This window comes from Paenibacillus sp. Aloe-11, from assembly GCF_000245715.1.
Lineage (GTDB): Bacteria > Bacillota > Bacilli > Paenibacillales > Paenibacillaceae > Paenibacillus > Paenibacillus kribbensis.
Genome location: NZ_JH601050.1, coordinates 652,985 through 710,655, shown reverse-complemented (window position 1 = coordinate 710,655; position 57,671 = coordinate 652,985). Strand labels below are relative to the sequence as shown.

Annotated in this window: 51 protein-coding genes, 1 tRNA gene, 1 pseudogene and 1 other annotated feature (1 of these 54 cut by a window edge); of the genes and pseudogenes, 15 read left to right on the top strand and 38 right to left on the bottom strand. The window is 45.7% G+C overall.

Annotated features, from left to right (window positions below; translation table 11 throughout):
* A protein-coding gene (locus tag WG8_RS09365; RefSeq protein ID WP_007429898.1) for a LacI family DNA-binding transcriptional regulator crosses the window boundary here: on the bottom strand, window positions 1-89 show its 5' end (the start). The gene continues 979 nt to the left of window position 1, outside the view; the window shows 89 of its 1,068 coding nt (coding positions 1-89); the start codon lies at window positions 87-89; its stop codon lies beyond the left edge, outside the window.
* 281 nt (window positions 90-370) lie between these two features.
* On the opposite strand from WG8_RS09365, the gene WG8_RS09360 reads away from it, so the two are divergent.
* Complete coding sequence (locus tag WG8_RS09360; RefSeq protein WP_007429897.1) at window positions 371-2,062, top strand: ABC transporter substrate-binding protein; 1,692 nt, start codon at window positions 371-373, stop codon at window positions 2,060-2,062.
* Window positions 2,063-2,179: 117 nt separating this feature from the next.
* On the opposite strand, the gene WG8_RS09355 is transcribed toward WG8_RS09360, so the two are convergent.
* Both WG8_RS09355 and WG8_RS09350 read right to left on the bottom strand, forming a co-directional pair.
* Window positions 2,180-2,740 carry a GNAT family N-acetyltransferase gene (locus tag WG8_RS09355; RefSeq protein ID WP_007429896.1) on the bottom strand — a complete coding sequence of 187 codons (561 nt, stop codon included), beginning with the start codon at window positions 2,738-2,740 and terminating at the stop codon, window positions 2,180-2,182.
* A gap of 71 nt (window positions 2,741-2,811) precedes the next feature.
* Window positions 2,812-3,177, bottom strand: a complete 366-nt coding sequence (locus tag WG8_RS09350; RefSeq protein ID WP_007429895.1) for a DUF2500 domain-containing protein — start codon at window positions 3,175-3,177, stop codon at window positions 2,812-2,814.
* 372 nt (window positions 3,178-3,549) lie between these two features.
* Between WG8_RS09350 and nrdI the strand changes: the two genes are divergently transcribed.
* The 3 genes from nrdI to nrdF all read left to right on the top strand — a co-directional run bounded on the left by nrdI (window position 3,550) and on the right by nrdF (window position 7,166).
* Complete coding sequence (gene nrdI / locus WG8_RS09345; protein ID WP_007429894.1) at window positions 3,550-3,909, top strand: class Ib ribonucleoside-diphosphate reductase assembly flavoprotein NrdI; 360 nt, start codon at window positions 3,550-3,552, stop codon at window positions 3,907-3,909.
* Complete coding sequence (gene nrdE, locus WG8_RS09340; protein WP_007429893.1) at window positions 3,896-5,980, top strand: class 1b ribonucleoside-diphosphate reductase subunit alpha; 2,085 nt, start codon at window positions 3,896-3,898, stop codon at window positions 5,978-5,980. Before nrdI ends, nrdE begins: the two co-directional genes overlap by 14 nt.
* Before the next feature lie 220 nt (window positions 5,981-6,200).
* Complete coding sequence (gene nrdF, locus WG8_RS09335) at window positions 6,201-7,166, top strand: class 1b ribonucleoside-diphosphate reductase subunit beta (RefSeq protein WP_007429891.1); 966 nt, start codon at window positions 6,201-6,203, stop codon at window positions 7,164-7,166.
* A gap of 143 nt (window positions 7,167-7,309) precedes the next feature.
* Here nrdF and WG8_RS09330 read toward each other — a convergent pair whose 3' ends face one another.
* The 7 genes from WG8_RS09330 to WG8_RS09300 form a co-directional block, all read right to left on the bottom strand.
* Entirely contained in the window at window positions 7,310-7,729 is a 420-nt protein-coding gene (locus tag WG8_RS09330) for a VOC family protein (protein ID WP_007429890.1), read from the bottom strand.
* A gap of 116 nt (window positions 7,730-7,845) precedes the next feature.
* Entirely contained in the window at window positions 7,846-9,948 is a 2,103-nt protein-coding gene (locus tag WG8_RS09325) for a class I SAM-dependent methyltransferase (protein ID WP_007429889.1), read from the bottom strand.
* Window positions 9,949-10,192: 244 nt separating this feature from the next.
* Window positions 10,193-11,164 (bottom strand): glycoside hydrolase family 43 protein, encoded by a 972-nt coding sequence (locus WG8_RS09320; RefSeq protein WP_007429888.1) that lies wholly within the window; start codon window positions 11,162-11,164, stop codon window positions 10,193-10,195.
* Between the two features lie 40 nt (window positions 11,165-11,204).
* Window positions 11,205-12,590, bottom strand: a complete 1,386-nt coding sequence (locus tag WG8_RS09315; protein ID WP_007429887.1) for an arabinan endo-1,5-alpha-L-arabinosidase — start codon at window positions 12,588-12,590, stop codon at window positions 11,205-11,207.
* Between the two features lie 81 nt (window positions 12,591-12,671).
* Window positions 12,672-13,514: a carbohydrate ABC transporter permease gene (locus WG8_RS09310; RefSeq protein ID WP_007429886.1), complete on the bottom strand. Its 843-nt coding sequence runs from the start codon at window positions 13,512-13,514 to the stop codon at window positions 12,672-12,674.
* Between the two features lie 27 nt (window positions 13,515-13,541).
* Window positions 13,542-14,432, bottom strand: coding sequence for a carbohydrate ABC transporter permease (locus tag WG8_RS09305; RefSeq protein WP_043890895.1), 891 nt, complete (start codon window positions 14,430-14,432; stop codon window positions 13,542-13,544).
* 91 nt (window positions 14,433-14,523) lie between these two features.
* On the bottom strand, window positions 14,524-15,867 hold the full coding sequence (locus WG8_RS09300; protein ID WP_007429884.1) for an ABC transporter substrate-binding protein: 1,344 nt from the start codon (window positions 15,865-15,867) through the stop codon (window positions 14,524-14,526).
* Between the two features lie 509 nt (window positions 15,868-16,376).
* Between WG8_RS09300 and WG8_RS09295 the strand changes: the two genes are divergently transcribed.
* Window positions 16,377-17,306, top strand: coding sequence for an ArsR/SmtB family transcription factor (locus tag WG8_RS09295; protein ID WP_007429883.1), 930 nt, complete (start codon window positions 16,377-16,379; stop codon window positions 17,304-17,306).
* 54 nt (window positions 17,307-17,360) lie between these two features.
* On the opposite strand, the gene WG8_RS09290 is transcribed toward WG8_RS09295, so the two are convergent.
* Entirely contained in the window at window positions 17,361-18,068 is a 708-nt protein-coding gene (locus WG8_RS09290) for a DUF1361 domain-containing protein (protein ID WP_007429882.1), read from the bottom strand.
* 348 nt (window positions 18,069-18,416) lie between these two features.
* Window positions 18,417-18,655 (top strand) — a binding site (T-box leader).
* Between the two features lie 43 nt (window positions 18,656-18,698).
* Here WG8_RS09290 and WG8_RS09285 point away from each other — a divergent pair.
* A complete protein-coding gene (locus WG8_RS09285) occupies window positions 18,699-19,883 on the top strand; it encodes an aminotransferase class I/II-fold pyridoxal phosphate-dependent enzyme (RefSeq protein WP_007429881.1) in 1,185 nt (394 codons plus the stop codon).
* Window positions 19,884-19,979: 96 nt separating this feature from the next.
* Here WG8_RS09285 and WG8_RS09280 read toward each other — a convergent pair whose 3' ends face one another.
* From WG8_RS09280 to fabF, 4 genes are all read right to left on the bottom strand, one after another.
* Entirely contained in the window at window positions 19,980-21,338 is a 1,359-nt protein-coding gene (locus WG8_RS09280; protein WP_043890894.1) for an MFS transporter, read from the bottom strand.
* A 368-nt stretch (window positions 21,339-21,706) separates the two neighbouring features.
* Window positions 21,707-22,447 carry a zinc ribbon domain-containing protein gene (locus WG8_RS09275; RefSeq protein ID WP_007429878.1) on the bottom strand — a complete coding sequence of 247 codons (741 nt, stop codon included), beginning with the start codon at window positions 22,445-22,447 and terminating at the stop codon, window positions 21,707-21,709.
* A 105-nt stretch (window positions 22,448-22,552) separates the two neighbouring features.
* Window positions 22,553-23,506 (bottom strand): helix-turn-helix transcriptional regulator, encoded by a 954-nt coding sequence (locus WG8_RS09270; RefSeq protein WP_007429877.1) that lies wholly within the window; start codon window positions 23,504-23,506, stop codon window positions 22,553-22,555.
* A 271-nt stretch (window positions 23,507-23,777) separates the two neighbouring features.
* On the bottom strand, window positions 23,778-25,013 hold the full coding sequence (fabF, locus tag WG8_RS09265) for a beta-ketoacyl-ACP synthase II (RefSeq protein WP_007429876.1): 1,236 nt from the start codon (window positions 25,011-25,013) through the stop codon (window positions 23,778-23,780).
* A 161-nt stretch (window positions 25,014-25,174) separates the two neighbouring features.
* On the opposite strand from fabF, the gene WG8_RS09260 reads away from it, so the two are divergent.
* The 4 genes from WG8_RS09260 (at window position 25,175) to WG8_RS09245 (ending at window position 30,219) form a co-directional block, all read left to right on the top strand.
* Window positions 25,175-26,014 (top strand): helix-turn-helix transcriptional regulator, encoded by an 840-nt coding sequence (locus WG8_RS09260; RefSeq protein WP_007429875.1) that lies wholly within the window; start codon window positions 25,175-25,177, stop codon window positions 26,012-26,014.
* 135 nt (window positions 26,015-26,149) lie between these two features.
* Entirely contained in the window at window positions 26,150-27,910 is a 1,761-nt protein-coding gene (locus WG8_RS09255) for a DEAD/DEAH box helicase (RefSeq protein WP_007429874.1), read from the top strand.
* A gap of 1 nt (window position 27,911) precedes the next feature.
* Window positions 27,912-28,874: a YqhG family protein gene (locus WG8_RS09250; RefSeq protein WP_007429873.1), complete on the top strand. Its 963-nt coding sequence runs from the start codon at window positions 27,912-27,914 to the stop codon at window positions 28,872-28,874.
* A gap of 259 nt (window positions 28,875-29,133) precedes the next feature.
* Window positions 29,134-30,219, top strand: coding sequence for a hypothetical protein (locus WG8_RS09245; RefSeq protein ID WP_043890942.1), 1,086 nt, complete (start codon window positions 29,134-29,136; stop codon window positions 30,217-30,219).
* A 95-nt stretch (window positions 30,220-30,314) separates the two neighbouring features.
* Here the strand turns inward: WG8_RS09245 and WG8_RS09240 are convergent, their stop codons facing one another.
* Entirely contained in the window at window positions 30,315-30,506 is a 192-nt protein-coding gene (locus WG8_RS09240; protein WP_007429871.1) for a YqzE family protein, read from the bottom strand.
* Window positions 30,507-30,698: 192 nt separating this feature from the next.
* Here WG8_RS09240 and WG8_RS09235 point away from each other — a divergent pair, with 192 nt between their 5' ends.
* The gene (locus WG8_RS09235; protein WP_007429870.1) at window positions 30,699-31,460 is read left to right on the top strand and encodes an N-acetylmuramoyl-L-alanine amidase; all 762 of its coding nucleotides are present in this window, start codon (window positions 30,699-30,701) and stop codon (window positions 31,458-31,460) included.
* Here WG8_RS09235 and WG8_RS09230 read toward each other — a convergent pair.
* The 4 genes from WG8_RS09230 to WG8_RS09215 all read right to left on the bottom strand — a co-directional run bounded on the left by WG8_RS09230 (window position 31,435) and on the right by WG8_RS09215 (window position 36,566).
* The gene (locus tag WG8_RS09230; protein ID WP_007429869.1) at window positions 31,435-32,388 is read right to left on the bottom strand and encodes a divergent polysaccharide deacetylase family protein; all 954 of its coding nucleotides are present in this window, start codon (window positions 32,386-32,388) and stop codon (window positions 31,435-31,437) included. The genes WG8_RS09235 and WG8_RS09230 overlap by 26 nt on opposite strands.
* Before the next feature lie 124 nt (window positions 32,389-32,512).
* Entirely contained in the window at window positions 32,513-33,025 is a 513-nt protein-coding gene (gene msrA, locus WG8_RS09225; RefSeq protein ID WP_043890893.1) for a peptide-methionine (S)-S-oxide reductase MsrA, read from the bottom strand.
* 115 nt (window positions 33,026-33,140) lie between these two features.
* Window positions 33,141-34,220: a M24 family metallopeptidase gene (locus WG8_RS09220; protein ID WP_007429867.1), complete on the bottom strand. Its 1,080-nt coding sequence runs from the start codon at window positions 34,218-34,220 to the stop codon at window positions 33,141-33,143.
* Window positions 34,221-34,286: 66 nt separating this feature from the next.
* Window positions 34,287-36,566 carry a beta-L-arabinofuranosidase domain-containing protein gene (locus WG8_RS09215; RefSeq protein ID WP_007429866.1) on the bottom strand — a complete coding sequence of 760 codons (2,280 nt, stop codon included), beginning with the start codon at window positions 36,564-36,566 and terminating at the stop codon, window positions 34,287-34,289.
* 136 nt (window positions 36,567-36,702) lie between these two features.
* On the opposite strand from WG8_RS09215, the gene WG8_RS09210 reads away from it, so the two are divergent.
* Window positions 36,703-37,563, top strand: a complete 861-nt coding sequence (locus WG8_RS09210) for a helix-turn-helix transcriptional regulator (protein WP_232289074.1) — start codon at window positions 36,703-36,705, stop codon at window positions 37,561-37,563.
* A gap of 76 nt (window positions 37,564-37,639) precedes the next feature.
* Here WG8_RS09210 and WG8_RS09205 read toward each other — a convergent pair whose 3' ends face one another.
* The 12 genes from WG8_RS09205 to WG8_RS09150 form a co-directional block, all read right to left on the bottom strand.
* On the bottom strand, window positions 37,640-39,868 hold the full coding sequence (locus WG8_RS09205) for an alpha-galactosidase (RefSeq protein WP_007429864.1): 2,229 nt from the start codon (window positions 39,866-39,868) through the stop codon (window positions 37,640-37,642).
* Window positions 39,869-39,921: 53 nt separating this feature from the next.
* A complete protein-coding gene (locus tag WG8_RS09200) occupies window positions 39,922-41,436 on the bottom strand; it encodes a peptide MFS transporter (RefSeq protein WP_007429863.1) in 1,515 nt (504 codons plus the stop codon).
* 252 nt (window positions 41,437-41,688) lie between these two features.
* Complete coding sequence (locus WG8_RS09195) at window positions 41,689-42,345, bottom strand: 3-oxoacid CoA-transferase subunit B (protein WP_007429862.1); 657 nt, start codon at window positions 42,343-42,345, stop codon at window positions 41,689-41,691.
* Window positions 42,342-43,007: a CoA transferase subunit A gene (locus WG8_RS09190; RefSeq protein WP_007429861.1), complete on the bottom strand. Its 666-nt coding sequence runs from the start codon at window positions 43,005-43,007 to the stop codon at window positions 42,342-42,344. Before WG8_RS09190 ends, WG8_RS09195 begins: the two co-directional genes overlap by 4 nt.
* Before the next feature lie 42 nt (window positions 43,008-43,049).
* Entirely contained in the window at window positions 43,050-43,790 is a 741-nt protein-coding gene (locus tag WG8_RS09185) for an acetoacetate decarboxylase (protein ID WP_007429860.1), read from the bottom strand.
* A gap of 80 nt (window positions 43,791-43,870) precedes the next feature.
* Window positions 43,871-45,055 (bottom strand): acetyl-CoA C-acetyltransferase, encoded by a 1,185-nt coding sequence (locus tag WG8_RS09180; protein ID WP_007429859.1) that lies wholly within the window; start codon window positions 45,053-45,055, stop codon window positions 43,871-43,873.
* 606 nt (window positions 45,056-45,661) lie between these two features.
* A complete protein-coding gene (locus tag WG8_RS09175) occupies window positions 45,662-46,360 on the bottom strand; it encodes an SDR family oxidoreductase (RefSeq protein WP_007429858.1) in 699 nt (232 codons plus the stop codon).
* 246 nt (window positions 46,361-46,606) lie between these two features.
* Entirely contained in the window at window positions 46,607-47,179 is a 573-nt protein-coding gene (locus WG8_RS09170) for a TetR/AcrR family transcriptional regulator (RefSeq protein ID WP_007429857.1), read from the bottom strand.
* Window positions 47,180-47,278: 99 nt separating this feature from the next.
* A complete protein-coding gene (locus tag WG8_RS09165; protein ID WP_007429856.1) occupies window positions 47,279-48,292 on the bottom strand; it encodes an NADP-dependent oxidoreductase in 1,014 nt (337 codons plus the stop codon).
* 119 nt (window positions 48,293-48,411) lie between these two features.
* Window positions 48,412-49,491 carry an alkene reductase gene (locus WG8_RS09160; protein ID WP_007429855.1) on the bottom strand — a complete coding sequence of 360 codons (1,080 nt, stop codon included), beginning with the start codon at window positions 49,489-49,491 and terminating at the stop codon, window positions 48,412-48,414.
* A gap of 46 nt (window positions 49,492-49,537) precedes the next feature.
* A complete protein-coding gene (locus tag WG8_RS09155) occupies window positions 49,538-50,290 on the bottom strand; it encodes an SDR family NAD(P)-dependent oxidoreductase (RefSeq protein ID WP_007429854.1) in 753 nt (250 codons plus the stop codon).
* Between the two features lie 374 nt (window positions 50,291-50,664).
* Window positions 50,665-50,749: transfer RNA gene (locus tag WG8_RS09150), tRNA-Leu, on the bottom strand.
* Window positions 50,750-50,968: 219 nt separating this feature from the next.
* On the opposite strand from WG8_RS09150, the gene WG8_RS09145 reads away from it, so the two are divergent.
* Window positions 50,969-51,505 (top strand): hypothetical protein, encoded by a 537-nt coding sequence (locus WG8_RS09145; protein WP_007429853.1) that lies wholly within the window; start codon window positions 50,969-50,971, stop codon window positions 51,503-51,505.
* A gap of 140 nt (window positions 51,506-51,645) precedes the next feature.
* Here WG8_RS09145 and WG8_RS09140 read toward each other — a convergent pair whose 3' ends face one another.
* From WG8_RS09140 to WG8_RS09120, 5 genes are all read right to left on the bottom strand, one after another.
* On the bottom strand, window positions 51,646-51,975 hold the full coding sequence (locus WG8_RS09140; RefSeq protein ID WP_007429852.1) for a carboxymuconolactone decarboxylase family protein: 330 nt from the start codon (window positions 51,973-51,975) through the stop codon (window positions 51,646-51,648).
* 117 nt (window positions 51,976-52,092) lie between these two features.
* Window positions 52,093-52,317, bottom strand: coding sequence for a hypothetical protein (locus WG8_RS09135; RefSeq protein ID WP_007429851.1), 225 nt, complete (start codon window positions 52,315-52,317; stop codon window positions 52,093-52,095).
* Between the two features lie 138 nt (window positions 52,318-52,455).
* On the bottom strand, window positions 52,456-52,800 hold the full coding sequence (locus tag WG8_RS09130; protein WP_007429850.1) for a hypothetical protein: 345 nt from the start codon (window positions 52,798-52,800) through the stop codon (window positions 52,456-52,458).
* A 103-nt stretch (window positions 52,801-52,903) separates the two neighbouring features.
* Window positions 52,904-53,476: a xanthine phosphoribosyltransferase gene (locus WG8_RS09125; RefSeq protein WP_007429849.1), complete on the bottom strand. Its 573-nt coding sequence runs from the start codon at window positions 53,474-53,476 to the stop codon at window positions 52,904-52,906.
* Window positions 53,477-53,561: 85 nt separating this feature from the next.
* Window positions 53,562-54,167: a DedA family protein gene (locus WG8_RS09120; protein ID WP_007429848.1), complete on the bottom strand. Its 606-nt coding sequence runs from the start codon at window positions 54,165-54,167 to the stop codon at window positions 53,562-53,564.
* Window positions 54,168-54,307: 140 nt separating this feature from the next.
* Here WG8_RS09120 and WG8_RS09115 point away from each other — a divergent pair, with 140 nt between their 5' ends.
* A complete protein-coding gene (locus WG8_RS09115; RefSeq protein ID WP_007429847.1) occupies window positions 54,308-55,414 on the top strand; it encodes a YkvI family membrane protein in 1,107 nt (368 codons plus the stop codon).
* Here WG8_RS09115 and WG8_RS09110 read toward each other — a convergent pair.
* Window positions 55,411-56,535 carry a glycosyltransferase family 4 protein gene (locus WG8_RS09110; RefSeq protein ID WP_007429846.1) on the bottom strand — a complete coding sequence of 375 codons (1,125 nt, stop codon included), beginning with the start codon at window positions 56,533-56,535 and terminating at the stop codon, window positions 55,411-55,413. The genes WG8_RS09115 and WG8_RS09110 overlap by 4 nt on opposite strands.
* 195 nt (window positions 56,536-56,730) lie before the next feature.
* On the opposite strand from WG8_RS09110, the pseudogene WG8_RS09105 reads away from it, so the two are divergent.
* A pseudogene (locus tag WG8_RS09105) lies at window positions 56,731-57,671 on the top strand (GGDEF domain-containing protein); the annotation flags it as partial.

Below are 57,671 nucleotides of genomic sequence, written 5' to 3'. Positions count from 1 at the left end.
CCGGGCTTGCCTGACAATGCACGAGAAACAGCGAATTTTGAAACGCCCGCCGCATCCGCAATTTCCTGCAATGTTACTTTTCCACGCATCTTCTCACCCAACCCTATTCGGAATCTAGTACTGCTTCTGCCTGTTTTCAATACACGGGTGTGCCTGTAAACTGGTACCATCGTAGCATACTTTGTTTTAGATCATCAAACGATAGATTTGCACAAATCCACACCATCCACCATAATATATTTGCATAATAAAAAAACAAACAGCATAACAAATCACCATATATCACTTGACGTAAGGTAGTTTATTTCCTACAATTTACTAATGAAAGCACTTACATTATGTGAATCATACTTAAAAAGGGGGATTGCAAATGTTCAAGAACAGATTGGTACGACAAAGCTCCATCCTGCTCCTGGCTGTGCTGTTGCTCGTGACAACGGGCTGTGCGAGCGGAACAGGCGGTACGGCATCAAAAGAAAATCCCGATGACACCAGTCCCATTACCCTAACTTTTTTTGGCGGTGATTCCAGCTCCAACTGGAACAACATGAAAGACGCGGTCGGACAGGAAATTATCAAAAAAACGGGCGTTACACTCAATGCCGAATATGCCGTCAATGGTCGAGGTGAGGAAAAATTTGCACTGATGGTCGCCAGCGGAGAGTATCCTGACCTCGTATATCCCAAAGGGGAAGTCGGAAAGATGGTCGATGCCGGAGCACTCATTGACTTGACCGACCTGATTGACAAATACGGTCCAAATATTAAGAAAGTGTACGGAGACTATTTTAACCGTATCAAATATAGCAGTGAAGATCCTGCCATTTATACGATCCCAACCAATTTGGGCGTAGATCACATCGCATTTGATGCACAGGCCGGCTTTGAAATCCAGCATCAGGCACTTAAAAAGCTCGGATACCCCAAAATTCGTACCGTCCAGGATTTTGAAAAAGCACTCAAGGACTATGTCGCCAAATACCCCACCACCAACGGCCAGCCTACCATCCCCCTCTCACTTGATGCCGAAGACTGGAAAATTCAGATTACCGTGACGAATCCCGCCGTGATCGCTACAGGCGGACCAGACGATGGCGAGTATTATATTGATCCGAAAACACACAAAGCCATCCTTCACTACAAGCGCCCGGAAGAACGGGAATATTTCCGTTGGCTGAATCATATGTACAACGAAGGACTGCTGGATAAGGATACCTTTGTGCAAAAAAGTGATCAGTACAAATCCAAGATTGCTGCAGGTCGGGTCATTGGACTCATTGATCAGGAATGGAACTATCAGGATGCCGAAAACGCCCTCAAGGCAGCAGGCAAGGATGAATTTACCTACGCTCATTTTCCAGTCACCTTAAATGAAAAATATCAGGATCATTCCCTCCAGCCAGTTGGCTTTGACGCTGCATACGGCATCGGAATTACGACTTCATGCAAAAATCCGGTGCGTGCCATCAAGTTTCTGGATTTCCTCGCCTCCGACGAAGGACAAATTTTGCGCAACTGGGGCATTGAAGGCCAGCATTACAATGTAGAAAACGGCAAACGAGTCATTCCGGCTGCCGTACAGCAACGCAAAAACACCGATAATGCCTCTTTTACTAGAGAGTCAGGTATCGGTTTGTACTGGATATGGGGACCTCATTACGGGGACAGCGTCAAAGACCCTTCTGGCAATTACTATACAACCAATTATCCGGAAATGATTACCGAAAATTACAGCCAAGCCGAAAAAGAATCCCTTCAGGCATACAAGGCCCAGACATGGAAGGACCTGTTCCCGAACGAAAAGGATTTCCCGGCAAAAGAGTGGGGTGCCGCCTACAATATGCCTGTTCCGACCGATACGAACTATAATGTCATTTATCAGAAGTCGCAGGACATTGTGCGCAAACGGATTCCTGAGGCTATACTAGCCAAGCCGGATCAGTTCGACACCGTCTATGACCGCATGCTGCAGGAACTGGACCAGGCAGGTGTACCAAAGGCTGAAGAAGTCTACACCGGCCTGATCCAAAACCGGCTGAAGCTATGGTACGGGGAGAAATAATTTATGTTTTTTTCAAATTCTGCTTTATAGTTCAAGTTACACTTATAAAATGAAAGATAAGGGCTGGACAGCCTGATGCTGTCCGCCCGTTTTAAAATAATTGCTGTGCCTTCACGCTCAAGATTCCGTCGCTTGCTCTGCAGCTTCATATTCGCTCCGCAAAATCCCCATCTGAATAATGTCATAGTATTGACCTTCCCTGAACAGCTTTTCCCGTAGCCGACCTTCCTCTTTGAAGCCGCAAGCCAGATAGCAACGGTATGCACGTTCATTGAACGCATAGACCTCCAGCTCCAGCCGATGCAGGTTCAGAGCATGAAATGCAAATTTCTGTATTAGCCGGATCGCTTCCCGTCCGTAGCCCTTGCCCAGGTCACCATCACGCCCGATTACAATACCAAGTGTGGCGTGCCGATTCACCCAGTTGATTTTAAATAAATCCAGTTGTCCGATATAGTCCAGTGTGTCTTTATGCGCAATGATAAAGCCCTTGATCTCGGAGTTGCCGTCAATCATCATCTGTACAAAGGATTCGCTATTGAATTGTGAATGCGGATAGATAAACACATCGCTTAAGCCATATGTAATTTCCGGGTCATTGACCCATTTTCGTATATCAGGTATATCCTCCAGACGGTATTCTCTCAATACAATTCGTTCCCCAATGATATGCGGCATCGTCATCTTCCCTCCGGTATGTATTTTTTTTCAGTCATTCCAGCTCTCTACAATATACTTTACGCTATACTTTACGCTTCCATCATTCTCACAAACCCCACAACACGTGTACCCTTATAATGAAGCTCCCCACGGTCCCCGACCACAATCATACCGAAGTCCGTATCCTTCACCTCCAGTTCCTTACGTTCACCCCCGTCAAACTCAAAGGTAATATAATAATATGTCGAAGCCGAAAAATCGCCCGACCCTCCGCGTACCCTCGTCCGCTTATCCACAACTTTGCATGATCGTTGTACCAGTTCGGCGGCTTGATTGGAAAGCCCTGCTCCTATCGTCTTGCCAATACCGATAATCATTAAAAGAGCCATAATGCCAAACACAGTAAAAAAGATCATATTAAACGATTCAGCCTCATTTATATAACTGCTTCCCATCTATTTCATCCTTTCTACAGCAATATGTAAATTTTCCATTCTATTGCCCATTGACAAATGGTACATCTTCAACCTCAAAAACTCCAATACTTTTTTAACATACTTACGAAAAAAAAGTTCTTTCGCTCTTTTCCGCACCCCGCTTGGACTTATACCCGATCTGGGCCCTCTGATCCCCTTTGGACCGATTGACAAAACTATATATAGATATAAAATAGAAAATGTGCTCTAAATATAGTGTGAAAAACGTGTTTTCGCCCGATATCTTGAACTTACAGGAATGAAAATACATGTACATATAGAGTCCAACATTTTAAATGGCTGGTAATGCCGTTTTCTTTTTTTCGTTAATTGTTAAGGAGGATGCCTACAATGCTGATTGCTTATGATTCCAAGACCGGCAATGTAAAAAGATTTATTGGAAAGCTCAAGCTTCCGGCGGTTCAGATCCAGGAGCAAATGACTATAGATGAACCATACGTACTCATTACATATACGACAGGGTTTGGTCAGATACCTGAGAGGGTATCTTCCTTTTTGCAAAGAAACGCTAAAAACCTTGTCGGTGTAGCTGCAAGCGGCAATCGAAACTGGGGAGATTTCTTTGCAAAAAGCGCAGATTTGATTGCTGATTATTATAATGTCCCTGTGATTAGTAAATTTGAATTATCTGGAACGTTCGGAGATGTAGAGCGTTTTAAACAGGAGGTGAGCCGAGTTGCGGCATATTGAATTAAACAACATGTTGATGAAACGCGATACAGACGGCTTTTTCCAATTGGAAAAGGATCAAGAGGCTGTCGCAGAATTTATGAAGGAAGTTCAGGAACGCAGCCTGAAGTTTGCAGATACAGCGGCTCAAGTGCTGTACATGATTGAGAATGATTATTACGAGAATTTCTATAATAGCTATACAGCAGATGAAGTTAAAGATATTTTCCATATCACGCATAGCTATCAGTTTAAATTCCCTTCCTATATGGCGGCATCCAAGTTTTATACCGATTATGCACTAAAAAGCAATGACCGTAAGGTCTATCTGGAGCATTATCCTGACCGGGTTGCAGCAGTCGCACTGCATTTGGGACGCGGTAATGTTGATACGGCGCGGCTGTTGGCCCGCTCGATGATGGAGCAGCGCCTCCAGCCGGCTACACCCACCTTCCTGAATGCAGGCAAAAGTCGCCGTGGAGAGCTGGTATCCTGCTTCCTGCTCGAAATGGACGACTCTCTCAACTCGATCAACTACGTGCTTAATACATGCATGCAGCTGTCGAAAATCGGCGGCGGCGTCGCGGTCAACCTGTCGAAGCTGCGGTCACGCGGTGAAGCGATTAAAGGCGTAGAAGGCGCAGCCAAAGGTATTATGCCTGTGCTGAAGCTGATGGAAGACGGATTCTCCTACGCGGATCAAATGGGGCAGCGCAAGGGCTCCGGCGCGGCGTACTACAACATTTTTGGTTGGGATGTACTGGAGTTCCTGGATAGTAAAAAAATCAATGCTGACGAAAGAGTGCGCCTTAAAACCCTCTCCATCGGATTGCTGGTGCCGAACCGCTTTTACAAGCTGGCTCAGGATAATGAACCCTTGCATGTATTTGCTCCGTACAGTGTGTACAAGGCCTATGGAACGCATCTGGACGACATGGATCTGGATGTAATGTACGATACACTGCTTGCCGACGATCGGGTGAAGAAGAAAATAGCGATGAGCGCACGTGACATGCTGACGAAAATTGCCATGATTCAGCTGGAATCCGGCTATCCATACATGATGAATAAAAGTAACGCTAATCAGGCACATGCCCTTAAAAATGTGGGTCAAGTGAAGATGTCGAACCTGTGTACGGAAATATTCCAGTTGCAGGAAACTTCCGAAATTGCAGATTATGGCAAACAGGATATCATCCGCCGCGATGTGAGCTGCAATCTGGCTTCCCTGAACATTGTCAATGTGATGGAGCATGGCAAAATTCGCGAATCCGTTCATGAGGGCATGATTGCGCTCACCGCGGTCAGCGATATGACACAAGTGGCTAATGCACCGGGTGTTGCCAAAGCGAACCGCGAAATGCATTCCGTGGGTCTGGGCGTCATGAATCTGCACGGCTACCTGGCCAAAAACAAAATTGCGTATGAAAGCAACGAAGCGAAGGATTTTGTCCGCACCTTCTTCATGACGATGAACTATCATTCCATAGAGAAAAGTATGGAAATCGCGAAAGCGGCTGCACAAAGTTTTTATGGATTCGAGGAATCCGATTATGCGACCGGTGTGTATTTTGACCGTTATCTCAATACAGATTACCGTCCGACAACCGCACGTGTGCAAGAGCTGTTCAGCGGTATTTATGTTCCGACTCCTGCGGATTGGGACAAGCTGAAAACCGACGTCATGAAAAATGGTCTGTACCACGCCTATCGTATGGCGATTGCGCCGACGGCCAGCATTTCGTATATTCAAAATGCAACCTCCAGCGTGATGCCGATTGTTGAGCAGATTGAAACACGTACTTATGCCAATTCGACGACTTACTATCCAATGCCTTATTTGCAAAAGGATAATGTGTTCTTCTATAAATCCGCTTATCAAATGGATCAATTCAAAGTGCTTGATTTGATCGCAGAAATTCAACCTCACGTGGACCAAGGGATTTCGACAGTGCTTCATGTGAACAGTGATGTAACCACACGTCAGTTAGCCCGTTGCTATCTGTATGCTGCACATAAAGGACTTAAATCGTTGTACTACACACGTACCAAAAAGCTGTCTGTGGAAGAGTGCCTCACCTGCTCGATCTAAAGCATGATAAATTTAGCATGATGTTTAGAAAATTGATGATATAAAAATGCTTTTCATTAGAAGCTGTATCCAGCGTGACGTCCAGGCCAGTGAAGTGCAGATTTGGCCAGATCACGGCTTTGCGGATGCAGCTTCCGTATGTCAAGCATACGATGATTCGCCTGCATCATTTTATTGAGATCCTGGGGAATCTCGCAAGCTGAAGGGAGAATGCTAAACAATGACAGGTATACAAGCTGTAAACTGGAATCGCTCGGACGATGATTTCACTCTGATGTTCTGGAACCAGAATATTATGCAATTTTGGACAGATGATGAAATTCCATTGTCTGACGATAAGATGACCTGGGTGACCCTCAGTGATATCGAAAAAGAGGCCTACATGAAGGTGCTTGGCGGCTTGACACTGCTGGATACTATTCAAGGCGGCGTGGGTATGCCGCAAATTATGGAGCATGTGGACGGGTTGCAGCGTAAAGCCGTACTGAGCTTTATGGCGATGATGGAGCAAATTCATGCCAAGTCGTACAGCAGCATCTTTACAACACTGGCTTCCACAGAAGAAATTGACGGTGTGTTTCGCTGGGTAGAAGAAAATCCATATCTCCAGACCAAAGCGGAAACCATTCGTCAGTATTATATGAATATCCATACACCGAAAGACCTGTATCTCGCGATGGCCGCTTCGGTGCTGTTGGAAAGCTATTTATTTTACAGTGGCTTCTTCTACCCTCTCTATCTGGCAGGGCAGGGCAAGCTGACCTGCAGCGGAGAAATTATCGACCTGATCTTGCGGGACGAAAGTATTCACGGTGTATATGTAGGTGTGCTGGCACAGGAAATTTATGCAGAGCTGGACGAGGAAGAGCAACGCGATCTTTACCAGACGCTGGTCGGATTGCTGCGCTATCTGCACAATAATGAGGAGCAATACACGGAGCAAATTTACGCCCCGATCGGGCTAGTTGATGATGTTAAAGTCTTTTTACGCTACAACGCCAACAAAGCCATGATGAACTTGGGCTTTGATCCGCTGTTTGAAGAAGAAGAGGTTAATCCGATCGTATTCAACGGCATTAGCACCCACACCAAGCAGCATGACTTCTTTTCCAAAAAAGGAAACGGGTATGTGCGCGCCATGAATGTAGAGCCGCTGACCGATGATGATTTTAATTTTGGTGAATAAGATATCCGTACTTTAATCAATAGATTCAAAAAGCCCATTCCGCTTGTCGGAGGGCTCTTTTTTTTTGTTGAACGATGGCATGCACGCAAAAAACGGCCAGACCGCCAAGGTAGCGAAATCTGACCTTTTTCCATTTTTTATAATCAAGCTTCTGTGAAAATTTGGAATGTGACCCCAAACTTGTCCGTTACATTCCCATAGGCCGGACTGAAGTGGGTTTCTTGCAAGGGCATGCCCACCTGTCCTCCTTGCTGTAGAGCAGCAAACATTTTTCCGGCTTGCTCCACACTGTCGGTTGTAATACAGATACTCACCTGGTTCCCGCTGCTAAACGGCGATCCAGGAAAGGTATCGGAAAACATAAGCTCGGTCTCTCCAACTTTAAGGGTAGCATGTCCAATACGACCTTTGACCTCTGCGGGAATCGGAAAATCCGGGTTCTCCGGCATTTCGCCAAAGGTTTGAACAAAAAGCTGTTGCGCATCCAATGCCTTTTCATAAAATTCGATCGCTTCTTTTGCATTTCCATCCATGGTGATGTAGGGAATCAAACGTTTGGACATCTTCAACACAGCTCCTTTATTGTCATTTTACCAGGCACTTCACCTGTATTATATGCAAAACTTGTTAAGAAAAACAGAGCTGTTTTATAGCTTCCTTCCATCCAGTAATTTCTGCCCTATTGAGGCTTCTCAATCACGATCAGACAAGTACTGTCTGGCAAAGGAACCGGCTGTCCCTGTTCATCCGTCAACTCAATACGTCCGGACAACGCCTTAGTATAACCCTCCTGCAAATAGTGGCGGTTCACCCGAATAATCGCCTGTGATCCAAGCGTGTTACGAATGCATTCCTCATACTGTGAGGGGGTAAAATAACCAAACTGCTCCTGCACTTCATGTACATAGGCTTCTGCCCCCCAGGTGTAGGTGTACAGAAATTCCATCGCATCATTGACAGGCATAACAGCCTCAGACTCACTTACAAGCTCCATTTCAATATGGCGACCTGCAAAATCTTCGGCAAATCGCAGCAGCCATTCCATCCCGTCTGGCTTCAGAAACCGGATACGTCTGCGCTGCTCTGTCGGTTCGGTCATAATGCCGTCACGAATAATGATGCGCCCGCCGGGTGCCAGCACACGATAGGCGCTCTGCAAAGCAGCCTCCACCGTTTGCGGATTGAACCGGGTCCCATCTCGCTCGATGTAAGAATACAGCTCATGGAGAATGGAAGAAAAAATGATCGTGTCCATGCTCCCTGTTTCCACAAATTCCTCCAATCGGAGCGCGTCCCCTTTGATAACATCCCAACGGTGACCCTCCGATTGTTTTTTCCGTTTTAATGCTTCAATCACATTTACTGAGATATCAAGCCCCAGCGGCTTTGCATCCGGTCTTTCCTGCTCAATCAGATCCAGCAGCACGCCCCCGCCAGGCCCTATATCCAGAATGCGGGTTCCAGTCACGTAATCCAGAATGACCCTTTTGTAATCTACGGTCTGGTTCATATCCGCAAGATACGTCTCCTCATTGTGAAAACGATCATACGCATCACGCCGTAAACCGAACAGATCGAACAGCAGCAATACAGCTTTGTCATACAGCGGTGTTTTTTCTGCCTCAATACAAAAGTCAATCAGCTTCTCTGCCGCAGATGAAAATGCAAAATTAAAAAATACGGTGCTCGGCAGCTCCTCCTTATGCTCCACGATCACACTCAGATGAGGATTATGTTTGCGCTTTCCTTTTAAAAGATCTTGCCAAGACAGCGCACTTAAATATTTCTCAATCATTCGTTTTTTGTATACGTTAATTTTCTTGACACCACGATAATCATAATACATCGTGTTCATGAGAGGTTCAAAGCTGATATGACGTACCGTAGCTGGCTGCTCCTGTCCTGTACCCTCTCTCCCCGTACCCTCTCTCAATGTAAGTAAAAATACCTTTACCAGTTCTTCGAGCGAAAAATCCTGTAAAGCGGACTCTACATACCAAAGCGTACGATTTTCCAGTGGAGCAAGCGCCTTTTCTACATTCAACTCACGCTCCAACTCCGCGTAAGCCTGTTCAAACGGCTCGCCTTCATGAATAGAAACGGACCGCAATCTCTCTAGCCGTTCTTTTACGCCCCAAGCCACAGGTGCGTTATCCCACGCGATCCAGCCGATCAACTGCTCCACTTCACTGCGTACCTGCTCCCATAGAGCAGGATCTACCCCAGCGATAATACATTCGTTCAGAGCACGTAAAACAAGCTCCAGCTCCTCAGCGCTTAGCCAGCCCTTGCGAGTAATTTCCAGCAACGGCCGATTTTCTGCAAAAGGAATTTCACCCCGTATATACTGTCCGATTAGTCCGTGCGTCTCAATCAAAATCCGGGTCATGCTGTTGCGCGGGTACGCAGGGGATTCCGCTTGGGCCTGTCTGACATATAGCTGGGAAGAGCCAATATTATGCACAAATAAATTAATGCCCTCCTGCTGCCAGCGCAGACGTTCACGCCCTGTCCCCCCTTTAGCCGCCTCAGACCATACCAGCACATCCTCCAGCAGCTCTTTAATCCAGAAAGACAATGGAAGACCGTCCAAAATGAGCAACGTACGCTCCACATAATCCAGGACAGGATTGGAATCCTTTAGTTCTCCTATGGAGCGGATGCGTTCCAGATTGACAATACGCTCCTCAGCCGAAACGAGCAGCTTCAGCCAAGTCGGCATATCCCAGGCCAGATCATTTTCTTTCCGATAGTTAGCTATGGCTTTTAATGATTGCAGCATTTTTCTCACCTCGTGTGATTCGGATTAGTATGCACAGGAGACTTTGGAAAAAAACTTCTGGATACACTCTTTTATAAACTACACTTTACCATACATTTGCAGCTTCCATCCCGTGGAAAATATTAAACATTTTGATCATGTAAAAAGAAGTCCCCTTGCTTTCACAAATGAAAAAAGATATCCTCTAGCCTTTAGCTTAGAAGATATCTTATTCACCTTGTTATACGTAGCAAGATTATATTTCTTATTTATTCACAGGAGCTCCGTCTGGTACTGGAATGCCAAAATCAGGGGTTCCATCTTCATTCCACTTCAACGGCTGCACGCGTGTATGGCGATTGGGATCATACAGCGGGTCACCTGTAATTTCCTTGTAATTACGGGCGTGATATACGAGAACATCGCTACCGTCAGGCGCCACTGTAAAGCTGTTGTGGCCTGGCCCGAATTGACCTGTTTCCTCATTCGTGCAGAATACCGGCACAGGAGACTTCGCCCACGATTGCGGATCGAGCAAATCCGCATTCTCATCTGCCATTAGCAGACCCATGCAATAATTGTGGTCGGTCGCGCTGGCTGAATAACTGATAAAGATCCGTCCATTGCGTTTCAGAACCGCCGCTCCCTCATTCACCTTAAAACCGATGACCTCCCAATCATATTCAGGGGTAGAGATCATCACTTGCTCACCACGCAGCGTCCATGGATTATTCATTTCAGAAATGTACAGATTGGAATTACCGACAATGTCCGGGTCCTTCTGGGCCCACACATAATACAGAACTCCATTATGCTGGAAGGTTGTTGCATCAAGAGCGAAGGATTCCCATCGGGTTTTGATCTGTCCCTTCTCCACCCACTCTCCTTCCAGCGGGTTGGCAGAATCATTTTCCAGCACAAACATCCGGTGATCGAACAAGCCTTCCTTCGTTTCTGTTGTACGAGCTGCTGCAAAATAAATGTACCATTTATCATGAATAAAATGAATTTCCGGTGCCCAAATGTTCGCGCTTAATGGACCTGTCTCATATTTGTGCCACACTGCGACAGGCTCTGCCGTGTTCAATCCTTGAATGGTCCGGGCCCGCCGCACCTCAATGCGGTCATACTCCGGCACAGAGCCGGTAAAATAATAGTATCCATCACTGTGCTTGTAAATCCAGGGGTCTGCCCGTTGCTCAATGACCGGATTAATAAAAGGTACAGGTTGATTCATGGTTTTTCTCTCCTCCATGTGTAATATGTAGTTCATAACTTTAATTGCTGATACGCTTACCCCAAATGGAAATTCCCTTATTGTTCATGCCTGTAAAAACGAGCGTCTGGCGACCCAGCTCCCAATCCCATGAAGGAAGCAATAACAGTTGCTCCTGGGTTCCTTCGGATGTATCGCTCCAATTCAGTGTTAAAGTACGCTTGCCGTCAAAGGTCCACTGGCCTTCAAGCGTTCCGCTGGTTGCCCTTCCTCCGTCTTCCAGACGAAGCGCTTCAGCTTCCACCTGACCATCGACTTCCTGCTTCATGACGATGCGTTCCCAACTGCCGGATAATAATCTTTGAGGTATATCCTGCTCCTTCTCGCCTGCATACCGTTCCGGTGATACGACAGGCCAGCCATCAGCCGTCCACAATATTTTGCGTACATGCAGGTACGGCCAACTCTTGTCCGTTTCTCCCCGCGCATGATGAACCATATAATAATCCTCTCCGTCCTTCAGCACGGAATTATGACCTGGCGCAACCCAGCCTTCTCCTTCGCTGAATCGATAACCGCCCAGTACCTTATTGCCAATCTCGTATTGAGGCAAATAACTGGTGTCAGCCATATCATGTCCGTTTATATCCACGTAAGGCCCTGTGATAGAGTCCGAGCGGGCAACGCGCACATTATAGTCCTCAAACAAAGAATCATACGAGACGAACAAGTAATATTTACGGAAGGCTGGATTGTACACAATGTAAGGTCCTTCCACTGCACCGTCCTCAGTTGCCCGGTCTCTGGCAGCGATATTTGTGCCATAACCTGGCTCTTGAAGCTTCCCGGTCCAGGGATCAAGCCGCGTAATATAAATACCGCCAAAAAAAGAACCGTACACCATCCACGGATTTCCCTCCGCATCCAGCACCGGATTAGCATCAATCGCATTCAGCTTGTCATGCTCATCCGTTTTAACGACCAGTCCCTCGTCCTTCCAAGGGCCTTCCGGGGATTGGGATGTCTGCAACCCGATGGCTGACCGCCTACTGCCAAAGGTAGAGGCGGAGTAATACATCCGATAGGTATCCCCCATCTTGATAACATCTGGCGCCCACAGATTTGTTGCGGATGACCATGCCCCCGCTTCCTCGGGTATGCCGGGCAATGCATACTGAACCCAGTTCCAGTGAATCAGGTCGTTCGATTTGCGCACCATAACACCCGGTCTCGGCTCTCCACCTGTCTTTACATCCGTCGAGTAGACATAATAGCCCTGATCTGTTTTGATAATCGCCGGATCATGTGCATTGTTAATGGTCCAGCGGTGTTCATCGTTTATCACGCTTTGATCATACAAGTGATCAGGAGGCGGAGCCTGCGGATACACAGGGTCCGGGGTGTTATCCCCACAGCCGGATAGGCCCAGCATCAGCAGCATAACCATAACCGTTCTTCTCCTCCTTCCTTTATTCATTACATATTGCAATCGTCTTCCATCGATCCCCGGTGCCTTCCATGTACCCACTTATCCTTTGACACCGGAAATGGCAACCGACTCAATAATTTGTTTTTGGAAGATCAGGAATATAATCAATACAGGCAACAACGCTATAATGGAAGCTGCCATAATAAGCGGATAGTCCGTCTGAATGGCATAAGTCGCATTAAAATTCGCAATAACCAGCTGCAATGTCTGCGTTTCTGGTGAGTTCAAGTAGATAATCGGCGCCAAATAATCGTTCCAAATTCCCATGAACCATAAAATAAGCTGGGCCGCAACTGCCGGCTTAATGAGCGGGAACGTAATGGACGAATACAGTCGGAAATAAGAGCTGCCGTCAATTTTAGCTGCTTCAATAATGGCATCCGGTACACTGAGCAAATACTGCCGCAGGAAAAAGATCATAACCACATTTCCGAACAAACCAGGAACAATCAGAGGCAACAGCGTATCGACCCAACCTAGCTTGGAAAACATCATAAACTGCGGAATCATAACCGTTGGATATGGAATCATCATAGATGCAATAAGTGCAAGAAACAGTTTATTTTTATGAGGAAATCTCAGCTTTGCAAAGGCAAAGGCAGCTACACTGGATGTAAAGGTACCTACAACGGTAACACTTACAGCCACAATCACGCTGTTCTTGATCCCGCTTAGCAGGGGTCCTGCTTCCCAAATTTCCTTGTACTTGCCAAACTGGAACACCTCTGGTATCCATACCGGCGGAAGAGCAAAGACATCCTGCTTTTCCTTCACCGAAGTGGACAGCATCCACAGCAGCGGTGCGATCATCGCAATCGCTCCAATGGCCAATACAATAAAGATAATGGTATTGGTCACTTTCGTTCTTTGACTATGGGACATAATCAGACTCACTCCTTTCCGCGAAAATCAATCCCCATCAAAGGACGATTTTTCATTCATTTTGAATTGAATCAAAGTTACGATAAAAATGAAGATGCCAAGAATCATAGCCATCGCGGAGGCATATCCCATTTGCAGGTTTTTAAATGCCTTATCCCAGATATAGAAGACGATTGAGGCGGATGAATATTCCGGACCACCTGTAGGTGTCATAATGTTCATTTCAGTAAAGATTTGCGAACCACCAATGATATTGGTTACGACCAGAAAAAAGGTTACCGGTTTTACCATTGGCCATGTGATGTTGCGGAACATTTGAAATCCGCTGGCTCCATCCAGCTCTGCTGCTTCATAATAAGAACGAGATACGCTTTGCAGAGCGGCCAAGTACAATAGCATCGTGTAGCCAAGACCTTTCCAGACTGTCATCAGGATCAAGGCCGGCTTAACCGTATCCTTATCCATCAGCCAGTTGGGACCTTTAATGCCAAACAACTCCAGGAATTGGTTCACCAGACCGTAGTCTCCGTTGTATGCCCAGTTCCACATGATGGAAACCGCAGCCAGCGAAGAAATAACCGGAATATAGTAGATCACACGAAATGTCGTCGTGCCTGGAATTTTGCGATTCAATCCCAGTGCCAGCAGTAAAGCCAGTACAAGACCAATTGGAATACCCAGCATTAAGAAAAAAGTATTGTACATCGATTTGTAAAACAGCTCATCCGTAAATAAATCTCTAAAATTGTCGAAACCGATAAAGTTCATTTGTCCTAATCCGTCCCAGTCTGTAAAAGAGCCGTATAACGAATAGACAAACGGGAACAACGTAAAGATTAGCAAACCGAGAATAGGAGGAAGGATAAATAAATATCCATATATCTTCTCTTTGCGATAGAGATTAGATTTGGTTATCACAGGACTCACCTCTGTTTCTAATTTGGATAGAGGATGATGCCAGCAGCATGATATCAGCCGCTAACATCATCCTCAATTCGTTGCTTGCGTATTATTTCTGTGATTTTTTCTCTTGCTCCACCGCTTTATCCAGCAGTTTCTGCATCTTAGGCTGTTCCTGCTTCACATAATCGGCTGCCGTAACTTTACCGTCCAGCACTGGCTGAATATCCGTGAAGAAAATATCATACCATTCCGCGTTATACGTATAGTTGCCAGGCAATGCGCGGCCATAGTCATTTACGATATCAATAAATTCCTGCTTATTGCTAGGCTTGGTTTTTGAATCCTTCACCCACTCATCCGCCATATCCAGCAGATTCGGAATTTGTACCTTCGCGTCAACGAGCTGCTTCATGCCTTCTTGGGAAGTGGTCAAATAGTTAACCAGTTCTACGGCTTCATCCGGGTATTTTGTTTTAGAAGAAACACCGATACCCAAAGAGCCAATCCATGTTGCCGGTTTGCCAGTCGACCCAACTGGGTATGGCATTAAATCATATTCAAAAGGCAGCTTTTCAAACGTACTCATATCCCATGGACCTACAGGGAAAAATGCCATTTCACCTTTCATCCAGCGTTGATATGTGTCCAATGTTTGTGATTGTTCGATTCCAGGCGTAATTTTATATTTGTTTTGCATATCGGCAAAGAACTGAAGCGCTTCCGCAAATTTCGGATCATCAATCGCTACTTTTGTTTTGCTCGCGTCTAGCCAATCCGCACCATTACTCCATACAAAGGCTTGCAATGCCCACTGAACATTAAAGCCTGTACCGTACTGATCCGGTTTACCATCACCATTTGTATCTTTGGTTAACTCTTGGCTGACCTTGATAAACTCATCCCAAGTATACGGTTTGTCTTTATCAGGTACAGGAATGCCCGCTTTTTCGAACATGGTTTTGTTGTAGCCAAGTGCGAATGGACCTACGTCCTTCGGCATACCGTAAATATTACCTTGACCAGCCATTTTACCGTCATACCGATACAAATCCACACCATATTTCCAGATATTATCCAGATTTATATCCTTGCTCTTCTCAATATAAGGTGTAAGATCCTTCAGCACGCCGCTATTTACATACGCTTTCAAGTCTCCAGGGGCAAAATAAAAGATATCTGGAAGATTGTTGCCTGTAATCGCAGCTCTAAGCTTTGTAGCATATTGATCTGCTGCCGTCACGACCATTTTAACCTTCACGCCAGGATGTTCCTCTTCAAATTTCTTGATAACTTCCTTATAAGCCTTCTGCTCATCCGTACCTCCACGGAACATGAACGTCAATTCCTTGGTTCCATCGCTACTGGAGCTTCCTCCTCCACAGCCAGTCAATGCAGCAACCATCAACAACAGAACAACCATTGTTATCGCAAAACCTTTTTTCTTTCTCAACGCGACCCCTCCTAAAATTAAATGAAACCGCATACATTTGGTGTTAAAATAATCTTTCACGATTCGGCTTTATCCTTTACTTGTGCGGTACATAAACCGTTGTTCACTGCCGCTGTGGTTATCATCCCTCTCATGCACTATATAATTAACATTTTACTTTATCAATAATGAATTCGTTTACAAACAAAATATAGCACGCCCTTCTACAGTTCGTCAATGCATTTAGAAATCTTTTTAAATAAATATAAAACATTGATTCGAACCACATAAAAAGCAAAAATAAATACGTATTCAAGTTGATTATCATTAAAAAAATCGATACAATAACTTAAATACGATATATTTTTAAGAATAAATTTATTTTTGTGTCTATTTCTCTCCCCTCTTTTTTAGTAAAAATTAATTAAAGAAAAGCAGTTTACTTCTTTCTGATTTTATTTTAACATAAATCAAAGTAAATATATAAGCGCTTACATTGCATAATTTATAGGTAAGGAAGGTCTATAGCTATGATTTATATTAAGAACTTAATGTCCGGGTTGGATATTTTCAAAGCACTAGGCTCGGAAATCCGCATTCAAATACTCGAGTTACTCGCCTATCAAGGACAAAGTATGAATGATATTGCTAACAAGCTGCATTTGAGCAACGGCACCATTACGATGCATATTCGCAAGCTGGAAGAATGCGGCCTTGTGGAAATTAATACAGTGAGCGGTAAACACGGTACCCGAAAAATGTGCTATTTGAATAAGGAAAAGCTAATGGTGGATCTGCGTAGCAGAGAGCAAAAAAATGTGTATGAGGTGGAGATTCGCATCGGTCATTATAGCAACTACCAAGTGTTCCCCACTTGCGGATTGGTAACCCGAGACAGCATTATCGGCGATTTTGATGATCCACGCTATTTTGCAGATCCCGGGCGGCTGGAGTCGGAAATGATCTGGATGGCCGAAGGCTTTTTGGAGTACCGTATCCCCAACTATCTGAAAGCGAATCAATCCTTTAAAGAAATTCAGTTCTCCGCAGAACTGGGCTCAGAAGCACCGTGCTTTTGTGAGGAATATCCTTCTGACATCTGGTTTCACATCAATGGTATCCCTATTGGATACTGGACCAGCCCCGGAGATTTTGGAGAAGTACCGGGAGTTCTGAATCCCGATTGGTGGCCACCGCATTTGAATCAATATGGCATGCTCAAATTAATTCGCATCAATCAGCATGGCAGCTTCATTGACGGGTGCCGTATATCCGAAGTCACAATAGACGATATTGGCCTTAACTATAAAAGCGATATTACCCTCCGTTTATCCGTATCCGATCCATCGGAGAATAAAGGGGGGCTCACCATTTTTGGCAAAAGATTCGGCAACTTCAGTCAGGATTTGCTGGTGCGCGTGCTTTATGATGTACACGGGGAAGAGAACGCCAGCGACTAGCCCGCCACATGCAATAAGGCCGAAGACCGTATGCATTACATACGTATCCTCGGCCTATAGGTCCTTCTCGCTTAAAGAGATATACATCATTAGATAAAAGATGATCATAATCCCAAACACCAGCCAGCTAAAGGACAGCAAATGTTGTCTTTCCCCTGCCAGGCTCACCCATTTCCAAACATCTGTAAGGATGACCAAGGGCTTTAACACCGCATCCCAGCTGTTCCAGCGGGCAAATCTGCCGATATATACGCCCACGCTGGCCAGCCACAGCAAAACAAAAACGATGGCCCACGCAAGCCAGCCATTGCAAGCCTTTTGCAGCATTCGATGGATGCTCCATACACAGAGGGATGTAAGAAAAAGGCCAAGCCCTGCTGCCAAAAAAGACGTAAATAAGATCAACCAAAATGTGGTGTCCAACCAAAAACGCGAATCTGGATTTACCTTGTAAATACGAAACACATGCAATAACTCAGTCAGTAAATATAGAGCATTCGGCAGAAAAAACAGCCATATTACTCCACTAAGCAACATAAGAACCCGTCTGACTGTCACATTCCCCATTCTGGATAACGCCATCATTATTAGAGTCATAAAGACCGGAACCCAGGCCAGGAATATATCCCAGTACAAAAATTGATACATCTTCGTCCCACTTGCAGACTGCAAATACATAATGAGCCCAAAGCAGCCCAACGTAGCTACAAGCAGCACCCCCAACAAAGCGGGCAGCTTGTACCCCTTCCCTGTAAACAGCAAGCTTATGTCTCCCCTGTCCCTATATACGTATATACGTCTTTTTGAACTCGCATCAAGTGTTAAAACTAAGCCTGTGATTGTGCAGACACCTGTAAAGAGCTGAGCCCTTCTCATATCACTATATACGTAAACTTCCAATCGTCAATGATAATCCTGCTGTCGCTGCATTTTATAAGAAACCGTCTATCGACGTACTTTCACGGAAGCCAGACCGTGCCTAGCGGAAGTCTTTCTCGCAGTTATAGAATTGTTCAGCTCTGCTGAAAATTTATAAATTCTATAATCTAAAAAAAAGACTTGCCATCCTGAAATGTTGTGCTTATAATTACACCTAACTTGATACGGCAACAAATTTCAATGACGAGAACGAGTAAGCTATACAGCGGATTTGCAGAGAGTTGGGGCAGGTGAAAGCCAACATTCCGAGGATAGCCGAACGCCATCTCCGAGAAGCGGGCTGAACCTGAAGTAAGCTCTGCCGCCTTTCCAGCGTTAACCGGAACACGTATTGATGGATACGTGAACAGAGTGTCATTTCGTATGGAATGAAACTAGGGTGGTAACACGGGTATGAACTCGTCCCTTTTACAGGGGCGGGTTTTTTTGTTTTTCAAAAAGGAGGAAATCAACATGACGAACGTATCCACAGTAGCATCTATAACTGATTTTTTGACTCCAGCTGTACGGGAAATGCCACCTTCAGGCATTCGTAAGTTTTTTGAATATAGTACGGGCAGAAAAGATATCGTTTCGCTCGGGGTCGGTGAACCTGACTTTGTGACCCCTCAGCATGTCATAAAGGCCTGTATCACAGCTCTCGAAAATGGAAAAACCTCATACACACCCAATGCCGGTCTTCCCGAGCTTCGTGAGGAGATTGCCGGATATTTGGAGAGCAGCTTTAACACGTCCTATAACCCGGCGAATGAAATCATGGTCACCATTGGCAGCAGTGAAGCGCTGGATTTGGCACTGCGTGCCCTGATTACAGAGCACGATGAAATACTCATTCCGGATCCATGTTATATTTCGTATGCGCCTATTACGTTTCTGAACGGAGGACACACCGTAACGGTCGAAACCTCTGCTGACCAGCAATTCAAGCTGACAGCAGAGGCGCTTAAGGCCAAGCTGAGCCCACGCTCCAAAGTGCTTATTCTCTGTTATCCGAACAACCCGACTGGCGGAATCATGACCTATGAGGATTGGCTCCCCATTGCCCGCCTGGTTGAGGAGCATAATTTAGTTGTAATATCCGACGAAATTTATGCTGAACTGACCTATGGACAGCGGCATGCAAGCTTCGCTGCTCTGCCGGGAATGAAAGAGCGGACCCTGCTCATCAGCGGTTTTTCCAAAGCATTTGCAATGACTGGCTGGCGGGTCGGTTATGTATGTGGTCCGAGAGAGCTGATTGCTGCCATGCTGAAGATTCATCAATATACCGCCATGTGCGCTCCAATTATCGGGCAAATTGCCGCTATCGAATCCCTGCGCAACGGGCTGGAGGAAAAAGACCGTATGATGGAATCTTACAATCTGCGCAGAAAATGGTTCGTTGAAAGCCTGTGTCAGACAGGACTGCCCTGTCATGAACCGAATGGAACCTTCTACGCTTTCCCTTCTATTATGCACACGGGGTTAAGCTCAGAGCAGTTTGCCAAGCGACTGCTGGACGAAGAAGGAGTTATTACGGTTCCCGGTTCCGCATTCGGCCCGGGCGGCGAGGGCTTTATCCGCTGCTCGTACGCATCGTCACGAGAACAGCTGGAAATGGCTTTGGAGCGTATCGGCGTATTTTTGAAACGCCTCTAACCTGTGTTTGATACAACAGCCACCAATGGTAAAAACAAGCGATTTCCTTTTGACAGGAGATCGCTTGTTGTGGCATCCTCGACTACCTTGCGGGCGTCATTTTGGACGATTTGTGTGACTGGCCGTTTGCATAAGGAAACCGATTCCTCCCACGACCAAAGCTGCAATCAAGATCAGCATCAAGTTGCTGTAATGAAATGCGTCAACATCAGTCACAGTCGGAAGGAGAGGAAAGGCGAGCCATGATTTTGTCAGCAGGCCCCCGACCGTGGCCACGCCAATTCCTTCGGCCAGGAAGCAGGCAAAATTCAACAAGCCCATGCCCGAACCGGAATCCTCGGAACCCAAGGCTCCCGCAACACTGGTGGATATGACGGTTTTCACAAATGAAAGTCCGCCGAATGTCAGCACCATGGTGCCAGAAACAAGCCATGGCGTTCGATCTGGGAACAAGGAAACGGCCAGAAAGCTTGCGCCGATCATGCATAAGCCGAGCAGCATCGTGAATACCGTCCCTAATTTGTCGACCAATACACCGCCGACAATTCCGAACAGCACCACACTGACTGTCCCGGGAAACAGGACGCCGATTCCGATAAGACTTGTCGGCAGTTGATGGACCTCTTTCATCAGATACGGAACCATAGATACATAACCGGCGACCGTTCCTAACAACAGGCTTCCTGTGAGCACACCGACAATAAACGTCCGCTTTCCAAACAAATCAGGCTCTATAAACGGCTGCTCCGCATGTCGAATACGCAGGCCAAATGCGGTGAATAGCAGCACACAGACGACCAGAAATCCCCAGTGGTATGCCGTTGTGAAGAGCGTAAAAGCAACAATTCCGCCACTTAATAAAGAGGCGCCGATGATATCGGTCTTTCCCCTTTTTGAAGTTTCGTCAGGCATCATTCTCATGAAAAATGGAATGGTTAGCAGCGTCATCATCGGCAAAAGGAACAACATGGACCAATGGAGGTACTCGGTTATAACCCCTCCGATCACTGGACCGATTCCTTCACCGCAAGCTACCATCGATCCCACCATACCGAAAGCTTTTCCCTGATGTTCCGCATCAATGTACCGGGCTATAATGACCATGATCAACGCTGGAACCGCAGATACTCCCGCACCTTGTATTAATCGAGCCGCCAGGACGCCCGGATACCATAAATGAAATAAAATCCCCATGAAGGACCCCATGCCGTAGATCCACAGACCGAACAGGAGCAGCTTTTTCGTACCATACAAATCGGACAGCTTTCCATACACTGCTGTACCTATTGCAAACGTAAGTATAAAGCTGGTATTGACCCAATTCGCGGATGAAGGCGCAATGCTGAACTGGGTGGCGATATCCGGCAACGATACATTAAAAATGGTCTCATTGAGAACGCTGAAAAACGCAAGAAAGCTAAGCCAGACGATAGATTTGGAATTGCTGCCTGCCATGATTAACTTCTTCAATTAGATAACCCCTTAATGAGTCAAGGGGAATCGCGCAGTTTACAGGGCCAATGATGCGTATTCCCCTTTATTTTGTGCCCTCTTCTGTATGTTGTATCTCATCGTAACGCCTCCAAATTAGAGTAGCCCATGGAAATGGACCTAGTAAATTATACCATGTGAATCAAGATCAGTCTAAAAGATATTACCCTGATATGTCTATTGGGAGCGGGTGTCAGCGCTGTGGCGCTTCTCTTTTGGGCAGTGACTCGCCCCTCGTGTTAAGGCAGATAATACGGCGAGCTGAAGCAGCAAAAAGCCGCCCGGACCACAAACCTTGGCCGGACGGCTCTCTTTCGTCACCACAACATGTATCACTTGATCGCGATGTAAATCAAAACAGATTCATCCGGGCCGCCATACACTTCAAAGTCACCTGTGTAGGTCCGCTCCGCTTGTCCTGTCGCCGCCCACTGCCAGATGGTTTGCCACACACGGATGACAGAAGAGGGCTCTGTTGATGCCTGGAAAACAGCATAGCGTGCTGCAGGGATGAGCATTTCCTCAAGATCAGCAGGAGTTTGGAAATCCGCGGCCGCTTCCTTTCCAGCAAAAAAAGTATATTCGCCCAAGGCTCCATTTTCATAATCCGTATAACATCCATAGACGAAAGATTGTCCTTCATGACCTTTGATCCGACCAGGCACGTCCTCACTCCAAAAACGCTCCCACATCTTTGGAATGATCCCGTGGGATGTTTGTTCATTCAGATTGCTCGTACGTGCTTTCAGCCCGACCAAACGGATGTCCCCTCGGCATTCCTCCCGAATCGGTCCATCTCCATGAAGCCACGTATCCTCTAAAAACCTCCACCGCTTCAAGTTCGGCAGGTAATTGCGCAGCATCGTATCCGCCTCTCCTGCCTGCATTCCCTCCCCTGCGAGGATAGGCACACACTGCTGAATCATTTCTTCCATGGTCAAGTCAGGCTGTACAAATACACCTTCCTTGTAACAATATTTGCAATACTCATCCGTTTTGGCATGCTTTGCATCTGTTCCATATTGCTCCTCATGCTCCAGTGGCATACCACAGCTTTGACATACTTTATCCATTCCTGTTAAGCTCCCTTCGCTAACTGATATCTGATATGCAACCAGTATAACGAAACAAACCTGACAACTATCCGTCAGGTTCGGCTTGCTTTAGTCCAGCATGTCCTATATTTCCCGATCATCCTCATAATTAGATGCAATACGGAGCGCCATCTCCCGAATCTTGTCTCGCAAATGGGCTGGTTCTTTGACGACCACATCGGGTCCCAGGCTTAGAATAAATCCGTACGCCCACGCATCCTCGGGAAACGGGACTGAAACCGTATAGATACCTTCCTCCTGCTCGTGCAATGCTTCCACGCCAAACCAGTCCTCCGCCAGATGCCTGGAATTGCGGTTAAATTGTAATGTAAACGGCTGTATAGCTCTGGACGCTGTCATCCGGCCCTCATTCCACGGCAGCACCTCATAGGAAAGATCCTTACGGGTGAAAGGTGTCTCTGTCACTACAGGGTTACTCATGCGGGAAAGCTTAAACAGACGAAACTGCTCCCTGCCGCGGCAATAAGCATACACAAACCATTGCTGTCCTTTCAAAACGAGCGTGTGCGGTTCCACATTGCGCTCCGTGATCGCTCCTTCCGCATTTCGATAGGTAAAAGTGATCGTATGCGTCTGGCTTATTGCTTCTTTTACCTTAATCAATTTGCCTTCCTGTGCAGCCTGATTTCCCCAGCCGGAATGATCGACGATAAACTGAGTCGTGCGGACACGAAATTGCTCTTTTTCAGATGCTGGTACAATGCTCTCAAATTTGTGAAGCAACCGCGACACATTCGGACCGCCGAGCGATGAGGACAAGCTCTGCAGCCCCATGACAATGTCCTTGATATCATGATCCGTCAGCATACTGCGATCCAGACGATACCCTTCCATCAGGCCGATTCCCCCACCTGCTCCCTGAAAGGTCACCACCGGAATACCTGCCATGCTGATCGCTTCAATATCTCTATAGATCGTCCGTATCGAAACCTCATACAAATCGGCAAGTTCCTTCGCTTGTATTCTATTTTTTTGCAGCAGCAAAATGACGATAGAAAGCAGTCTGTCTATTTTCATTTTTCCAAACCTTTCACCATTACTCGTGCTTATCCCTGTATCTTGATCCTATTAGCAGTCATCCAGATATACCAAAGCATTCTTCTCACAACCATACGTTTCGATCAGGGATTCCAGTCTTAAATCCCAATACGTTGGGCGTTTGCCGACTCTATGTTTCCTCCATCTTACTCTATCTCTTATCTAAAAATGAATCTGTTTCTCAAACTAAAAACCTCAAGGATTCCATCCAGCTGGATAGAATGCCTGAGGTTTTAACCACTCATTACACTTATGACTCGTAGCGCTTCAGCACAATGACCGCATTATGACCGCCAAAGCCAAAAGAATTGGATAGCCCGATATTTAATGATGCCTTACGCGCCTGGTGAGGCACGTAATCCAGATCACAAGCCGGGTCCGGGTTGTCCAGGTGCATCGTTGGCGGTATGATGCCTTCTCGCAGGCTTTGTACAAGCGCAATCGCTTCGACGCCGCCTGCGGCTCCCAGCATATGGCCCAGCATGGACTTATTCCCGGTCACCGGAATTTGATAGGCATATTCACCAAATAGCTTGTGGATTGCAAGGGTTTCAGCGACATCCCCGACTGTACCCGTTGCGTGGGCGCTAATCACATCCACTTCTTCAGGGGAGATGCGGGCCGAATGAAGAGCCGCTTTCATCGCCAAGTAAGCTCCGGTTCCTTCGGGATGCGGTGCAACCATGTGATAGGCATCCGAACTGGCTCCATAACCGATGACCTCACCATAGATTTCCGCACCTCGCGCGATGGCGTGCTCCAATGATTCCAATACCAGAATACCTGCACCTTCGCTCATGACAAACCCGTCCCGATCCTGATCAAAAGGTCGGCTTGCTATAGAAGGCTCCTCGTTACGTGTGGACAATGCAGTCGCATTAGCGAAGCTCGCCAAGGCTAATCTAGTCACCGCGGCTTCAGCCCCACCGGCAAAAATGACATCCGCGTCCCCTGTACGAATCGTCCGAAACGCCTCTCCAATTGCTGTATTCCCAATAGAGCAGGCCGTAACGGGCGAAAGCGTAGGGCCCATGGCTCCGAACGCAATACTAATTTGAGCGGCAGCCATATTGGAGATCATCATAGGTACCAGTGTCGGGCTGACTCTGCCCGGACCACGGTTTAGCATCACCTCTATATTGTCCACCATCGTATCCAAACCGCCGATTCCAGATCCTACATAGACCCCGACACGCTCCAGATTAATATGATCCAGATCCAAAGCTGAATCCTTTAGCGCCTGCTCTGCCGCATACAATGCAAACTGAGTAAAGCGATCCATTCGTCTGACATCCTTGCGTCCCCATCGCTGTTCTGCGTCAAAATCCTGTACCTGCCCGGCGATTTGTGTTTTCAAATCAGACACTTCGAATCTATCAATTTTACGTATACCTGAATTGCCTTCCAGCAAATTGTTCCACAATGTGTCTACTTCATTGCCCAGTGGCGAAACGACACCCATACCTGTTATTACTACTCTTTGCATAGCTATTCATTCCTCCTGCTCGATAACTGACTTACAATCCTCATTTTACCCTTACTTTATCCTATTACAAGTTTTTATTTATCCTGGTATAATTAGCACTACTATAGGGAGAGTTGCATATGCTCAATTCTCGTTGACCCATGAATGGAGTGAAAACATCTATGAAAACGGAAGCACGCCTGGAAGCATTATCTGTTTTTCTCAAAACAAAAAGAGCACGTCTACACCCGCATATGGTTGGCCTGCCCCAAGGATCACGTCGCAGAACACCCGGCTTGCGTAGAGAAGAAGTGGCTCAACTGGCTGGTGTGAGTACGACCTGGTACACCTGGCTGGAGCAGGGACGGGATATCAAGGTGTCCGCCTCCGTATTGGACGCTATTGCCGCCGCCTTGCAGTTAAACACCGATGAACGCAAATATTTGTATGATTTGGCGCTGGAAGCCGGGTTTCATGCCCCGCCTGCTCCTGCGGAACAAACGGTCATATCCCCCTCACTGCAAAAGATTGTGCAGGAGCTGCACTACTGCCCGGCTATTATTTCAGATCGGCGCTGCCATATTGTCGGCTGGAATGCGGCTGCAGCCCATGTTTTTATGGATTTTGCCGAGCTGCCACATGAGCAGCGCAATATGATTGAACTGCTGTTCACCAAAAAGGAGTTTAAGAGTCTTGCCGTCAATTGGGAGCATTTTGTAAAAGGGTTTCTTGCCATTTTCCGCGCCTATTACGGACAATACGTGACAGACCCTTGGTATGCACAATTTATACAAAATATGAGTCAGGCTTACGGAGAGTTCAACGAGCTTTGGAATCAGAGTGAGGTAAGCTCCGCGCCGGAGGTGCTCATAGAGTTTCGTCATGCCAAGGCCGGTAAAATGCTGTTTGACCTAACCTCCCTTCAGGTACAGGGGGGCGTCGATCTGCGCTGCAGCATTTACACGCCTAACGCGCAATCCTCTACGGAAAGCAAACTCCAAAAGTTAATGGAGGGCAGCTAACGGATTTCATCCCTCTTGTTATGAAGATATCTTTTTCCGTCCATACTACATCTACGATCTGTGCAAAATAGATGCCATAGATGTGACAGGGCCAAGAGCTTCAGCTGTGCTACTACCAGGAGGGAGGGAATCATCATGAAAGCCAAGTCGACAAGTTCCCCGCATACACAAAATCAAGTGCCATTACCTGTTCCGGTGCAATTTGACCGCAGCTGGCAGGACGAGCTGGACCAGCGTCTGCACAAGGGAGGCCCATGGGGAGATTGGAATCTGTATCAGCTGGCAATTGAGGCGGAAAGAGCCAAACTGGTGCCGAGCTTTGATGAGCTTCAATGTTTGCAGCATTTGCAAGACCTCACTCCACTGCCCCATCAGCTGGATACGGCTCGAAAGGTGCTGTTTCAAATGTCTGGACGCGCCATTCTTGCCGATGAAGTCGGCTTGGGCAAAACCATCGAAGCTGGTATGATCCTCAAGGAATATCTGGTTCGCGGGCTTGCTACTAAAGTGCTCATTCTTGTACCCGCTTCCTTAGTCCTGCAATGGGTGCGTGAGCTGAACAGCAAATTTGGCATTCCTGCTATCGCCCAGAAAAAGGCACATTCCTGGTCATCCGAGGTCGTCGTGGCCTCTATGGATACCGCCAAGCGGGAGCCACACAGCAGCATCCTGCTGGATACTGATTATGATCTGCTCATTATCGACGAAGCTCACAAGCTGAAAAACAAAAAGACATCCAACTACCAGTTCATTATGAAACTGCGTAAAAAATATTGTTTGCTCCTGACGGCAACTCCCGTCCAAAATGACTTGTCAGAGCTGTTTAATCTCATTACATTGCTCAAGCCCGGTCAGTTGGGAAGGCAAGGCGATTTTTCAGCCAATTTTGTGGTGGATAAGCGTCTGCCCAAAAATGAGGATCAACTCAAGGATGAGCTATCCAAAGTCATGATCCGCAATCGCCGCGGAGAGGGACCGGTTCAATTCACCAAACGAAATGTTTCCAATATTCATTTGGAGCTTTCACCAGAGGAGCAGGCGCTGTACGATGGAGTGACCTCTTTTGTCAAAGAGCAATATCAGGCGAATGGCGGAAATTTAAGCAGTATGCTGTCTCTCGTTACCCTTCAACGGGAAGTATGCAGCAGCCGGGATGCCGTATTCGTCACGCTCGTTAATTTGTCCAAAAAGATGGCACCGGACTCTCCTCTGCGCGATCGCGTCTGGGATTTGGTCGCACACATTAAGGCGATCAAGGCCAATTCCAAAGCGGAAAAAGCGCTCGAACTCATCCGTCAGATGAACGAAAAGGTGATCATTTTTACCGAATACCGGGCTACACAGGAATATTTGTTGAATTATTTCCGTGACCGTGGGCTGTCTGCCGTTCCTTACCGGGGCGGCATGAACCGGGGACGCAAGGATTGGATGATGGATCTGTTCCGCGGACGCATTCAGGTCATGATCGCTACCGAAGCGGGCGGTGAAGGCATTAACCTGCAATTTTGCCACCATATGATTAACTTTGATTTGCCGTGGAACCCCATGCGGGTGGAGCAGCGGATCGGACGGGTGCATCGGCTTGGACAGCAGCATGATGTTCATATTTTCAACTTGTCCACCACCGGAACGATTGAGGAGCATATTCTTCATCTCCTGCATGAAAAGATTAATATGTTCGAAATGGTCATTGGCGGACTGGACGTCATTCTTGAGAAATTCGAGAAAAAGGAATCGATAGAAAAAAGTCTGTACAAAATCATGCTTGAATCCAGCAGCGATGATGAAATTCGCCGCAAGATGCAGGAGCTGGGTCACTCGCTGGACTCCATCAAAATGGAAATGGAGCAAGTACCTGCGACCAAAGCTCGGCGCAGCGTGAAAGGAGGTCGCTAATGTGAGCATGAGTTCGCAGCAAGTTCAGCGTTTTGTCCTAACGTATCTGGAAGCTACTGGATGCAGCATAATCGAGAGATCGCCCAACCATGTAACCGTCAAGCTTTCTATCGAAGCGGATAAAGCCTTAACCAACCGACCCTACTATTGGGGGTACGTAGAGCGTACCGGCGTTCCAGCACAGACGATGTCCTTCACGTTCATCTTTGATGGAGAAGCCTACCGAGCGGAACAGGAACGCTTGTCCAATCAGGCACCGCCAGCTCCAGCAGCAGGCAATCCCGCTCAGGATCAGGTAATGGGCCGATATTTCGGCCATGTTCCGGCGTTGCCGCAGTTCGGGCCCGGACGTGTTTTGCAAGAGGAGCTTCATTATGGAAGCCGTCGTTTGCATCAAATTTTTGAAGCAGCACGGGACGGGGGAAAATATGTTTATTTGTTTGAGCAGCCTGATGCCCGTCAGTTGACTGCCCGTTCTCCCGTAGTCTATGAAGCCTGGCTAGGAGTCTGCTACAAGGTTGAATTTGCCTGTGATTTGAAGCGAGAGGAGCTTCATTGGCTGGGCATTTCACTCAAGAGCGGCACAATCATGTCCGACTTTGGCGACATGCTCGAAGCCCGTCAATTAAGCCCGCTGTTGGCGGGCAATATGCATGTGCAGTCTGCCAAGCTAACTGTCCCCGAGGCTTCCAATTCGCTTGAAAGCTACCTTACCGACCAGCTCCGGCAGCAGGATTATAGCTGGGCAGAGCAAGCAAAGGAACGATTGCGGGAGGAATTGGAGGTCATTGACCACTACTACGAAGATCTAACCAAGGAGCAGAAAGATCAGGATAAAGAAGAAGTGGACAAAAAAGAAGCCATAATAGAGCAGCATCAAGCCCGTCGTAAAGAAATGGTATGGCAATATGAGCCCAAGGTACTCGTATCCGCCATTAACTGCGGCATATTTCACCTGCGGTAACCGATATCTCTCGTTCCTTCGCAGGCTAGTTGCAGAAGTATCGTCAGCTTGTAACATCGTGCTTCAGACTGGAACGGTTTCCGCTATGAGAACGACAAGCTTTGCTGAGCCTGCCCCTATTTATCGACAGCAAAAAGCGAACACGGTCAGAAGCTTTGCGCCGACAAGGTGCAGCAGTCTTTTCACCGGACAAGCTGTATGCTGGATAAAAAAGAATGCCTCCGCCAGCCAAGCAGGCTGGCAGAAAGGTGGATTTCATTTGAAGAAAAATAATTCCGGGCACTATAGCGTGGGCATGATCGTAGTTGCTCTAATCGGCCTGTCCGCAATCTGTCCGTTCGCTTCTATCCATGCGGCTCCCTCAGCTGCTCAGAGCAACCATGTAAGCTCAGACATCTTTTACCAGGCAAGCTCTGGCGTTTCCCCAGTGGAATCTACAAGTCCGGTCCAGAAGCGGACTGGAACAGGGTCAATCAGCCCTTCCCTTCCCTCGGGTGACGCTTCTGCTGGTTCCCCTGCTCAAGGGCAAGGTGTGCCTTCGGACGTAAAACGAACTGCGGGCGACACGATACAATCCCTATCATCGCAGCCTCCTTTTGCCCAGTGGAAAGATGCCGAGCTTAGCTACCATCCACTCGGACCTGGAACCCACAGTTGGCTTGTTCAAGTGAACCGTGCGGGAGAATCCATTGGCTACCTGATTATCGGAACAGACACAAATGGTGTCTATCAGCTTAACGAATACGGGAACGGTCCAGGCGGGCCATACAGTATGGATATGCTTCGCCAATCTCTTAAGTCTCTCGCAGAGGCCGAATTTTCATCTAGCGACAAGCTGCAAATCACGCCTATGTATGAGGAACCGCTATTAGCCTACTGGCTGGTACGTTCCTCTACAGGCAGCGAGTTATGTATTGATGCCGTAACCGGCGATCCGTTGCCGGTAGAAGTAGCCGATGGGAGCTGGAAGCATAAGCTCAATCACACCCCTTCTTCAACTATAAATTTTTCACAAACAAGGGCACAATCTGTTACTTTCTCGGCTGATCCTTTTGACCCTTATGACGATCTTGGCTGGCTTCAATCCAAGCAAAAGCTTGCCATCCATAACGCAAACCAATTGATAGACACGCTGCATATATCACCACGTATTATATTTTCTGCCACAAGCATCAACTTTGCTTTTGGCGGGCCCTTATCCATTAACGGGTATCAATCCTGGATATCCCCGGATGATCCGTCACATCCAATTTTATATGCGCTAACCCATCACAACGGCCTCGCCCGTTTTGTACCCCTCAAGCAGTTGCTGTCAGCTGGCGAATTTTATCGTTTGGACTCTTAGCTATTACATGACGAAGCCTTCCGAAATAATCTCTGCAACATAAAAAGAGACCTCAAACGGCATACCCTATGCCCATTGTGGTCTCTTTCACAGGTTCAATGTCGCTCCCTTCGTCTTCTGCGTGCGGATTTTATCCACATTTTAAGAGCGAGCGGCAGCATGCCAAACCATTTGTTCATCCACGGCTCTCTGGCCCGTTTTTGGCTGCGTCGCACATCACGCGGCGTTTCGATATACCGAACAATCCGCTCCGTAATATATGTCACCAACTCGTCACTCTTCGCCATCCTCCACTACCTCCTTCAATCTGCTCCTTTTAGCTTGCTCATTTTTCAAGAAGTCTAATCCCTACGAGAATAACGATGCATGGTTTCCCTTAAATGGAACATACTATCTTCAACATTATCTGTACCCGAAAGCTAATGATTTATTTGGAGGCAGCTATGCTGCAATCAATCCGTCTACTGGAGGAATAGAACGTGCAAAATAAGAAATTGAACAAGATATGGCTGACAGGACTTGGGGTGACTTTATGCATCCTTTGCAGTTCTGTATTTGCGCCCTTTGTTGATGCAGCTTCTCAGCCCGGTAAAAAAAGCATTGAACTGAACAAGACCACAGATGGTCAATCCAGCACATCTTCACCCTATCATGCATTTGCCAAGCCTGTTGTCCTGATCGATGTCGGCCATGGCGGTGTGGATGGCGGAACAAGTCACAAGAAACTTTTGGAAAAAGACATCAACCTTGCCATCGGTCAAAAACTGTACCTGATTTTGCGCTCGCAGGGCTATCCTGCTGTCCTGAATCGGGACAAGGATTACGCACTGAGTGACGATAACCGCTGGCTTCCCTCCAAATCGAGACACCTAAAAGACCTTGCCCAGCGGAAAAGTCTCACCGAGCAGCTGCCTACCTCCTTGGTTGTAAGCCTCCATGTTAATTGGGCCAAGCGCTCCGAAAAACGGGGACCGATTGTTTTATATCAGGATGAAGGCGGCAGTTATCTGTTAGCTGAGCGAATTCAGCATTCATTAAACCGCTTATTTTGCATGAACAGAGAAACCATTTACGGAAAACCCTTTTATCTTCTGAATACAATCCAGCATCCCGCAGTCATTGTGGAAACGGGATTTATCAGTAATGCACAAGACAGAGCCATGCTTTCAGCGGATCGCGGACAGAAAAACATTGCTGAGGCTATTGCTGAAGGCATTATTGCACATCTGACGGTATGGTAGTGTTGGCCGCAGGATTCCCCTTCCATCCCCATTCAGAACGCACCAGATCGCTAATGCCAACAAACTTGGCATGATCTTTTAGCGTAGGAACCGATGATTGGAGGGCCGAGGACGTGTACCTGCCAGCTACACCGACATGTCCAATCGTTACGCAGGTGTCGTGCTTGTCAAGCCATTCAATTACCTTTGTAATTTGCCGATTCACATGGGCGAGCGTATGAGTATCGTCCAGAAAAATATCATTGCGCACGGGTGGCATTCCCTTTTCAGCGGCAAGTTCAGGTACCACAGACCAATAATTTGTACGGCTATCGACAAAAAATAGCCCATGCTCCTTGCAAACATCAAGCACAATGGACATAATGCGCTTGTCTGAGGTGACTTTGGAACCCATGTGGTTATTCATCCCTATCGCATAAGGGACATTCTTAATGGCTGCTGTCACCTTGGCGCGTACTTCATCATCCGTCATATTGGCCTTGATCGCTCCCGGTCCAAGCCATTCCGGCTTTCCCTGCTTTGGCTCCATGGGAAGATGAACGATGACATCGTGACCGCGCTTATGCGCTTCGATGGCATCCTGTTGGGTTGTAGGCAAAAAGGGCATCACAGCCACCGTGATTTTAACGGGTAATTGTAAAATCTGCTCTGTCCCTTTCATGTTGTTCCCCATGTCATCGATAATGATGGCAACCATTTTTTTCTCCCGTTCCTGCTTGTCTGTTGCGTTTGCATTATCAGTTCCCATGCTCCAAGCAGTCCCACACACCATGAACATCAAACAGGCCGAAATACAGACCACAGCGGTTCTTCGTATTTTAGAGCTTGGGCGATAAACATGCGCATACGTTGGTTGGTTTCGATCACGAAATGCCTGTATCGCTTTTTTAATGATATTTCTCATGTTCAGCTTCCGTCGTTTACTCATTGCGGGTCAGCCTCCTTCTCTGTCCCTTCATTGTGTGAGTAACCTCGTCTAATTATGTATAAGGCAGACCAAGGAATTCATCCCGACCTGCCTCAGCATCGTAAACGCGTATATTTAAAATCGTTTACCAGTTCTTGTTGATAAACTCATCACGACCTGATTGGGCGCGATCTTCCTTATAGTGCTTCACATTTTTCTTGTGGTAATCCTGATGATACTCCTCAGCCGGATAAAATACCGAAGCCGGAAGAATTTCCGTTACGATTGGCTTGTCAAAACGTCCGCTTTGTGCCAGTTGTTGCTTTGACTGCTCTGCAAGCTCCCGCTGCTGCTCGGTATGATAAAAAATAGCAGGTTTATACTGTGTACCCCGATCCTGAAATTGACCTTCCCCATCGGTGGGATCGGTTTGCGGCCAATATAATTCCAGCAGCTTTTCATATGGAAACAGTTCAGGCTCAAACGTAATCTGCACTACCTCGTAGTGACCTGTAGTTCCTGTTTTAACCTGTTCATAAGTCGGATCGGGAACCGTCCCTCCAGTATAGCCTGAGACAATGCCATGAATGCCAGGCAGCTCCTCAAACGGAGTTACCATGCACCAAAAGCATCCACCTGCAAAAGTAGCTTTTTCCATTTTAAATCCAGCCTTTCCATTGATCTTCTGACTTTCGCCTCAAATTTGCATAGAATGCTACTTATCTAATCAATAATATACAATTATTCTTTCTCTATTAGCTACTCATCAAGAACTATTCATAGAACGGCAATTGGATCAGATCCTTTTTCGGAGATCCTGTCAATACCAGGCTTTTCTCTTTTCTGACCAGAACATCATCCTCAATCCGAACTCCTCCAAGGCCTGGCAAGTATAAGCCCGGTTCAACCGTCATAATCATATTCTCCACGAATTCGTCTTCAGACCGATAACTGATATAAGGCGCTTCATGGTTATCCAGTCCAATGCTGTGGCCAGCACCATGATTAAATCGATCATTCATATTTTCTCTTACAAATGGACTACGAATCATCGAATCCAGTTCTTTGCTTTTCATCCCGTGACAAATAGCGTCCACACCCGCCAACTCCGCCTCCAAAACCAAATCATAAATTTCACTAAAGCGTGAATCAGGCTTGCCAACCGCAATCGTTCTGGTCATGTCTGAAGAATATCCCTGGAAGGTGGCACCAAAATCCAGGATCACCATATCTCCCAGCTCGATCATTTTCTCGCTGGCCACTCCGTGGGGATAAGCAGAGCGGATGCCGGATACAACGAGGGTTTCGAAGGGAGCCCTCTCGGACCCGATACACTTCATGAAATACTCCATTTCCGTTGCCACCTGCTTCTCGGAAATTCCCGGGCGTATAAAATTTAAAATGTGCATAAACGTCCGATCAACTATTTTTACGGCTTCTAAAGTTTTACAGATTTCATCATCGTCTTTAACCGCTCTGAACGCCTCTACCCAACCATCCGTTATTCTGGTCTTGATTTGGGCCAACGACTTGAAAAGCTCTCCATGGCTGTAGCTTAAATAGGAGCCTTCAAATCCAATCTCTTGAATATGATGCTTACGGATAATTTCTGCTGTTTCGTCCAGCAATGATCGATTCCAGCACACAATCTGAATCAGATCACTTAACTCTTCGCGGGCCTGTTCCACATAGCGGCTGTCAGTAATGAACAAAACAGCATCTCCAGTAAGGATCAAAGATGAATCCTCCCCTGTAAACCCGCACAGATAACGGACATTCTTCGGATTGCTTACGTACATGGCCGGCAGCTTTTCCCCCGCCATTTTCTTCAGTAAACGTTCGATTCGCTTCATCACCCACAGCCTCCGTTATAACTAGAAAGAGAGGGGGAATTCATTAATTCCCCCCTTCTGGTCTAATCATTTAGTCTTAATATATAGATGGTAGTGTTCATGGTTCAGTTCAGCTAGTGGCGCAAATTCGAGATGCAGATCCTTGAAGATAAAACGGTTTAAATTTGCCACTCGCTCAAATTTTTCCGGGAGATTCCCCTGATTCAACGGCAGTTTAAAATAATCTTTTTGGTCCGAGACAGCAGCTAAAATGTAGGGGCCAAAGGCCAGAGATGCAATATCGGCTTTATCTGGTGTATGCTCCAGACGCAGCCGGGGTGTAAACTTCATGGTCACTTGATCTCCTTTGTTCCACTCTTGCGAAAGAACAAGGTAACCGTTCTCCTCTATAGTATTCACTTTTGTATGATTTACGAAGGTCGTGATTTCTCCTTGATGCCAGTAGGGAATGCGAACTCTTAAATTCGTTCTCGTCAACGTTTCAATGTGAATTTCGACTTCACCGTTGAAAATTTCCGGTACGGATTGTACAACCTGCAATCCCTTACCCTCATCATTCAATGCCGCTGGAACGAACAGGTTGACATATAAGGAATCGACATCCTCGAAGAAAATCGCTTCGGCATACTTAAAGTGGTTTTCTAATCCCGTACCGTGGCAGCAGGAGTTTTCCTCATCATATCCTTTTTGTCCTCCTGGACTAGTGGGCATAAAGTACGTGCTGGCGCCCAGGCATTCATGATCCGTCGAAGAAAGAATATGGTTTAGCATTGTTCTTTCGTAATAATCCATGTACTTTGCATCGTTCTCATACACATATAGCTGTTTGGTCAGTTTCAGCAAATTGTATGAAGCACAGGTTTCAGCCGTATGTTCCGTAAGATGCGTGCCTATTTTATGCGGCTGCTTAAACATTTCCCCTTCGCCGGTTCCTCCGATGGAGTAGATATGCGCGTTCACAACAGATTCCCAGAAAAACTTTGCGATATCATAATATTTTTGTTCCCCGGTAGCCTCGAAAATCTTGAATGCGCCTACGATTTGTGGAATATGCTGGTTGGCATGCATTGCGCCCAAAGCATCAACTTGTTGTTCCATCGGAAAGAACAAACGATCATTATCGAACAGCTTTGCAGCAGCAATATGATGTTCCTTTTGCGTGTAAGTAAAGAGTTCGGCTAGCGATTCATTGATGCCTCCAAATTCGCCAGCAATATACAAGCCCCACATTTTTTTCAATTGTTCATGTGGCAGTACGCTTAACCGATTGTAAATCCAGTCCCCAACTTTGTCCGCAATGGCCAGCGCCAGTTCTATTCCCGCTATATGATAGCTATCCAACAAGCCGGCTAATATTTTGTGCAAGGTATAATAAGGAGCCCAAATCTCCGGGTATCGTGTATACACTTCTAGCAAATCGAACTGCTCTTCGGAATAAGCGCTAAGAAATCCGTAATGGTAACGATCATCCGCCTCGAAGGCTAGTTGCACTTTGTTTAACTCATCGACCAGGTAAGCCAATTTCTGGTGAATCCGTTCATTCCCGGTGGATGCATAGCATAAAGCCAGAGCGGAGAGGTAATGGCCGGTGGTATGCCCTTTCAGCAAGCTTTCATCCGAGTCCCACCCGATCATGGCCGGTGCATTTAACGTATCCAAACTGGCGGCCTTCCTAAAATTGTATAGCATTTGATCATCATTGACTGTCAATAAAAATTGCAGTCTCCGATTCTGCGCGGATTTCAACAAAGAGGGGCCTTCCAGATGTACTTTTTGTGTCGAAATGCCATGCAGTTGAGGTGCTTTTTTGCTCTTATTTTCAACCTTGCTCTCAATGAAGATAACAGCCTCTACCTCATAAAGCGTATCCGTCAAATAGCCAGCAGCTTTTTGCTCCCCGACTTCCGAAAAACAACGATGTTCTCCCCCGTTCCATGTCACGGAATGGGCCAGGACATCCCCACTTGCGGTTCGAATGGAGACCGCGGAAGGCAAGTAAAATTCCTTGTTCACTTCCTGCTTTATAACGATGGGAAAGACTTTTTCGACCTGGATTTTATTTTTCTCCTCCAAAATCTTAACTTCAAAAATCTTTTGAAGGCTCGACTCTCCATACTGAAAGGTAGCGGTAATCGGAACCACCCGATCCCCCTTCCCGTACTCGGGCTGGTGTACTTTCCCCGAACCGTCAATCCAACGATCATCTTTCGACACCCAAGTAATTTTAGAACCATTTTTGCCTTCAGTCGGCAAATGAATATCGAACTCAACCGTCTTCAAATTTCCCAGGTGCAAAACCTCAATATCCCCTTGAACGATTTCCAGATCACTCCGTTTATTTGACATCGGTTTTCCTCCTTACCCACTTTTAAAATCGCTTTCACACCATTCATGTTACAAGAAAACATTTTTAAAGTAAGTAGTTTAAAAAAAGATTAGGTGGATTATATTTACTATATGGCAGATTCGATTGGAGGGTCTTATGATGTACTTCGTTAATAAAGAGTATTTGGAGCAGGCCACCTTCTTGTCCGCTGGCACTTTTATTACAGATCAGCCCTGGATCCACAAAGAAAGAATCATCGATAGTTATGAAATCATCAGTCCCGTGGATTCGACCCTGTACATCGAAAGCAATAACGTTCCCTATGCTATTGAATCGGGTGAGATTCTTGTTGTCCCTCCTCACACGCTTCACCGGGGACTTAAAGTTTACCAAGGCCGTATGAAATTTCACTGGCTTCATTTTTCGGCAAACTGTTTAAAACTTAAAACAGAAGCGGAGGTCATCCAGGAAATTAGCGAAAACGATCTGGACCGGTTGATTATTTTGCCCGTTTACACCAACAAAGTAGACTCCAGGCGCTTCCATATCATGTTTAATCAATTGCTCGATTTATACGAGGAAAAGAAACATAAAAATTACTTAAATGCTTATTTATCCTGCCTCTTATACGAATTGACCTCAGAAATTATGAATTATCTGATCCAAAAAAATTTTAACGGAAACCAGTTGCAACCGATTCAAGACTGGATCAGAATTCATGCCTTTGAGAATATCACACTCGAACACATTGCAAATCATTTTAAATATAACAAAAACTATTTATCCCGGATTTACAAGGAAAACACAGGAATCGGAATTTCGGAACAGATTATTAAATTCAGGCTAAAGCACGCTAAAGAGCTATTAACCGAGACAGACCTGAGCATTATCGAAATCGCTTCGGAAGTTGGGTATGATGATTCGAAATATTTCATGCGCCTGTTTAAAAAATATGAGACCGTCACCCCCACACAGTATCGAAAAACTTTTTATCGCAAGCACTTTAACAAAAAATGATTGATGACGTATACTATTACCGATTAACAGTAAGAACCCAAACCTGACGGTTCGAGTTCTTGCTGTTCATCTGCTTTTATTCAGCTTCCAGAATAAATAATCTGGACAGAAAATCTCCCTTGGGAACTTTGGATAGATAGTCTCCGGAAGTACTGTCATTCAGCAAGATGCCGATTTCCATCAATTCGTCTCCATAGTAGTAACGTTCGTCGGTATGGGCAACATGATACTTTTTATCCGCATCTAGCCCGGCTAGTTTCAACCGCTTATACCCTACATTGACCTCGGTAAGTGTACGATAATACCCCACAATGGCGCGGTTTTTATTCTTTGCCAGTATCATCCAGGCGGTTGTATTTCCTTCAAATGGACTCACCAGTCGATAGAAGATTCCCTGATGTAATAGCTCCCGGTTCTCTTTCATAAAGTCGATCTGTTCTCTTATCGTTGCTTTGTCCGCATCGGATAGCAGGTTTAAATCCAGCTCATATCCGAAGGTTCCGAAATAAGCCACATCTCCTCGTGTGACAAGCGAAGTGCTGCGGTTGGTTTGATGGTTAGGGACCGCCGATACATGAGACCCCATACTGCTAATTGGATATACCATAGATGTGCCGTATTGGATTTTCAATCGCTCAATCGCATCCGTATCATCTGAGATCCAGCCTTGCGGACAGAAATACAGCATACCTGGATCAAACCTGCCTCCTCCGCTGGCACAAGATTCAAATAGCACTTCCGGAAACTTACGGGTCAGTCGTTCGAATAGTTCATACAATCCTAAAATGTATTGATGATACACTTTTCCTTGAAAATCGCTCTCTCTGCCTGCGGAGAACACTTCCGACATCGAGCGGTTCATATCCCATTTTACGTAGGAGATGTCCGACCCGGCCAGTATTTTACTCATAACCTCATCCAAAAAATCAATGACTTCGGCCTTCGTCAAGTCCAATACGTATTGATTGCGGCCCGGGCTCATGGAGCGATAAGGAACAGACAACGTCCAATCGCTGTGATTCCGATAAAGCTCGCTTTCCTTGCTAATCATCTCCGGTTCAAACCAAAGTCCGAATTTCAGGCCCAAATCCGTTATTTTACGGGCAAGACCGGAAATCCCGTCAGGCAATTTATCCTTGTTGGGATACCAGTCCCCCAATGAGGTCGTATCCGTATTTCGCTCACCGAACCATCCATCATCCAGCACAAATAACTCAATTCCCAACTCGGCGGCCGACCGCGCAATCCCCAATATTTTCTCTTCATTAAACTTCATGTAAGTGGCTTCCCAGTTATTAATTAAAATAGGCCGCGTCCTGTCTCTCCAAGTCCCTCTCACTAATCGTGTTCGATAGAGCTCATGAAAAGCCTGGCTCATTTGATTCAACCCTTTATCCGCATACACCATCACGACTTCAGGAGTCTGGAAGCTTTCTCCCGGCAGCAAACTCCAACTGAATCCATGCGGATGAATCCCCATCATCACACGCGTGACATCGTAAGTATCCACCTCTACTTGAGCCAGAAAGTTGCCGCTATAGATCAGGCTCAATCCGATCACTTCCCCGAAAAATTCCGTTGTCCCCTTTCTTTTCAATCCGATGAACGGATTATAATGATGACTGCTATGTCCGCGCAAACTATAAATACTCTGAATGCCCTGATGAAGTGCGTGTGTTTGAATATGCCGCTCTCTTCCCCAAGCTCCGGTTAGTTCGATCATTTCATATTCTTTGTCTGGAAGATCCAGATTCAAGCTCATCGCGGAATCAAGCCGAATTTTCTGCTCTCCTAAGTTGCTTAACTTTATGCTTCTGGTCAATACAGGCAAGTCGCTATATAGGGTATACTGCAATTCCACTTGACAACCAAGCCAATGGTCAATTAGAAAAACACGAAGCGTTTGAGCTTCCCCGTCAGTCTCAACATAGGTTGCAGGTAATCCTTCAAGCAAGGGTTTGCCGGAGAGAATCTCATGATTCCTGTATTCAAAACACGCGGTATGGCTGCCATCTTCCTGGAGAATATGCAATCCGCAATGTCTCAGATCCCCTGAGCCGAATACGGAAAGCTCTTGCTTGACCTGTTCGAGCGAAAACTTGGCGTTCCCCTCGAACACACAGGGGGACATGTCGCGAAAGCCCAGTTCCAGAAGATGCGAAAAATCCTCGCGGTCGCGGATTTTTTTGCCGTAATACAAGTGTCCCAGTTGATGATTGGACATGATGCCAAAAATATAACTGATTTCATTATTAAATAGATGAAACTGCCTAGACTTTTTATGATAGACAATTGGCACGCCCATTCGCTCCCTTTCAAAAAAGTGCTGACAAATGGCTCTGTCAGCACTTTGTATTTTTATACCATGTCCTTCTCAATATTCTTCGAGAAACCAAAGATAAGCAGGGCCGTAACAAGCAAAAGCCCGGTCATAATTGGGAATAAATTCACTTGCTGATCGGCCGTTTGATAGAAGCTGAACAAAATTAAAGCAATACCGTTCCCTATCGTGCCGGCTTGCCCCCAGGCGGTCTGCATCTGGGTATCATAAGCCTCAGGTGATAATTTAGCGACCAAAGATGAACCGATCGGCCAGACTAAATTATCCGAGAAGGTTAGAAACAGGTAATAGAATACCATCCACAGCAAGCTATACGGAGCCTGGTCCTTAAACAGGACAATCGGAATGGTTAATAAGCCGTAGCCCAGGGCTGAAAAGATGATGCCCAAGCCGTATTTATATGTTGTACGAATATGCGTTGCGCGTGTCTTTGTCCAGAGCCATACAAAGACCGGCGCCAGTACCAAACCTAAGACGGTATAGATGGTCCCTACCGATCCCGGAGCGACCTCAAATCCCAAAATCTTACGGTCAATTTTCTGATCTATGAAGATAGCCACCGTCGAGGTCAACATAACTCCGCACAGCGCCATCACGATTTGCGCCGCGAACAATTTGAGGAAAGGCTTCATTCTTCTTCGATCTAGAGCTGTTAAATCTTTTTTACTCAGCAGATTGGTCAGGAAGACAATCGGAATAATAAAGGTCGCCGAAGTAATAATATTTAGCACTCCCTGGAAAGAAATTACTTCTGCCAGGACCAATGCTACAATGGTGCCGATTAAAACAATCAGGACTAACATAAATCGAATAAATATTTTTCTGAATTTCCCCTCCTCAAGAGGCTTGATCGGCTTTTCACCCAGGGGTCCAAAAAACTTGTGTTGGGTGAAAAAGATAACGGCACCATAGAGAAAAGCGGCCACGGCGGCAATAAGAAAGCCGATATGGTAGTTTTTCATGCCAATTTGACCGACTAACACCGGAGCAACAAGACCTGCTATGTTGTTGGCAATGGTATGAATCGTAAAAGCAGCATCACGTCTTCCATTATCGGTTTTGCGATACAGTTGACCGGTCAGAGAAGCATTGCTTGCCCCCATAATTGGAAGCGACATCAAAAACAAAGCGATGAATGCAAAGATTCTTCCTTGAGTGAGGGAAAAAGCCGGAATGGCCAGAAGTCCGAAAGCCGTCCCTTTTATGATGTTCCCTATGATCAAGGCTTTACGCAGTCCCAATACCCGGTCCGCCAGCCAGCTTCCCAAAATAACGAAGATTGAATTACATGCACCCATTGCCGTCACCATAGATGCGGCCTGTCCTTGTGTAAATTCCAATCCCTTCGTAAAGGGAGAATAGAGGTAAAAAATTAAAATCGCGTACAGGGCTCCCCAAGCGAAGGAATTAAAAAAATTACCCGCCGCCAGAGCTCCCACACCCCTTGGATGCCCAAAAAATTTGCTGTCGTCAAGGACTACCTCTAGCCTTGCATTGTTGGAACCTGGCCCATGCTGCAATTCATTGTTCATCGCATTTCCTTCTTTCGTCAGTATTTCTGTTACCGCTTTCTTTTTAAAATATATCAGATAACCCTTTCCAAAACGGTAGCGGATAGTTGGGATAGGTGGACTTTTCTTACCTGGGTTGCATTACGAAGGTCGTCTATATCGGCTGCCTGTGTTATGGGACGAAGCAAGCCTCGGCCGAAACTCCACAAAAAAAGCTCTCAAATCTCCATTTAGGAAATTCAAGAGCTTGTAAAATCGTAAGTATGATAACCTTTACACTGCGATGGCCTTCAAGTGTGGTGAAACGATCAGCTCAGCCTCTGTTGCCATTTGAACATCTCCCACCGACAAACCCGGAGCAATTTCCTTCAGCATCAGACCTCTACCCGGAATAACATCGATGACAGCCTTTTCGGTTACGATGGTCTTTACAACATTTACAGCGGTCAGGGGCAGCTTGCATTGTTTCAATATTTTCGGTGCCCCATTTTTGTTCACATGCTCCATGGCTACAATCACTCTCTTGGCTCCAACCACCAAATCCATGGCTCCTCCCATACCCGGCACCTTTTTCCCTGGGATCATCCAGCTTGCAAGGTTGCCTTTCTCATCGACCTCCAGGGCGCCCAAAACAGTGATATCCACATGCCCTCCGCGGATGATGGAAAATGAAAGCGAACTGTCAAAAAAGCAAGCTCCTTCCACAGTTGTAACATAGTTTCCGCCTGAATCGATACAATCAAGTCTTTCTTTTCCCTGAGCCGCTTTGGGACCAACGCCGACGATTCCGTTTTCCGCTTGCAGCATAATATTTACGTTTTCGGGGATATAGTCTACCACCATTGTAGGCATTCCAACACCAAGGTTGACAACTTCGCCATTTTTGAATTCCTGGGCTATTCTTCGAGCAATTAATTCTCTGTTATTCATGCGTTTCCACCTACCTTTACAATTGCGTCGACAAATATTCCGGGAACGTTGACATGATTGGGGTCAATTTCTCCCGTCTTTACGTATTCGTCTGTCTGAGCAACTACATACTCTGCCGCTGTAGCCATAACTAAATTGAAGTTGCGTGAAGAGCCGTTGATGACAAGATTCCCCGCTTCATCAGCCTTATGGGCTCTGATTAGCGCCACATCCGCTTTGAGCGGGAGTTCGAGCAAATATTCCCTTTCGTCAATTTCTATTTTCTTTTTTCCTTCCTCTACAATGGTGCCTACACCTACTGGTGTTAAAACACCGCCCAAACCGGCTCCTCCTGCGCGTATTTTTTCCGCGAGCGTGCCTTGCGGGAAGAGCTGGACCTCCGCTTCTTTCGTCATAAGGAGCCTTCCCGTTTCGGGATTGGAGCCGATATAGGATGCAAAAATCCGCTCTACTCTGCCGCTTTTTACAAGTTTATAGATCGATAATTCCGGTGTACCTGTGTCATTGGATATAACCGTAAGATTACTTGCGGAATTTGTGTCGACAAGCGCACGCACCAGGTCCTCCGGAAAGCCTCCTGCCAGAAAACCTCCAACCATCACTGTGTCCCCGTCTTTGACCTTCTTCACTGCTTCTTCAGCGGAGATTACTTTGTTATTCATGGTTCCTTCTCCTTATTTATATATATTTTAGGAAAGCAAACTTTATTGGAGATAATCGTAAAGGACTCTTCCATATGGAAGCGTTAAATCGGCAATAAAATGTTTTCCGCCCGTATAAGCTTTAACCGGCAAATCTGCCACAGGAGCATTGACATGAGGGATTAGGCTTAATCTGGCAGGCCCTGACCAGGCGCCTTTTACAGTAATGTTTTCGAGATTATACGCCACTAACTGAGCAATTTTGGGGGTACCGTCAACGTCAGGAATTAATTTTAAATTAACTTGTGTTTTTGCGATGGATTTAGCCGTTTCCTTTTCATCAAGCATGTTATATTTGAAAGGCATCGTTCCCATGGCCACCAGGACGTTATTATAATGCAATGTACCCGTCAGCGTCTCCGTATCCTCAACGCTCAGGCGGGGCTTCGCCCATTTTTTCGGAAATCCCCAAATTTCACGCCCCCCAAGAATAGCAGGCGCGTTATCCAGATACATTTGGGCCACAAAATTACAGTGTTCTCCATGAAAAGTACACGGAATGACAATACCGCTTTCCTCATAGCTTCCTAAACCTGATGAATCGGGCATTTTGATCCATTCATAGGAAACCGTATTGCTTCCATCCGGCTGAAGAGGCTCCGGGACCGCCTGTCTAATCGCTGCGGGGTCGGATTCATAGGTAATGATAAAAAATTCCCGGTTGATGAAACGGCATGGCGGGCGTCCATAACTGGCGCTGGCCGCAGGCATGGATTGGAGTGAAAGTACATCTTTTTGATTCATAACGATCTCCTTTCCTTTTGAGAGGTAGTCCAAAAAGTTAGCTTTTTATCACGAAGTGGATTCGATGTCGAACGCGCACTTTAAATGAGTGCATTTTCAACCAGCATCGCTATTCCCATTCCCGTTCCGATGCATAACGAGGCGATGCCGTAACGTGAAGATCTTCGCGCCATTTCATGAACCAACGTAACCAAGATCCTAGCACCGCTTGCACCGACAGGATGCCCGATCGCGATCGCGCCGCCATTGACGTTCACCTTCTCCGGATTGACCCCAAGCTCTTTCATTACTGCTACTGCTTGTGCGGCGAACGCTTCATTAATTTCAAAAAGATCAATGTCATCGATGGACATTCCCTGTTGCTTAAGAAGGGTCGAAATGGCTTTCACCGGTCCCATTCCCATATATGCAGGGTCAACGCCAACAAGTGAATAACCCTTGATATATGCCAACGGCTTTAACGCATGTTCCTTGCATTTGTCTTCCGACACTACAAGCATAGCTGCCGCGCCATCATTGATTCCTGAAGCATTTCCGGCGGTAACCGTTCCGTTCTCCTTAAACGCAGTTTTTAAAGTAGCAAGTTTTTCTTTCGTTGTATTTCCTCTTATGTGTTCATCCTCTGTGAAATAAATCGTTTCTTTTTTGGTTTTGATCATGACCGGAACAATCTGCTCTTCAAAAACCTTTTTGTTTTTTGCCTCTACAGCCTTTATTTGGCTTTCATAGGCAAATTCATCTTGCTCAAGTCTTGAAATTCCATATTTCTCGGCAACATTTTCTGCGGTAATTCCCATATGGTAATTGTTGATCGGGCACGTTAGGCCGTCGGCCACCAGGGAGTCTACTAATTCACCGTTGCCAAGCTTGTAGCCGTTTCTTGCATTTCTTAGCAGATAAGGGGCGTTCGACATGCTCTCCATGCCTCCGGCCAATACGATGTTTCCTTGTTCCGCCAATATTGAATTGTAGGCTAAAGCGACGGCATGAAGTCCAGAACCGCAAACCGTGTTTATCGTTGTTTCGGGTACACCGATAGGGATACCGGCTTTTAGGGCCGCCTGTCTGGCAGGATTTTGGCCGTTGCCCGCCTGAAGAACATTTCCCAAATAAATTTGATCAATCAAATCAGGCTCTAATTTACTTTGCTGAAGGCATGCTGTCATCACGGTTGCTCCCAGTTCAGGAGCGCTTAGGGGCGCAAGGGTTTTGTTAAAAGAGCCGACCGCTGTTCTTAACGGACTTACTAAAGCTACTTTTTTCATAAAAACTCACATTCCTTTCGCTGTGTTCAAGACACTATACATCCATGACTGCACTTCAATTCGTAATTTCCACTCTTCACTTACGAAACGTAGCGATTGCAAAATACATTGGCATGCGAGCATATCATGGTGCCTAAGACGGTGAGTGTGACGATTCGATCGCCTTCTTTCTTTCATTGGAAATAAGAACCAGTTTCATCATAGTTCCAATACGAATTTTGCTCAATGTTCAAAAAAATACATATTTTTCTATAAAGATATGTATAAAGCTATATACTCCAACATAAACAGGCCATTCTAATGTTTTCTGTTAATTTCTTTATTTTTCTGAAAATCATGATCACAAATTGAATTTACTGTTAAAAATGAAATTCCTAATCAATACGTGAAAAGACGAGGCCAATCGCCTGAGTTTGCCTTTAAATATTCATGATCTTCGTCATAATTGTGCCCGCTTGCTTCTTGTTAATGGTGTCACCCCAATTACGTAAAAAAGCTCCTGAATCTCCACAGAAAGAAATTCAAGAGCTCTTTCATTGCTATATCCTCACTTCTTCATACGCAAAGAGAATTAATTTGGCTGTTTGGCCGTCGCCCCTTAACGTATTAGGATAGCTGTGGGTATATCGCAGCAACACCGCCGGCGAGACTGCTTTGGACAGTGCGGCTTACGTCGTCGGTGACAATTTCAAAGCTATCGGACTCTATACCATCAATAGCAATTTTTGCAATATCCGCGGGGTTGGATTTGGGAGCTTCAACACCTGCCGTCATGTCTGTATCCATAAATCCCACATGCAAGCTGGCAACTCTCACATTTTGAGGATACAGATTTAAGCGCAGTACGTTTGTCAGTCCCCACTCCGCTGCCTTTGCAGCCGTATACGCGCCTTCATTTCCCATACTAACCCAAGATAATACGGAAAGAATATTCAGAATTGAACCCCCGCCATTCTTTGCAATATTAGGTGCAAAAGCACGGACCATGGATAGTGTACCAAAGACGTGTGTATTAAACTCCAAATGTATTTTTTCGAGATCTGCGTCAAGCAAAGAAGCGCCTGTAGACGTGCCTGCATTATTGATCAGAAGCGTAACATCCTTAGCTGCCACGGCAGCTGCAGCTACCTCTTGAGGGTTGGTAATATCAAGTTTTACAGGTATAACACCAGGAATGTCAACGGAATCCGGATTTCTTGCACCAGCATAAACCTTAGCTCCTCTAGATAGAAGTTCAAGCGCAAGATGGCGACCAAGACCTCGGTTCGCACCCGTGACAAAGGCTACTTGTTCAGAGATATTCATTTTTATGTGCTCCTTTTATTGTTTTTGGTTACAACAGATCATAAAAGAACGATCATTCTAGTAAAGTGAAAAAAATAAATACTGGTATTGTATCTAATAGCTTCTATGCCATTTCATTTCCCCTCATCATCAATATAACATATCTAGAACGATTGGTAAATAATTTTCCCTTGCATAATTCGTTATTAAAGCACCACTGATCTTCGCTATTCAGATCAGCGGCTTTAAAATACATATTTTCCCTTTTCAATCTAAAATGCTCAGTGCGGTATTAATAATACCCGATAGCTTCTCTTGATTAGTTGCTGTTTTGACCATCGTACGTAATCCTAACCAAACATTCATGAAGTAATGAGAAAGAGCTTCAGGGTCAAGACGAGCTTTGATTTCACCTGTTTGTTGACCAAAAAGGATGAGATTATATAACGACTTCTCCATTTTTGAATAGCTATCTTCAACAAAGGAGGAAACTTCTGGATCTAATACTCCCAGCTCCACACCCGAATTTACGATGAAACACCCTTGGGGTTCTCCTTCTTTCTCTAGCGAGTACTCAAAAAATTGTCGAATTAATTCCTTAACCGGTTCTTGCTTCTCAACCAATAATCTCATTTTTTTATTTTGAATAGCCTCGTACCGCTCAAGTGCTTTCATATATAAGGAATGCTTATCCCCAAAAGTATCATAGATGCTTCTTCTGTGTATTCCCATAAAATTCACTAATTCTTGCATCGAGGTTTTCTCGTAACCTTGCTCCCAAAAGAGTTGTATCGCTTTATCTAATACTTCATTCACTTCAAATTCCTTATATCTTGCCATTGTCATCACCTCATGCATTCATTATACATTTAAGTGAATTGAAAAACAGTTTAATTGCCCATTTATGTTGTTGATTCTCCCGCTCGTATTATGTCACCCTTAAAAATTAATAATAACCTTCCCTTTTGGACGTCCATTTGCGACTAATTCTAGCGCGTCATTTACGTTGTTTATGGTAAATAGTGTTGGATAAATTGGTGGAACAATGTTGTTTTTTTCAATGATTTTGGTAATTTCTTTTAGTTGTGCGCCGTCAGAACGAACGAAGATAAAGCGGTATTCCACGTCATGTTTCTTGGCTTTGTTGTCATACTTTGCGCCAACAACAGAAAATAGCTTTTGTTTCCACCATGGAAAATTATTGTCTTCTGCGAAACGTTTATTGGGTCCTGTACGGAGAGAGAGCAATCTTCCGCCCGGTTTTATGATTTTTAATTCATTGTTAAATTCTTCGGCTCCCAAGGTATCAATCACATAATCGACATTCGACAACAAGCCAACATAGTTTTCTTTTGTGTAATCCAAATATTGGTCTGCACCAATTTCCAAAGTGCGTTCGCGCGCTTGTGCGTTGCCACTAACAATGACATTTAGACCCATTGCCTTTGCGATTGGGACAGCCATTTGACCAAAGCTACCCGATCCACCTGGAATGAAAACAGATTTACCTGACCGTGCCTCAAGTTCTTCATGCAGACCTTGATACGCTGTGAGTCCAGTCAATGCTGCAGCAGCGGCTTCCACGTAGGATAAGTTTTTTGGCATAAGAGCAATAGCCGCAGCATCAATTGCTGCATATTCCGCAAAAGCACCAATTTTTTTCAGTGGGAGACGTGTATAGATATCGTCTCCTACGTGAAAATCTGTCACATTTTTTCCGACTTTTTCGATAACGCCTGCCAATTCATTACCAAGCGTTAATGGGAAATCATAATTTTGAATCAGTTTCACGCTACCTGTGATAACTAACATTTCGAGTGGATTGACCGCCGCGGCTTTAACCTTTACCAAAACTTCGTTGTCATTGATTTCTGGAATTGGAATATTATTAACTTCCGCATGGATCTTTTTTGAGTACTCGGTGATCTGAGCTGCTTTCATGAGTGTTTTCATTTTTATTCATCACCCTTTTGTTGAATTACCTCCATTGGGTTTCTTTACCTTACTCAAACCTTCCCGACTTGCCAGCCAGTAGTTGTGCGCCATTTTTTAGCATTACTGCTGAGCTATACTTACCCCTTCTGAGATTCTAATTCTTTCATCATAGGATAATCCGTATAGCCTTTGCTTCCGCCACCAAAGAATGTTGCAGGATCTGCTTCATTCAACGGCGCACCTTTTTGAAGTCGTTCTACTAAATCTGGATTAGCCAATGACCATACACCAACGGGTACCAGATCAGCCAGACCACTATCGATATCAACGCTAAGATCTTCCAGTGCTCGTCCAGCCCGATTGACTAACAACGGATTCGTCCATAGAGATCGAATGTCTTGAAGCAGTTCTTCGTTTCCAAGGTGCATAATATGAAGATAAGCTAAATTTAATTTAGCTAATTCTTGCGTCAGGTAACGATAAAGATCAGGACCTTGTTCACCATCTTGAATCCCACCAAGAGGAGTTCCTGGAGAAATACGGAAGCCTGTTCTCTCTGCACCAATCTCGTCCACGATGGCTTTTGCTACTTCAATAGCGAAGCGAGCACGATTTTCTATAGAACCACCATATTCATCCGTCCGCGTATTCGAACTTTCTCCGATAAATTGATTAATCAGATAACCATTTGCTCCATGAATTTCAACACCATCAGCTCCTGCTGCAATAGCCGCCGCCGCGGCTTTACGATAATCTGCAATGGTCATTTGAATATCTTTTTTACTCAACTCACGTGGTACGGGTATGTCCTGCATGCCTGTAGCCGTAAACATTTCTTTTCCTGGTGCGATTGCAGAAGGTGCAACGGGCTGCCGATGATGGGGTGTATTGTCGGGGTGCGACATACGACCGGCATGCATTATTTGGATATAAATATATCCGCCTGCTTCATGCACTGCGTCTGTAACCTTTTTCCACCCTTCAATATGCTTTTCCGTATAGATCCCAGGTGACCATAAGTAACCTTGACCATCATCTGAAGGTTGTGCCCCTTCCGTAATAAGAAGTCCCATGGATGCACGTTGAGCATAATAAAGCGAAGTCAGCTCTCCCGGTGTACCATCTTCTTGTGCTCGACTACGTGTCATTGGCGCCATCGCTAACCGATGAGGCAATTCCATTTTTCCAATTCTTGTTTGGCTCCATAATTTCCCCACTTTTATTCCTCCTACTCAAATGAGTTGTACAGATGTACAATTGGATTTAAAATTCTGAAATTATCGGATAGATTTGCCCTCTCAAATTGAAATCATAGTTCTGGTCTACAATTCCTACCACTTCGTTGCTATCATAAAGATCCACCATGAAACCCGCCATTTGCTTGGCAGTATGGTACTTAGGCATGTTCGCTTTGTAATCGAAATCTTCGACATCTACTGATTTATTGGCAAATTCCGTTTCCGTTATGGCTGGTGCTAGAATTTTTGCCTTTATTTTCGCACCCTTCAGTTCGAGTTCCTTGGCAAGCCCTTCTGTAAAGGCACTAACATAATATTTAGATGCAGAATATGCAACATTGCCAACAGCAATAGCATATCCGAGTGCTGATGATACGTTAATTAACTGAGTACCTTCTACATCAGCATAGTCTCGCACATATAGTGTAGAAAGAATGGTCAAGGATTCGATGTTAACACGTAACATGGTTTCTACTTTTTCCAGTTTCTGATCAGCAACAAAGGAGCCTTCTCCAAGCCCTGCATTATTAATCCATGTCTCGATTTGATATTCCTTTAAATCGTTATACAGAGTATAGGCCTGATCAGTAACCGACAGGTCACTTGTAAGAATAACAACGTCTAAATCAGAATTTATTTCCTGAATTTTTGATTTAAGCTCTTCTAATTTGTCCAATCTTCTAGCTACAATAATCAGGTTTTTGCCCCGAGCCGCAAACGCCAATGCTGTCTCATAACCTATTCCTGAACTTGCTCCTGTAATAACTGTATACTTCATATAATTCTCTCCCTTTTAAGAAACATTATTTTGATAATTGAAGAATGATCATTCTATTTTAGTGATAAAAGAACGATTTGATCTAACTTGGCCTAAGCATATCATTTCTAGAATGATCAGTAAAGTATTTTTTATAAAAGACAATAGTCTCTTTGCTGTGCCATTACTTATATAGGTTGTTGGTCATTTTATACATATTATGAAAGTTGCCTTTTTTTGATTCTGCTCCCCATTTATATAACAAGGAGCAATCAAGAACACATATTGTAGATTTCTCTTCTCTGCCCAAGTCATGAGCAACAGCTTGAAACTGCAACCCACGTAAAAAAGGCCCGTAATTGCTTCAGCAATTACGAACCATGATTGTAAGGTGATGCGGTCGAGAGGACTCGAACCTCCACGGGGGGTTAGCCCACACGGACCTGAACCGTGCGCGTCTGCCAATTCCGCCACGACCGCATATATATTGTCGAATCTTCGAAAAATAACTTTCTTAGCGACAAGATAGATCATACCATGCTCACATCAAGATGTCAAATCTTTTTATTTTTTGATTCTCTCTTGATAAATCAGGAATAATACATTAGAATAGGAACATAAGTTCCTGAGAACGTAGGTTCTATGCTCATTCAGCCAAATATGTGTTATCACCATATTTCCCTAAGGCGGTGAATGGTTATGATCTCTTCAACTACTGCTCAGAATGAATTGTCAATTGTGAAAAGTTATTTGCTTCTTACCTTTATTCAAAAAGTATTTGAGCGGGACAGTCTGATTCTTGAAGAGAGCGGTGTTCTGAAAACACCTGGTCTTTATGTCGAAATGATCAACGCAGGAGTAGATCGTACTGGAATCTTACTATCGGAAGTAAAACATGAATTCAATAAATGTCATATTCGTGTTGTGGATGTACAACAAAACCTCTCAGGCGTTTACGCCACCTATATAAGTAATGGAAATAAAAAGCAGTTTAGTATGGCTATGCCTGTATTCCGCAAAGAAATGTATGAACGAATGCGCGCTTATCTGGGGCTCTCAACCTCTATGCCTCATACAGCTGCCTTTCCTTTACCTGAAAAACATCACCCCGTTCCAGATAGCCGCTCAGCTACCAAGCCTCTACGGTTCGCTGAACGGAATCTGGTTAGCCCTTCCCCGGCCTATAAGCGTAAATCGCTTCGCCCCGCTGCTTCTGCCACAAGCGGAAGCGCATAATCCCCGCACAGCTCGCAAGCAAAAGAAGCTTCCGCAAGCATCAACCGTGCTCGGAAGCTTCTATGCATAATTGTCAGCTATAAGTATCCATTTCTACCCGCTATGAGCGGTGTATGATGAATTTCCATACATCATTCGCTTTATTGCAGCGCCTTCTGTACACGTGTAACTCCTTGGCTAAGTGCGTGTCCTCCGCCTACCGCTGCAGCTACAGCAATGGTCTCCATAATCTCCTGATCACTGGCTCCCTTGGATCGGGCCTCGTCCACATGATAAAAGGTACATATCTCATTGTTAGCAAATAAACCAATGCCGAGCGCAATCAGTTGCTTGGTTTTCTCATCTAGACTCCCGGCTTGAAAGCACTCTCCGGTGAAACGATGATAGGCATGGACTACCTCCGGGAGCTTATTTTCCAAATGGCTAATTTGATCCTTGTAGGCATGTACTTTTTCATTCATAACCGTCATTGACACAGCACGTCCTCTCATGTTGAGTTATTCTTCATTACTGTGTCCGGTTTGGAGTTACTGTATGCCTGATGAGCCATCAAGTTATGATATTCAACCACATTTGAAGCCATGCTTCTAATTATCCAGTTCTACCGGATTGTGACGCGGCTCACTGAACGGCTGATATGTATAACTGCGATCCAGCTTGACCACACGTCGATTCTGGCGGCGAATAAGCACTTGCTCATCATCCCACGCCAGAACAATACCAATGACATCGTTGGACTCCAATCCATCCCGCACGACACGCACTTTCTCACCGGAAAGCCGATAGGCATCCAATTCTTCATCTAAAATCATCCTGTTCTCCCCCTTTACACACTTTTTGGCACAACGATCAGCACATATATAATTAAAAAGCTTAAAAAAGAGACCTAAACGAATCATCTAGGTCTCTTCTCTCTTACTACTTATATGGATTGCCAACAGAGCGACAAATTATCCCGACTGATTTACACTGTGATCATGTTCTTTTGTATCATTCTTCTCGTACCAGAAGTCCAGCACTTGTGCAGACAACACTCGCTGATCTACATACTCCACTTGATGGGCAGTAAATTCTTCTTTCCAAGAGAAGGACAATTCCTCGCATAGGTTAACCAACGTCAACAACTCTGACCAGGCCACATAGCGTTTATACCAAAAAAACTGAGGATGTTCTATCATATAGGGATACAAATCGTCGAATTCCGTATGCTTACAATCCAAGGCGCGTTCAAAATGTACTTTAGCCGCTGCCAGTTTTTCCAGAAAAAACTGTTCGGTCAATTGTTCTTTCCCCATGTTGCTGCCTCCTCTCCCAAAACCTTATCTATATTATAAGCGAAATTAAGGTTCATGCAAAGGATATTATTACAAATAAGGATCAGGAGCAGCCGAATTGTTACTATTCAGCAAACTCGATCTTACCGTCAGCCAGCGATGTGATTTTGACCAATGACTCTACACGAATGCCCTGTTCACGAATTGTTCTCGCTCCAGCTTGGAAGCATTTCTCCACCGCGACACCGAATCCGACCAGTTCGGCTCCCGAACGCTGAATGATTTTAACCATGCCTCGCGCGGCATCGCCATTGGCGATAATATCATCAATGAACAACACACGATCCTGTTCGTGAATAAATTGACGGGATAGCATAATATCCGTGACAATCCCTTTCGTAAACGAAGGTACGCGTTCGCACAGCGCGTCCGGATCAGCCAATAAAGTCTTTTTTCGACGAGCAAATACCAACGGAACACCTAACTCCAGCGCTGTGGCAAAGCCTACGGCAATGCCTGAAGATTCCACGGTCACGACTCTGGTGATTTTTTCTTCCCGGAAACGGGCTGCGAACTCTCGTCCCATTTCCATCGTCAGTTCCGGGTCAACTTGGTGGTTAAGCAAACCATCCAGCTTCAATACCTGATCTGACGCAATCACACCCTCATTTAAAATTCGTTTCTTTAATACTTCCATTTCATGACCTCCCAAGGCATTCCTATGCGGTAAAAGTACCATACTTCACCTGCCGCTTTCAAGCCAAAGCCTGCTTTCCAGATGGTCATGTAACATTTTTTTTACGCTTGTTCCAGAACCATGCGGTGATTCCACCCAAAACGATTAAAAGAATGACGACCAAACCTACCCGATGCGTCACCTTCTCCATCAGCTTTGCCACCTGTTCCCAGTGCATGCCCACCGCATGTCCAATCCCCAGAAACGTACCGCACCACAGCAGCGCTCCTGCTGATGCATAACTGATATAGCGAAAAACGCTTAGACGGGTTGTACCTGCTAAATATGAGGACACATGTCTCAGGCCGGGGACAAAATAACCAAACAGAATCCCCCAGGTGCCGTAACGTCCGAACCAATTTTCGGAAGAAGCAATCCTGGAGGGGGTAAGCCTCACCCATTTACCGTATCGGTGCAACAGCGGCTTGCCCAGCAGACGACCCAGCGTGTAGCTGAGCATCATTCCCGTCATACTTCCGGAAAATGTAACTGCCAGCGCTGCGATAAAGTTGTAGTGTCCTTGAGACACGAGCCCGCCGAAGGCGATCATCAGCACTTCGTCAGGGATCGGCATACCAGCTACTCCAAGGGCAAGCAAGCCGAACATTGCCAAATATCCGTATTCTAGTATCCATGCAAGGATTTGACCCATAAATTACGCTCCCGTCAAGCTATTCATTGAATTCACTATAATTATTTCAGTATCATCCAGTCATGTCCCATTTCAGTTGAACATAGTTTGTATTATATGCTCACTGTAGCGTTATTCAAGCGTGCAAGGAGGGACTGGGGATGAAACGTAATATTCATGTTTTGCAGATTGCTTTTACATACATCGGTACAATCGTCGGTGCCGGATTTGCTACCGGACAAGAAATATTGCAATTTTTTACGCAGTATGGACGGTGGGCTACACTCACGATTATTCTGTCCACAATCATATTTGTATGGCTGGGTACGAAAATGATGCTAATCGCTCATGATATTTCAGCCAGGTCCTACGAGGATCTGAACAAGCACCTTTTTGGCGCCAAGGCCGGAAAATGGATCACCTGGTCCACGCTCACTGTGCTGGTCGGCGTGAACAGCGTCATGCTGGCAGGAGCCGGCTCAGTTTTTGTGGAGCATCTTCATCTGCACTACCAGACTGGACTGCTCATTACACTGATCGGAACTTACTTGCTGCTGAATAAAGGCATTAAAGCGATTCTGCATATGAACACCATTGTTGTCCCGCTGATGATTACCATATCTCTTCTGCTCGTTCACAGCACACTGTCCATGCCAAATCCGCAGAGCTTTATTACGAATACGACAGATCACAGTACATTACGGACATGGATTTCTCCACTCCTGTACACGTCCTTCAATCTGACGATGGCACAGGCCGTGCTTGTCCCGCTTGGCAGCCAAACTTTCTCCCGCAGAACCATCCGTTGGGGCGGCATTTTGGGCGGAATTGGCGTCGGGTGTATGCTGATGGCTGCACATTTTGTCATGTCAGCGCATATGCCTGGCATTCAGCAATTTGAAATTCCGATGGGCAGCATTGCTTACCAGTTGGGCTCGATGGTCGAAATTATATACATTGTACTTATTTTTATGGAAATCTTCAGTACCTTTGTCGCCGACATCTATGGAATCAGTCTGCAAATTCGTCAGCATATCCAAATTTCGCCCAAGCTTATCACATTATTCATTATGCTCACATGTTTTCTAATCAGTCAGTTCGGTTTCAGCTCACTGTTATCCGTCCTCTATCCTATTTTCGGAATGCTCAGTCTGATGTGGATTAGTAAACTAATTATGGCAGGACGCAGGAGACCCTTCCACTCCTCACGTCCCCACTCCAGCTTTCGGCATTCAGATTCCAAACCCGATAATACGCGCCATGGTTAACGTGGAAACTTCAAATACATTTTCTTCAGCTCATTAACCGCCTTACTCAAGGAATAACTTGATTTAGCCTTTTCGCAGGCAGATCTAGCCAGCTCATAACGATAGGCAGGATCTGCAATAACCTTTTCCAATGCGTCTGCCAGTGCCTTCGGATTGTCGGGTGGCACGAGCAGACCATTTACCCCATCCTCAATTTGCTCCGGTATTCCCCCCACCTCTGTACCGACCAATGCCAGACAGCTCAACGCAGCTTCCGCAAATACGGAACCAAAAGCCTCCGCCCGCGAAGGCAGAACGAACACATCAAAAAAAGGCATAAATTCTTCCGGATGAAGAGTATATCCATAAAAAATCGTCTCATGGTAAATATCCAGCTGACGTGCCATCTCTTCCAGCTCAGGGCGAATCGGGCCGTCTCCGATAATATGAAGGACATAGCTCTGATTTCTTTTTTTCAATTCAGCACAGGCCCTCAACAATATATCCAGTCCTTTGGCCGGAACGAGGCGGCAGACTGTGATCAGCTGTGTCACTTCATTATCGTGTGGGATAGGCTTAAAGCGCTTCTCATCGTATCCATTCGGAATGACCACAATATCTTCCGGATTCTGTACATACGGCGCTAAATAATGCTTGAAAGAACGAGATACCGCAATCAGGCGGTCTGCCTTATACTCCATTTCTCGATAGAGCGATATCAGAAATTGATGTTCAGGCCCGTGTTCCTCTATTTTACCGTTTAGAATGAGCTCCTTCTCATAAGAAGAGTGGATCGTCTGCACAAGCGGGATGTCAGGAAAAACATTTTTCATGGCGATCCCGGCAATAGGATGATGAGCATGAATAAGATCATAGGGCTTCTGAATGCGAAGCCGGGTCCACCACAAATAGTCACGGTACGTCTGGATATATTTTTGTACAACTGGATACTGTCCATACTGCGTCCAGTCAAAGGTTTCGAAGTTTACTTCATCCCTACCCTTGTTACGAATCCGTTTAGGGATAGAAAATAGCTCCATCTCCCAACGGGGAGAAGCAAATCGCTCTTGCAAATATGGAATCATAGATGAAACGCCGCCCGGTTGCTCGGGTGGGAAAAAGAGAGCCTGTAGCAATTTCATGACGTGCTTCCCCTTTCAAGCCATTGTACTGACCGGAACACAGGTTGTATGTATAGGTTTCCGGATTTTCTGAAAGATGATATATTGAGAATAAATATTAAGTACAAAAGAAAATTATAACATTTTAATTGGGATCAATCCTGTCTATTGTATCGGAACGATATCGCCCGTTCAATAGATTTACTATCAAGACAGATGGAGTCGGTGACGTTGACGTTGTTGTCCTTAATGGGAACATGGGGTTTCCCATCTTTAGCCGGGGCCGTAACTGCAGCCTGCGGTTTGTATATTATACTCATGATGGCGCTTATGTGCGTGATCATATATAGCAGACAACGAAAAAAAGCCTATATTCTTTTTTCCGTTGCCGCTATTTTTATTATGACATATGAAGCCATGAATCTCTATTCGGCGAGTGGAGGCAAGATGCTGCTGCACGGAATCGTGTGGAAAAACACGCTGGAGGCGTTTGCCTTCATGCTCATCAATACCGCCGTATTTCAACTCTACCGAAAGCTAAAACGTGCGGAAACATGGACTCTGCTGCTACTGGGCGCGTTATTGATATTGCCGGTTCTTGCCTGGACTTTCAGCCTGCTGCCCGCTTGGATCAGCGCAGCAAAGCTGGTGGAATTTACTCTGTTTTATCGAGTATTGGTGCTTATACTGAGTATGGTGTTCATCACCCCGAGAATCGGCCAGCCCAGGAAATTTACAGTCGGCTTGCTTCTGTATTTGCTCTGGCTCGGCTGCCTGTGGCTGGGAAGTGATATCCCTGTAGAGGAAGGCACGGAAAATACAGTTCTGTGGATGTCGTTTTTGCCGCTGCTGTATTACACCACGTTGTTTATCATTCTGTTTGAACGGATTGTGGAGCTGCTTCAAAGGATTTACCGTTCTTCCATCACAGATGGTCTGACGGGTCTGTACAACCGCAAATACTTTTCGGGACGACTGCGACGATACATGGAGCAGGGAATACGCGTATCGGTCATTTTTTGCGATATCGACAATTTCAAAAAACTGAATGATACACAGGGTCACGCCCGCGCGGATGAAGTGCTGAAGCAGGTCGCGCAGATTATGGAGGATGAGCTGGATGAAATCGGACTGACCGGGCGTTACGGCGGCGGGGG

Coding starts and splice junctions, on each gene's coding strand:
- WG8_RS09360 (WP_007429897.1), top strand. CDS start 371: ATGTTCAAGAACAGATTGGTACGACAAAGCTCCATCCTGCTCCTGGCT.
- WG8_RS09355 (WP_007429896.1), bottom strand. CDS start 2,740: ATGCCGCATATCATTGGGGAACGAATTGTATTGAGAGAATACCGTCTG.
- WG8_RS09350 (WP_007429895.1), bottom strand. CDS start 3,177: ATGGGAAGCAGTTATATAAATGAGGCTGAATCGTTTAATATGATCTTT.
- nrdI (WP_007429894.1), top strand. CDS start 3,550: ATGCTGATTGCTTATGATTCCAAGACCGGCAATGTAAAAAGATTTATT.
- nrdF (WP_007429891.1), top strand. CDS start 6,201: ATGACAGGTATACAAGCTGTAAACTGGAATCGCTCGGACGATGATTTC.
- WG8_RS09330 (WP_007429890.1), bottom strand. CDS start 7,729: ATGTCCAAACGTTTGATTCCCTACATCACCATGGATGGAAATGCAAAA.
- WG8_RS09325 (WP_007429889.1), bottom strand. CDS start 9,948: ATGCTGCAATCATTAAAAGCCATAGCTAACTATCGGAAAGAAAATGAT.
- WG8_RS09320 (WP_007429888.1), bottom strand. CDS start 11,164: ATGAATCAACCTGTACCTTTTATTAATCCGGTCATTGAGCAACGGGCA.
- WG8_RS09315 (WP_007429887.1), bottom strand. CDS start 12,590: ATGGTTATGCTGCTGATGCTGGGCCTATCCGGCTGTGGGGATAACACC.
- WG8_RS09310 (WP_007429886.1), bottom strand. CDS start 13,514: ATGTCCCATAGTCAAAGAACGAAAGTGACCAATACCATTATCTTTATT.
- WG8_RS09295 (WP_007429883.1), top strand. CDS start 16,377: ATGATTTATATTAAGAACTTAATGTCCGGGTTGGATATTTTCAAAGCA.
- WG8_RS09285 (WP_007429881.1), top strand. CDS start 18,699: ATGACGAACGTATCCACAGTAGCATCTATAACTGATTTTTTGACTCCA.
- WG8_RS09280 (WP_043890894.1), bottom strand. CDS start 21,338: ATGGCAGGCAGCAATTCCAAATCTATCGTCTGGCTTAGCTTTCTTGCG.
- WG8_RS09275 (WP_007429878.1), bottom strand. CDS start 22,447: ATGGATAAAGTATGTCAAAGCTGTGGTATGCCACTGGAGCATGAGGAG.
- WG8_RS09270 (WP_007429877.1), bottom strand. CDS start 23,506: ATGAAAATAGACAGACTGCTTTCTATCGTCATTTTGCTGCTGCAAAAA.
- fabF (WP_007429876.1), bottom strand. CDS start 25,013: ATGCAAAGAGTAGTAATAACAGGTATGGGTGTCGTTTCGCCACTGGGC.
- WG8_RS09260 (WP_007429875.1), top strand. CDS start 25,175: ATGAAAACGGAAGCACGCCTGGAAGCATTATCTGTTTTTCTCAAAACA.
- WG8_RS09255 (WP_007429874.1), top strand. CDS start 26,150: ATGAAAGCCAAGTCGACAAGTTCCCCGCATACACAAAATCAAGTGCCA.
- WG8_RS09240 (WP_007429871.1), bottom strand. CDS start 30,506: ATGGCGAAGAGTGACGAGTTGGTGACATATATTACGGAGCGGATTGTT.
- WG8_RS09230 (WP_007429869.1), bottom strand. CDS start 32,388: ATGAGTAAACGACGGAAGCTGAACATGAGAAATATCATTAAAAAAGCG.
- msrA (WP_043890893.1), bottom strand. CDS start 33,025: ATGGAAAAAGCTACTTTTGCAGGTGGATGCTTTTGGTGCATGGTAACT.
- WG8_RS09220 (WP_007429867.1), bottom strand. CDS start 34,220: ATGAAGCGAATCGAACGTTTACTGAAGAAAATGGCGGGGGAAAAGCTG.
- WG8_RS09215 (WP_007429866.1), bottom strand. CDS start 36,566: ATGTCAAATAAACGGAGTGATCTGGAAATCGTTCAAGGGGATATTGAG.
- WG8_RS09210 (WP_232289074.1), top strand. CDS start 36,703: ATGATGTACTTCGTTAATAAAGAGTATTTGGAGCAGGCCACCTTCTTG.
- WG8_RS09205 (WP_007429864.1), bottom strand. CDS start 39,868: ATGGGCGTGCCAATTGTCTATCATAAAAAGTCTAGGCAGTTTCATCTA.
- WG8_RS09200 (WP_007429863.1), bottom strand. CDS start 41,436: ATGAACAATGAATTGCAGCATGGGCCAGGTTCCAACAATGCAAGGCTA.
- WG8_RS09195 (WP_007429862.1), bottom strand. CDS start 42,345: ATGAATAACAGAGAATTAATTGCTCGAAGAATAGCCCAGGAATTCAAA.
- WG8_RS09190 (WP_007429861.1), bottom strand. CDS start 43,007: ATGAATAACAAAGTAATCTCCGCTGAAGAAGCAGTGAAGAAGGTCAAA.
- WG8_RS09185 (WP_007429860.1), bottom strand. CDS start 43,790: ATGAATCAAAAAGATGTACTTTCACTCCAATCCATGCCTGCGGCCAGC.
- WG8_RS09180 (WP_007429859.1), bottom strand. CDS start 45,055: ATGAAAAAAGTAGCTTTAGTAAGTCCGTTAAGAACAGCGGTCGGCTCT.
- WG8_RS09175 (WP_007429858.1), bottom strand. CDS start 46,360: ATGAATATCTCTGAACAAGTAGCCTTTGTCACGGGTGCGAACCGAGGT.
- WG8_RS09170 (WP_007429857.1), bottom strand. CDS start 47,179: ATGGCAAGATATAAGGAATTTGAAGTGAATGAAGTATTAGATAAAGCG.
- WG8_RS09165 (WP_007429856.1), bottom strand. CDS start 48,292: ATGAAAACACTCATGAAAGCAGCTCAGATCACCGAGTACTCAAAAAAG.
- WG8_RS09155 (WP_007429854.1), bottom strand. CDS start 50,290: ATGAAGTATACAGTTATTACAGGAGCAAGTTCAGGAATAGGTTATGAG.
- WG8_RS09145 (WP_007429853.1), top strand. CDS start 50,969: ATGATCTCTTCAACTACTGCTCAGAATGAATTGTCAATTGTGAAAAGT.
- WG8_RS09140 (WP_007429852.1), bottom strand. CDS start 51,975: ATGACGGTTATGAATGAAAAAGTACATGCCTACAAGGATCAAATTAGC.
- WG8_RS09135 (WP_007429851.1), bottom strand. CDS start 52,317: ATGATTTTAGATGAAGAATTGGATGCCTATCGGCTTTCCGGTGAGAAA.
- WG8_RS09130 (WP_007429850.1), bottom strand. CDS start 52,800: ATGGGGAAAGAACAATTGACCGAACAGTTTTTTCTGGAAAAACTGGCA.
- WG8_RS09125 (WP_007429849.1), bottom strand. CDS start 53,476: ATGGAAGTATTAAAGAAACGAATTTTAAATGAGGGTGTGATTGCGTCA.
- WG8_RS09120 (WP_007429848.1), bottom strand. CDS start 54,167: ATGGGTCAAATCCTTGCATGGATACTAGAATACGGATATTTGGCAATG.
- WG8_RS09115 (WP_007429847.1), top strand. CDS start 54,308: ATGAAACGTAATATTCATGTTTTGCAGATTGCTTTTACATACATCGGT.
- WG8_RS09110 (WP_007429846.1), bottom strand. CDS start 56,535: ATGAAATTGCTACAGGCTCTCTTTTTCCCACCCGAGCAACCGGGCGGC.